Annotated in this window: 38 protein-coding genes and 1 pseudogene (2 of these 39 running past the window's edge); 4 read left to right on the top strand and 35 right to left on the bottom strand. The window is 38.4% G+C overall.

Annotated elements, in window-relative coordinates:
* Positions 1–1,118, bottom strand: partial view of a YbhB/YbcL family Raf kinase inhibitor-like protein gene (locus tag QKW49_RS16345; RefSeq protein WP_282863732.1) — the 5' portion only. It extends 22 nt beyond the left edge of the window; the window shows 1,118 of its 1,140 coding nt (coding positions 1–1,118); its start codon is at positions 1,116–1,118; the stop codon falls past the left edge of the window.
* A 258-nt stretch (positions 1,119–1,376) separates the two neighbouring features.
* Here QKW49_RS16345 and QKW49_RS16340 point away from each other — a divergent pair, with 258 nt between their 5' ends.
* Both QKW49_RS16340 and QKW49_RS16335 read left to right on the top strand, forming a co-directional pair.
* Positions 1,377–2,228, top strand: coding sequence for a class I SAM-dependent methyltransferase (locus tag QKW49_RS16340; protein ID WP_282863731.1), 852 nt, complete (start codon positions 1,377–1,379; stop codon positions 2,226–2,228).
* 91 nt (positions 2,229–2,319) lie between these two features.
* On the top strand, positions 2,320–4,056 hold the full coding sequence (locus QKW49_RS16335) for an HlyD family efflux transporter periplasmic adaptor subunit (protein ID WP_282863730.1): 1,737 nt from the start codon (positions 2,320–2,322) through the stop codon (positions 4,054–4,056).
* A 194-nt stretch (positions 4,057–4,250) separates the two neighbouring features.
* Here the strand turns inward: QKW49_RS16335 and QKW49_RS16330 are convergent, their stop codons facing one another.
* From QKW49_RS16330 to QKW49_RS16180, 31 genes and pseudogenes are all read right to left on the bottom strand, one after another.
* A complete protein-coding gene (locus tag QKW49_RS16330; RefSeq protein WP_282863729.1) occupies positions 4,251–5,750 on the bottom strand; it encodes a stalk domain-containing protein in 1,500 nt (499 codons plus the stop codon).
* 93 nt (positions 5,751–5,843) lie between these two features.
* On the bottom strand, positions 5,844–8,006 hold the full coding sequence (locus QKW49_RS16325; RefSeq protein WP_282863728.1) for a copper amine oxidase N-terminal domain-containing protein: 2,163 nt from the start codon (positions 8,004–8,006) through the stop codon (positions 5,844–5,846).
* Positions 8,007–8,347: 341 nt separating this feature from the next.
* On the bottom strand, positions 8,348–8,785 hold the full coding sequence (locus tag QKW49_RS16320; RefSeq protein ID WP_282863727.1) for a four helix bundle protein: 438 nt from the start codon (positions 8,783–8,785) through the stop codon (positions 8,348–8,350).
* Between the two features lie 57 nt (positions 8,786–8,842).
* Complete coding sequence (locus tag QKW49_RS16315; RefSeq protein WP_282863726.1) at positions 8,843–9,208, bottom strand: DUF4351 domain-containing protein; 366 nt, start codon at positions 9,206–9,208, stop codon at positions 8,843–8,845.
* On the bottom strand, positions 9,175–9,705 hold the full coding sequence (locus QKW49_RS16310) for a hypothetical protein (RefSeq protein ID WP_282863725.1): 531 nt from the start codon (positions 9,703–9,705) through the stop codon (positions 9,175–9,177). Before QKW49_RS16310 ends, QKW49_RS16315 begins: the two co-directional genes overlap by 34 nt.
* 223 nt (positions 9,706–9,928) lie before the next feature.
* On the bottom strand, positions 9,929–11,542 hold the full coding sequence (locus QKW49_RS16305) for a CTP synthase (protein ID WP_282863724.1): 1,614 nt from the start codon (positions 11,540–11,542) through the stop codon (positions 9,929–9,931).
* A 208-nt stretch (positions 11,543–11,750) separates the two neighbouring features.
* Positions 11,751–12,797 (bottom strand): stalk domain-containing protein, encoded by a 1,047-nt coding sequence (locus QKW49_RS16300; RefSeq protein ID WP_282863723.1) that lies wholly within the window; start codon positions 12,795–12,797, stop codon positions 11,751–11,753.
* Between the two features lie 322 nt (positions 12,798–13,119).
* A complete protein-coding gene (cphA, locus tag QKW49_RS16295) occupies positions 13,120–15,771 on the bottom strand; it encodes a cyanophycin synthetase (protein WP_282863722.1) in 2,652 nt (883 codons plus the stop codon).
* Positions 15,772–15,816: 45 nt separating this feature from the next.
* Positions 15,817–16,632 carry a cyanophycinase gene (locus QKW49_RS16290; RefSeq protein WP_282863721.1) on the bottom strand — a complete coding sequence of 272 codons (816 nt, stop codon included), beginning with the start codon at positions 16,630–16,632 and terminating at the stop codon, positions 15,817–15,819.
* Between the two features lie 156 nt (positions 16,633–16,788).
* Positions 16,789–17,073, bottom strand: coding sequence for a hypothetical protein (locus tag QKW49_RS16285; RefSeq protein ID WP_282863720.1), 285 nt, complete (start codon positions 17,071–17,073; stop codon positions 16,789–16,791).
* A 347-nt stretch (positions 17,074–17,420) separates the two neighbouring features.
* Positions 17,421–19,235, bottom strand: a complete 1,815-nt coding sequence (locus tag QKW49_RS16280) for a heme NO-binding domain-containing protein (RefSeq protein WP_282863719.1) — start codon at positions 19,233–19,235, stop codon at positions 17,421–17,423.
* Positions 19,236–19,684: 449 nt separating this feature from the next.
* Positions 19,685–20,884, bottom strand: a complete 1,200-nt coding sequence (locus QKW49_RS16275; protein WP_282863718.1) for an FprA family A-type flavoprotein — start codon at positions 20,882–20,884, stop codon at positions 19,685–19,687.
* Between the two features lie 113 nt (positions 20,885–20,997).
* Positions 20,998–21,156, bottom strand: a complete 159-nt coding sequence (gene rd, locus QKW49_RS16270) for a rubredoxin (protein WP_282863717.1) — start codon at positions 21,154–21,156, stop codon at positions 20,998–21,000.
* A gap of 130 nt (positions 21,157–21,286) precedes the next feature.
* Positions 21,287–21,778 (bottom strand): ferritin family protein, encoded by a 492-nt coding sequence (locus QKW49_RS16265; protein WP_282863716.1) that lies wholly within the window; start codon positions 21,776–21,778, stop codon positions 21,287–21,289.
* 229 nt (positions 21,779–22,007) lie between these two features.
* Positions 22,008–22,628 carry a GerMN domain-containing protein gene (locus QKW49_RS16260; protein ID WP_282863715.1) on the bottom strand — a complete coding sequence of 207 codons (621 nt, stop codon included), beginning with the start codon at positions 22,626–22,628 and terminating at the stop codon, positions 22,008–22,010.
* Between the two features lie 406 nt (positions 22,629–23,034).
* A complete protein-coding gene (locus tag QKW49_RS16255; RefSeq protein WP_282863714.1) occupies positions 23,035–24,363 on the bottom strand; it encodes a transposase in 1,329 nt (442 codons plus the stop codon).
* A gap of 405 nt (positions 24,364–24,768) precedes the next feature.
* Positions 24,769–26,319 (bottom strand): S-layer homology domain-containing protein, encoded by a 1,551-nt coding sequence (locus QKW49_RS16250; RefSeq protein ID WP_282863713.1) that lies wholly within the window; start codon positions 26,317–26,319, stop codon positions 24,769–24,771.
* 24 nt (positions 26,320–26,343) lie between these two features.
* Positions 26,344–28,020, bottom strand: a complete 1,677-nt coding sequence (locus tag QKW49_RS16245; protein WP_282863712.1) for a hypothetical protein — start codon at positions 28,018–28,020, stop codon at positions 26,344–26,346.
* A 36-nt stretch (positions 28,021–28,056) separates the two neighbouring features.
* On the bottom strand, positions 28,057–34,638 hold the full coding sequence (locus QKW49_RS16240) for an IPT/TIG domain-containing protein (RefSeq protein ID WP_282863711.1): 6,582 nt from the start codon (positions 34,636–34,638) through the stop codon (positions 28,057–28,059).
* Between the two features lie 12 nt (positions 34,639–34,650).
* Entirely contained in the window at positions 34,651–38,487 is a 3,837-nt protein-coding gene (locus QKW49_RS16235) for an Ig-like domain-containing protein (RefSeq protein ID WP_282863710.1), read from the bottom strand.
* Between the two features lie 135 nt (positions 38,488–38,622).
* Positions 38,623–40,347 carry an S-layer homology domain-containing protein gene (locus tag QKW49_RS16230; protein ID WP_282863709.1) on the bottom strand — a complete coding sequence of 575 codons (1,725 nt, stop codon included), beginning with the start codon at positions 40,345–40,347 and terminating at the stop codon, positions 38,623–38,625.
* 225 nt (positions 40,348–40,572) lie between these two features.
* On the bottom strand, positions 40,573–42,267 hold the full coding sequence (gene argS / locus QKW49_RS16225) for an arginine--tRNA ligase (RefSeq protein WP_282863708.1): 1,695 nt from the start codon (positions 42,265–42,267) through the stop codon (positions 40,573–40,575).
* Positions 42,230–42,694 carry a DUF1934 domain-containing protein gene (locus tag QKW49_RS16220; RefSeq protein WP_282863707.1) on the bottom strand — a complete coding sequence of 155 codons (465 nt, stop codon included), beginning with the start codon at positions 42,692–42,694 and terminating at the stop codon, positions 42,230–42,232. The genes argS and QKW49_RS16220 overlap by 38 nt, the downstream gene beginning before the upstream one ends.
* Before the next feature lie 273 nt (positions 42,695–42,967).
* The gene (gene murI, locus QKW49_RS16215; RefSeq protein WP_282863706.1) at positions 42,968–43,777 is read right to left on the bottom strand and encodes a glutamate racemase; all 810 of its coding nucleotides are present in this window, start codon (positions 43,775–43,777) and stop codon (positions 42,968–42,970) included.
* Between the two features lie 18 nt (positions 43,778–43,795).
* A complete protein-coding gene (locus tag QKW49_RS16210) occupies positions 43,796–44,878 on the bottom strand; it encodes a D-alanine--D-alanine ligase family protein (protein ID WP_282863705.1) in 1,083 nt (360 codons plus the stop codon).
* A 323-nt stretch (positions 44,879–45,201) separates the two neighbouring features.
* Positions 45,202–45,372: a small, acid-soluble spore protein, alpha/beta type gene (locus tag QKW49_RS16205; protein ID WP_282863704.1), complete on the bottom strand. Its 171-nt coding sequence runs from the start codon at positions 45,370–45,372 to the stop codon at positions 45,202–45,204.
* 140 nt (positions 45,373–45,512) lie between these two features.
* A complete protein-coding gene (ypeB, locus tag QKW49_RS16200) occupies positions 45,513–46,916 on the bottom strand; it encodes a germination protein YpeB (RefSeq protein ID WP_282863703.1) in 1,404 nt (467 codons plus the stop codon).
* 12 nt (positions 46,917–46,928) lie between these two features.
* Positions 46,929–47,279 (bottom strand): annotated as a pseudogene (locus tag QKW49_RS16195) (cell wall hydrolase); the annotation flags it as partial.
* Between the two features lie 257 nt (positions 47,280–47,536).
* Positions 47,537–49,114, bottom strand: a complete 1,578-nt coding sequence (locus QKW49_RS16190; RefSeq protein WP_282863702.1) for an SPOCS domain-containing protein — start codon at positions 49,112–49,114, stop codon at positions 47,537–47,539.
* 127 nt (positions 49,115–49,241) lie between these two features.
* Positions 49,242–49,508 carry a Veg family protein gene (locus tag QKW49_RS16185; RefSeq protein ID WP_282863701.1) on the bottom strand — a complete coding sequence of 89 codons (267 nt, stop codon included), beginning with the start codon at positions 49,506–49,508 and terminating at the stop codon, positions 49,242–49,244.
* Positions 49,509–49,641: 133 nt separating this feature from the next.
* Complete coding sequence (locus QKW49_RS16180; RefSeq protein ID WP_282863700.1) at positions 49,642–51,237, bottom strand: SpoIIE family protein phosphatase; 1,596 nt, start codon at positions 51,235–51,237, stop codon at positions 49,642–49,644.
* Positions 51,238–51,430: 193 nt separating this feature from the next.
* On the opposite strand from QKW49_RS16180, the gene yyaC reads away from it, so the two are divergent.
* Positions 51,431–52,054 (top strand): spore protease YyaC, encoded by a 624-nt coding sequence (gene yyaC, locus QKW49_RS16175; protein WP_282863699.1) that lies wholly within the window; start codon positions 51,431–51,433, stop codon positions 52,052–52,054.
* A gap of 46 nt (positions 52,055–52,100) precedes the next feature.
* On the opposite strand, the gene QKW49_RS16170 is transcribed toward yyaC, so the two are convergent.
* Both QKW49_RS16170 and QKW49_RS16165 read right to left on the bottom strand, forming a co-directional pair.
* A complete protein-coding gene (locus QKW49_RS16170) occupies positions 52,101–53,861 on the bottom strand; it encodes a methyl-accepting chemotaxis protein (protein ID WP_282863698.1) in 1,761 nt (586 codons plus the stop codon).
* Positions 53,862–53,985: 124 nt separating this feature from the next.
* Entirely contained in the window at positions 53,986–54,489 is a 504-nt protein-coding gene (locus tag QKW49_RS16165; RefSeq protein ID WP_282863697.1) for a hypothetical protein, read from the bottom strand.
* A 246-nt stretch (positions 54,490–54,735) separates the two neighbouring features.
* Between QKW49_RS16165 and QKW49_RS16160 the strand changes: the two genes are divergently transcribed.
* Positions 54,736–55,197, top strand: coding sequence for a hypothetical protein (locus QKW49_RS16160; protein ID WP_282863696.1), 462 nt, complete (start codon positions 54,736–54,738; stop codon positions 55,195–55,197).
* 204 nt (positions 55,198–55,401) lie between these two features.
* On the opposite strand, the gene QKW49_RS16155 is transcribed toward QKW49_RS16160, so the two are convergent.
* Positions 55,402–57,671: the 3' portion of an efflux RND transporter permease subunit gene (locus QKW49_RS16155; RefSeq protein ID WP_282863695.1), read on the bottom strand. The gene runs 844 nt beyond the window's last position; 2,270 of the gene's 3,114 nt are visible here — the last part of the coding sequence; the start codon falls outside the window, past its right edge — the gene reads right to left on this strand; its stop codon occupies positions 55,402–55,404.

Raw genomic sequence — 57,671 nt, 5'->3', positions numbered from 1 at the left:
CCAATCATTGACCCTTGTTTGATAATGTAGGGCTTAAGAGCTCTTTCAAAGCTGCTGTATGACATAGTAGTTTTCATATCCACTTTATCCGTATTTAATGCATAGATGATAATTTTGTATTCATGCACACCGGAACGATATGGTGGCTGAGGGCCTTTATATGCCTTTAATCCATACGAATTCATCAACTCTACCGCCCCTTCAGGCATTGCTTCTTGTGAAGCTCCTTCTGGCAATGAGTTAATATTGGCAGGGATATTAATTACTTGCCAATGCACCCACTCACCAGCCGTCGGATGCAAGTCATACATCATGAGTGCGAAAGATTTTGTACCTTCAGGGATATTACTCCACTTAAGAGGTATACTTATTCCTGAGCTGTTTTTATCAGGAATGGGCTGGCCGTTATCAAAAGCCGCTGAAGAAACGATCATTTGACTCTCTGTAATGAGTCCTACCTCTAATGCTTTTTGTTTTGTAACCACTTGCTCATTGATTAATTTATTGATTAATAGACTGCCTGAATTATCATGAGCCGATAGTGCTCCATAGGATATCGCAACCAAGTCATCTTTAATTAGATTTTTAGCATTAAATGTGTTAGCTTCAGCCTCTGTCAGTCCGCCTTTTTCCTGTAAAACAAAAGCCGCTTTGCTCCATGTTTGTCCATCCACAGTATAACCCATGTTTCTTAATAATATTGTAGCATAAGACCTTCCATCCATTGGGCTTTTGGGTGAAATATTATTAGCCGCATCTCCTGTTACCATATTGCTTTTAACTGCATAGGCAATATAATTTCTCGCCCATTGGGAAATTTGCTTCTGATCTCCATATTTAGCAAGTATATTGTTCACTACCGGTTCACTTAACTTTAATGCTTCTTCTTTTTTACCGAACATTTTTACCAATAGCGTAATACCTGTCTCCCTATCTACAGATGTACCAAGATCAGGTTTGAAAACCAGCGCATCAACTCCGTCATAAAGACCCAGATCATGCAAAGTCTTTGCCTGTTCGGTATAACTATAGACAGGTCCCGCTAATACCCCATTGATAGTAAACATCATACAGAGTATAACCGACATGACTGTGAGAATGATTTTTGATTTTTTCATAAAAAGCCTCCTTTTGATATTTATTTATTTCTGAAAACTGTATAATTGTTAGTATTTCTACATAAATCCAAAAATTCCTTTTAGAAATATAAATTATTTTTCACATTTTTCATATTTATTGGATATTTATTATTTTTTCTTTCAAATAATATTATATAACGTTATTTTTCCAGCTATTATACAAAATTTACTTTATGAAAAGACTAATTAATGTTACAATATTTATGCAAATAATTTAGTTGATCAGGAGCGGATTAGATGACGATCAAATATAATCTATGTAGATATTTATGTAAAATGTTTCCTTTACCTGTGCACCCCTTTAATTTACAAGTAGAAGGTAAAAAAAGTTACGCACACTGGCAGTATGAAAAAGGTGAACAGACCATTAAGTTTTATTTGGACAAGATGTCTATTGAACAAATGTTTAAAGATAAAACTGTTTTAGATGTCGCTTGCGGAGCAGCTGGAAAGACTTTATATTATGCTTCTCAAGGTGTAGAAAAAATTTATGGACTTGATATTATTGCAGATTATGAAAAACAAGCAAATATGCTTGCGGTAGAAAAGGGACTGGAAGATGTGTTTAAATTTGTTGCCGGCAGTGCTGATCTATTGCCGTTTGATAATGATTTCTTTGATACCATCATTATCAATGATGGTATGGAACATGTAGACCAGCCACTTGAAATGCTTTATGAGTGTGACCGCGTATTAAAGCCCGGAGGGAAACTATTTATAAATTTTCCCCCTTACTATCACCCTTTTGGTGCTCATTTGAGTGATGCCATCGGATTTCCATGGGTACATCTTTTTTTTAACGAGCAGACTCTAATCAAAGTTTATAAAGACTTAGTGAAAGACTTACCTGATGGAGAAGAAAGAATAAACTTTCGAATATCTAAGGATGCTAGAGGTAAAGAGTTCTTTTCCTACATAAATAAAATGACTATTTCACGTTTTAATACTCTATTGGAGAAAACTGACTTTAAAGTGCTTTACTATAAGGAAGTGTCTCTCAGGCCTTTACTCAAGCCGTTATGCGGTTTGCCGGTATTAAAAGAAACCTTTGTAAAAATGGTGGTATGCATTTTAGAGAAATCATCATAATCCTTTGTTAACAATCTGTTCATAATTTTTACACATTTCGGTCAAAGTATTTTGATATAATAGAGAAAATATCTGTGAGGAGGTATCCATATTGAGTAGAGAACTCTCAAAAAAGCTTATAAAAATAATTATAGTGCTGCTCATCGTAGTTGGTATAGGATATGGGGGGTACTATGGCTATAATAAGATGAAGTCTTCAAAAACAGCTATAGCTGCCAACGCACAAAAAGAAACTACTTTTGATGTAACCCGGGGAAATCTGTCAGTAAATATTGAAGGAACCGGAACCGTTGAACCTATTTCAAGATACGATATCATTCCGATGGTCAGAGGGACGATCTTAAGCGCACCCTTTGAGGAAGGTATGACCGTAAAAAAAGATGACTTGCTCTTTCAATTCGATGATAGTGATGCAGCTATCAATATCGAGAAAACAAAGAACAGCATTGAAAAATTAATATTGGATAATCAATCCACCAAAAATGCATTAGATAACATGATAGTGTACTCACCCTATGATGGAAGGATCATAAATTTTACTAATAAAGTTGGTGATTATATCAACAGTTCCACAAAAATTGCAGATATCGTTGATGACAGCAGATTCATAGTGAAACTGCCTTTTAGCCCAGAGCAAATGGATCTGATCCAGATAGGGCAAGATGTAAACTTACTTCCGTTGGATGACTCAGACATATTAGGTGGTACTGTAAGAGATAAAAGTGATTCCAATATCGCGACAATTGAAATCAAAAATCCTAATAGCTTTGATTACGGTATTGAAGTAATTGGAATGATAAAAACCTCTGTTGGAGAAGTTTCTTCATCAGATTCCGCTGTCATCCAGTACAATAAAGAGCAAACACTTCGATTGGAAGATGCAATGGGTGTCGTTAAGAATATATACATAAGCAATAATGAGCATGTTAAAGCCGGACAAAAGATTTTTGAATTAGAAGACAGTGATTTAATCACTGAACAAACAAAATTCGAATTAAGCCTTAAAGACTCTCAACTTTCTCTTCAGTCGCAGATGAAAGAGTTAGATGACTATAGTATTCTCTCGCCCATAGACGGCATTGTCATCACCAAGAATTATAAAGTAGGCGACAGCATTAATAGTTCCAGCAGCGAGTCAATTCTGATGACAGTGGCTGACATGAGTAAAATGATTTTTGATATGCAGGTAGATGAATTGGATATTGCTAAAATAAAAGTAGGTCAAAAGGTAAATATCACGGCTGAAGCCCTTGAAGACCAGCAGTTTGAAGGTGAAGTAACAAATATCGCCGCTGAAGGCACTCCCTCAAATGGGGTCACAACGTATACAGTACAGATTACCATCTCAGATCCTGGTGGTTTAAAACCGGGCATGAATGTAAATGCGGAGATTTTTGTAGAACAAAAAGAAAATGTTTTATATGTTCCTATGTCTGCAGTACAAAAGGTTCGGAATGAAACTTTTGTATATGTAAAAAAAGAAGCAGGTATACAAGATAAAAATAATATAAATAAAAATAATATAAATAAAGAAAATCAACAAGGAAGTCAAAATGATAAACCAACAAATAATGCTGCCAATACTTCTAGTGCCAATAGCGCTAATCCGCAAGCACAGCAGCAAGGAACACCCAATGTTCTTTCAGACCGTGAGAGACGTATTATTACTGTGGGGATCAATAATGAAGACTATATTGAAGTAACGAGTGGTTTGCAAGAAGGCGAAAAAGTGATTATCCCTTCTACCTCTGCTCGCTCCAGTACCAATACAACTATGGGTGGATTTAGCGGCGGTATGGGTGTTATGGGAGGACGACCCCCTAGATAAATAGATAATAAACATTTAGAAAAGTGAGTGTAACAAAACATATGTTTTGTCGCACCCACTTTTTATTTTATATGTGCTCAAAAAGCATAAAAACTTCTCCGCAGCAGTTGCAAGCTGCGGAGGAGGAATTCTCAATTCAATTATATTTCTCTCTATCTCTTATTTTATTAGATTACTCTTACAAGAGCTTTGCCTTATCCAACCCAGGGTTTGGCTAAAACTATCTTTTTTAATTCATGGTTTACGGATTCTTCAAACAAAAGTTTCTTTATTTGTGCAACATTGTATTCTGCATCCAGTAATTGACTGTCTGTTGCCATACCTTGGTCGTATTTTAATCTAGTTAATTCTAATGTATCCTGTGCTGTGACAAGATTTTGCTGATAGATTTCATACTGGTCTTCAATCTGTTTAATACTATAATAAATAGATCGAATATTATCTGCTAAGTCTGATTTTGTTTGCTTCGCACTATATTTCGCTTTATCTACGTCCAATTGTGCCGATTTATAAGTACCAGTACTAGAAGAACTATTATACACATATAATTTTTCATTCAACTCAGCTATCTTCACATTTTGCTCAGCAAGCCAAACAGTGATACTATCGGAAATCATTCGAGCAACATGCTGCTCAAGCATCTTTTCATCCATTTCGGACTTTTCTAGCTTAGGTTGATCAACAAGCTCAAATTCTCTATTTTTATCTACTTCTAACAAATTGTTGAATGCTAACTGCTGATCACTAATAGATTTCTCGGCAATTTGAAGATTTAATTCTGCATCTTTGTAGCTTTTTTCTGCCTGTTTTTTCTCAAAACTGCTTGCCAAACCTGTTCTATATTTTATGTCCATAATATCTCTCTCAAACTTCGCCTTTTGGAGAGAAAGTTTCGATAATTCATAGTTATTTATCTTCTTTAATACTTCATAATAATTCATTAATACATTATAAGATAGTTTTTCCTCTGTGATACCTATTTGTTTTTTAGCTGTTTCCAACGCAATATCCGCTTTATTTAAGCCTATTACAGTTGCATAGAGGTCATTATCGGTATTTGCACCACTTACTCCGGTAGGATAAGAATAACCGAATTTTTTACCGGTATCGTCACGATTATCTTCAGATTGTTCAAGGGATATCTTTGCCTGTTTAAGATCATAACTGTTTTCAAGAGCTATTTCTAATGCCTGCTGGTAAGTTAAGCTATTTGACGTATTATCATCTTCAGTAGTGTCCTTACCATCTTTTTGAGCATAAGCCTTGCTGGTGGTTATCATAACCTTATAGGTGGAAACATCGTAGTTCACCAGCTTAATTGCTTTCATCTGCTTTAATAAATCCAGCGGTATCACAATTTTTCCATCCATAATCTGCGCTTTGACCGACATTTTTATTGTTTCATCATTATAAACTGCAAAATATGAGTTAGGTTTTACTTCCATATTATATTGATCACTGGACAAGAGCACTAAACTTTTTTCCGCATCCCACGCCACATCTGCTCCCAATGCTTCAAAAACATCACGCAATGGAACCATCAATGTTCCATTCATATTCACCGGCTTCTGAGAAATAACGTACTCTTTCCCATCTACCACAATCATACCTGAATTATCCGCTGCCCACACAGTAGGCACTGATAAGGCGATAACTAAAATAATACTCACTAATAATAAAAATCTTTTCTTCATATTCATCACCCTTGATATCCTTTACACATCATCATAGTACAAAAAGGGTTCCATATGGAACCCCTCTTTGTATTATGAAATTCAACTCACTAATTATCTAGTAATAGTTACAGTACTAGTAGCTTCGTCCCAACCAACTTGTGCACCAAGAGCTTGAGCTACGAATCTAATAGGAAGTACTGTACGACCATTTTCAAGAGCAGCAGCAGTATCCATTGGGATTGCTGTTCCGTTAACAGTTAAGATGTTGCTTCCGATAGTCATCTGAGCAACTCTGTCACCCTTCATAATGGTTACTTGGCTAGTAGCTTCGTTCCAGATAATGTTGTCAGTGCTTACGCCTAAAGCTTCAGCAACGAATCTGATAGGAAGCATTGTACGACCGTCTTTAGTGAAAGGAGCAACGTCCATTACTTTTTCAACGCCGTCAACTGTGTAAGTAGTGCTTCCAAGAACGAATGCAACACTGTTAGAAGCATAAGTTTCAGCTGGAGCAGGAGTTACAACATTAGCAACAACTACAGAACCAGCATCTGTTACGTTAGAGAACGCATAGCTATCCCCAAGTTTTAGTGCATTCTGCATTATTGCGCCACCCTTAATAGAAACCTTAATTTCCCCTTCAGGTACTGAACGATTTGCAGTAACTTTTATGTTGCTAACTTTGATTACACTTGGTTTCGTACTTTCGGTATCTACTTTAATAGTAACTGTGCCACCAGATTTGCTTATACCATCAAGCTCAATGTTACCTTCAGTTACTTCAACAGTTGGTACTGCTGAGAAAGTTACATCAGATGGTAAAGTCAATTGAATTTCTGCATTTTCAGCAATTGCTTCCTTTGCACCTTCAGTGATGATGATATCTCCAACTTCTTGACCTTGTACACCTACTCTGATATCTGTAGGATCTGATTCTAAAGTCACAATAGGAACAACCTCTGCAACAACAAACTTACCGGATGCACCAGCAGTTCCGCCAACTTCGATTTCGAGTTCACCTTTGAAGTTTGCAGCGATATCAAGATCAGGATCATTAAATTCCATTTCTACCGCGCTTGTAGATGCATTGTTTGCAAGAGTATAAGTAATAGTTCTTAAATCGCTACTAACGGTACCAGTTAGTGTGCTACCACCTGCGAAAAGATTGCTATCTCCAGCAACTTTTTTAAGCTGTGGCTTTTCACTTATAGCAGCACCTACACTAGGAGTATACTCTCTAAATCTCACACCATCTGGAAGTGTAAATGTGATCGTTCTTCCTGGAACTAAACTTCCTTTGATGTTTTCTTTAACCACGATTTCAGCAACTCTTTGGTCATCCTTACCAGCAGTTACCTCTTTTGCGTCTTTTGCAGTTACAGTAACATCATAATCAGCATAAGTACCGATTACAACATCATCGGACAATCCTGCTGTACCGCTGAATGATGCAGTAATATCACCTTTTTTAGCATCAGATGCAACATCAATATGAGACTTAATGTCAATCATAGATGGACGCCCTGAGCTTTGAGTATTTACTGTAAGTTCTAATGTTCTTGTTCCTATACCCGCTACTGAACCCACTACTCCACCTGGTACCTTGAAAGTCAAACCGTTTGTTGCGGATATTGTTGTGCTAGCATTCCATGTAAAATCACTTGGTAATTTAATCTTAATAGTTTCGCCTGCAGCAAATGCTTTTGTCGCATTTTCAACTATACGGATAGTAGCATATTCATCGCTGCCACCTTTTGTTGGTGTAGTTAAGACAGAAACAGTTCCATCTCCACTAACAAATCTACCAACTACTACATTACCTTCAGCAATTGCTGTACCCGGAGCTGCTACGTTTACTTCAATATCTCCGCTTCCGGATGAAGTTACTTTTACATTTAAACTAATTTGCATAGATGCATCGTCATTTCTAGCAACACCACTTGTATTGATTTTAATATTATACACCCTAGCGGTTACACTAGTTACTGTTGCTGACGCAAATGCAGGTGCATCATCATAAAATGTTACAGTAGGAGCTGCATCGAACTCAACACCACTTGGAAGTGACAATGTGATTACATCCCCATCGGCAAAGTTACCTATAACACCTTCAGCAATACGCAAATCAGCTAAATCAATGTTATTTCCTGTTCCAGTAACACTTGTAATGGCACCTACTGCGGAGCAAGTTGCTGCAGCAAATACGCTTACCGGCACGAAGATGGTCATAACCATCATGAGCACGGTAACTAAAGCAATAATTTTTTTGCTCATAAAAAATTTACCTCCCTAAAAATAATATTATTTTGGTTTGAATGCTACATGTAGCTTCTGCTTCTGTATTGGAATGAATGATCTACTACAATCAATTCCTCAAGGCACTTATAGGCAAACATAAACCTTTTCTTGATTCATCCATGCCTCTTTGTCCTATGTACTGTCACCAAGTGACAAGCTGTTAGCAGAAGTTACCTGTCCGATTCTAGATTGATTATATCACTGGAATATTTTAGAGTCAATAACTATATGGCAGTTGTAACAAAGTTGTAAAGAATGGCGCATTGGTTCACAGTTCACGGTTCACGGTTCACAGGGTGTAATCGGCAGTGTGCAAATCATTCTTGCTTGCATTTAGCTTGGGTGGCTTTTTTTAAGGCTTGTAACATTTTTATTATAATAAGTATCTCTTTTGTTAATAATTCGTATGATTGCTTATTTATATAGCCTAAATCTCTGCTTAGCAATAAAAGATATTCCACTTCATTTGCTGATCCTATTGATATTGAAATAAATCTATTAAAATCTCCATAAGAATTTCTACCATGACCTTCTGCGATATTCGTAGGAATGGATGCGACTGCTCTTCTGATTTGATTTGTAATACCGTATTTCTCATCTGGCGGGAATGTCTTTGTTATTTTATATATTTCTACAGTCAGTGCATGTGCTTTCTGCCATACTCTAAGATTCATATAGTGCTTTGCATTATCTAGATAAGCCTCTTTGGATTCTAAAATCAGAATGTCATCACAAATGTCTTTATTGTATTCCATAGCTATCCCATCCTCCAACATATGCATTACGATCCACAATTCGCCGTGAACTGTGAACTAATTTAAATACTTCTTCAACTCAGTTATATCTTCCATGTCAAGGATATCCATTGCTAATACATCCACTGCTACTTGGTCTAATTTGATAATTTTCTCTTTATATTCTTCCGGTACTACTTTAAATTTTTTTTCAATTTGTTTCAACAGCAATTCTGTTTTTCCTTTTTCCATGCCTTTTTCTTCTGCAAATTCTATGAATTTAAACATCTTAATTTCCTCCCAAATGTTTTCCAATATCTTTCTATCCATAAATTTGTTGGATAAGACTAATGTTAATGCTATGATTTTCTCTTTTATTTCCCAATCAGCTACAAGTACCTTTTCGATATTTACAACTTCTTTGAGTAATTGTTCCTTCGACATGCTGCTCTTTTCATTAGTGGCAGAAAAATAAGTTCTAATTCATTCACCATCGCACCTGTTTTAACCTTGGCAAGCAATTCATTTAGCTTTGCATCTCCATCTCTTTCACTCATATCTACAACTTGTACCTTATATACAAAGCTCCCTGCATCAATATTGCAATTCGATCTGCTTACCGAATTAAGACACAATGCTACCGTATTTATTTTGGTCTTATACCTGTGATAAAGTTCTACATCATACGCTGCAAACCGTATCACATCTTCTACCGACAAATGCACCTCTTCTTCAATGTGTAGAATGCTTCCGTCTTCAAACCAAAAATTAAGATCCATTCTATCGCCTTTGGTTTCTATTTCTGCGATCTGTGTTTCCATAAACCGTTGTATTGCAGGAAATTGCAAATCTAAAAAATCTAATACTTTGTCTGAAAATATCGAAAATGCATCCTTAAAAACCTTATCGTAATTATGTGCGTCAATATCCATTTTACTCACTATTTTCACCTCCATTCTATCATATATTCCATCTATTGTAAATCCACCATACAGCAAACATATGTTCTTGTTAACAATAAAATAAAGAAAAGGAATTATTAGCTGTTGCTCTAATAATTCCTTTTCTTTTGACGTCACACTAAGTATATTACATACTCGTTCAAAAATGTAAAGAATTCAGAGGCTTTTACCTCCGAAGTTCCTCCAAATATCTCCCCATTCCTCACTTTCCACTCCCCACTTGACGCAATGCTGCACCTATGAATTCCCTAAACAGTGGGTGCGGTCTATTGGGTCTTGATTTGAATTCCGGGTGGAATTGGACACCGATGTACCATGGGTGGTTTGGAAGCTCTACTATTTCTACCAAGCGTTCATCGGGTGAAAGTCCTGCGATGACCATTCCCTTTTCTTTGATTCTCTCTCTGAATTCATTATTTACTTCATATCTATGGCGGTGTCTTTCATAAATTAATTCGTCTTTATACGCTTCATAGGTTTTGGTGGTCTCGTTAATCTTACACGGATATAATCCTAAACGCATGGTACCGCCCATTTCCTCTATATCCTTTTGCTCAGGCATAATATCAATGACAGGATAGGGTGTCTCCGGATCCAACTCCGAGCTGTGTGCTCCTATTAAACCTGCTGCATTCCTTGCAAATTCTACTACTGCAAGCTGCATACCGAGGCAAATTCCAAAATATGGAATATTATTTTCTCTTGCATATTTCGCAGCGGCAATTTTTCCTTCTACTCCTCTATCACCAAAGCCACCGGGTACCAGAATACCATCTATATCTGCAAATGTTTCTTTGCAATTTTCTTCTGTCACATTTTCAGAATTAATCCACTTAATTTCTACATCCGCATCATTGGCAATACCGCCGTGTTTTAACGATTCTACAATACTGATATAGGCATCGTGCAGTGCTACATATTTACCAACCAGTCCTATTTTTACGCTATGCTTTAGGTTCTTCACCTTGTTCACCATTTCAGTCCACTCGGTGAGATCGGGACTTCCACACGCAACTTGCAGACGTTTGCAAACAATTTCCGCAAGCCCTTCTTTCTCAAGCATTAAAGGCACTTCATACAAAGTTTCCGCATCCAGGTTTTGGACAACGCGGTCACCGGAGATATTGCAAAATAGTCCTATCTTATCTCTTAACTCTTTAGCAAGAGGCATCTCAGACCTGCAAACGATAACGTCCGGTTGTATTCCTAAGCCAAGCAACTCTTTTACACTGTGCTGAGTAGGTTTTGTTTTTTGCTCTCCTGACTTACCCAAGAAAGGTACTAGGGTAACATGAATATACATACAGTTCTCTCTACCTACATCAGTAGCTACCTGACGGATCGCTTCTAAAAACGGAAGGCTTTCTATATCTCCTACCGTCCCCCCTACTTCGGTGATTACGATATCGGTATGCCCCGACTTGCCTACTCTATAAATTCTTTCTTTAATCTCATTGGTGATATGCGGGATTACCTGTACCGTCCCTCCCAGGAAATCTCCTTTTCTTTCTTTCGATATTACCGACCAATAGACTTTTCCAGTTGTAACATTACTGTTCTTACTAAGATTCTCATCAATAAATCTTTCATAGTGGCCTAAGTCTAAGTCTGTTTCCGCTCCATCATCAGTCACAAATACTTCCCCATGCTGATATGGACTCATGGTCCCCGGGTCAATATTTATGTAGGGATCGAATTTTTGTATGGTAACGTGCTGTCCACGTCCTTTTAACAGTCGTCCTAATGATGCGGCAGTAATGCCTTTTCCAAGCCCGGATACAACGCCTCCGGTGACAAATATATATTTGACTGGCATAATCGTCCTCCTTTATATATGGTTCACGGTTCACAGAATCAAAGAGTAGAAATTTAATTAACCGCAATCTGAATCTTTACGAATCTTTAACTATAATATTTTATTATTTATGAATACAGGTGTCAAGGAATATTATCTGTTACTTTTTTACATAAAGATAGGAAGCTGCTAGAACCTAGCAGCTTCCTATCTTTATGTTATATACTTTTTATAGGTCATACCGGCTAAAAGATACTGTACCATCGGATAGTCTTGTATATCTTGCCATCGTATCATCATCATTCTCATCGAATATGTATCCCATGATATTGGCATCATCTAATTCATATTCAATATCACCATAGATTGCGGACATAAAGCTGCGGACTTTATTATCTGTGAGATCATCCCATTCATCTTCATATTCATCATAATCAATATATACACGATAAGTGATATTGTCGCTATCCCCATTTAAATCTATCGACAACTCAATGTCATCAAAATAGTCTTCATATTCATCGTTCAAATCATCTTCCAAATCAGATATACTTGTGCTATCGTCATCATCATACATACGTACATTGCCGCTTGAAGAAACATCAAAAGTCAGCAGTTTGGAAGTTTTGCTGCTGGAACTATCCCTTATATAACCGCCTATATCCGCATCCTCATATTCATCTAAAATATCATCAACAATATCCTGTAGATATGTTCTTTTCCTTGAGTCCGTAAGGTCATCCCATTCATCCTCGAAGTCATCCAAATCTACATCAATTTTGACCGTAATATCATCTTCATCTCCGCTGAGGGTAATATCAAATTCAATATCCCTATATTCATCGTAATCGTCATTCAGTTGATCTTCCAGATCATCCAGATCTGTACTAGCATCATCGTCATCACCAAGGTGCAGTTCCAATGCACTTACTTTGGCTTTCAACTGCGATATTTCAAAATCCTTGCTTGCCAATTGCTGCTTTAACGTTAATACTTCACTATCTGGTTTATCTGTTACTGTAATAGTACGGGTATCCCCATTCCAACCGATTTCCTTATTAAAGAGATTTGCCATGGTACGAACAGACACATAGGTAGTCCCCTCAGCAATAAAAGGCTGTGTATCGGGATAGACAGTCTGATTATTATTTACGATTTTTATATCCCCAAACCATGCGTTAATCTGCTTATAATAGTCTGATGCAAAACCTACGCTTGATAATAAAAACGTAAATATCACAATGAATACCGTTATTTTCTTTGCTTTGCTTTTCATTTGTATGATCCCCCTTACTTTTCGTTGATTTTATCTTTTAGACATAGAATCTAATGAAAATGTTCCTAATTAATATTATTTTAACATTACATAAATAAAATGACAAATTATTCTGCGATAAACTATATTAATTTTTTGTTACAAGGATATTAGTGGGGAGTAGGGAGGTTTTAAAAACAGAATACAAGAATAACCCCATGTTTGGTAACGGGCGGATATGGAATCCGCCCTACAAGAACTATAATTCTAAGTTTGAGTGTCTATAATTAGGGATACCTTCAAAGTCCGATTCCTCCATTCTCTGTGAGCCGTGAACCAAAAATCATCCCGCCGGCTGTTGTACCATAGATACTTCAATAGATTTCTTTTGCTCCAATTCCTTGGACATGTTATTAATGCAGTCTACAACCGGCTCAAAATTTTCAAAGAAAATAACGATTAAATCTCCGGGGCGGGCATCCAGCATGGCTTTATTCAGTGCTTCCACCTCATTATAGATAATATCTACGTTTTCTTTTGGTATTCCGCCTTGTAAAACCGATTGATACAATAGGTCGGCGGCTTCACCTTTCTTCCTTCCCCTTAAGTCACCATCCTCCTTTATATAGATCTGATTAAAACTTTTTCCACATAACTGCCCTACCATGCCGATATGCTTGTCCAGTCTGTCCCCCGGCATGCCTACAACGCCGACTACTCTTTCTGCACCCAGCCGCTTTGCCGATTCTATTACTGCTTTATATCCGGCGATATTATGCCCGTAGTCCACTAATACTTTAAAATAGTCCAACTCAAATAAATTGAATCTTCCCGGGTTTACATTCAGGTCGGAACTGAAAGACTTTAACCCCGGCACCATTACTTCTATGGGTATATTCAGCCCCCAGGCTGCACTCACGGCTGCGAGGCTGTTTTCTATATTGCATTCTACCTTTCCTTGATAGGTAGCCGGAATGTCCTTTACATTGATGACGGGCATCATGTGGTTCCCTTGCGCGATTATAATCATATTATCTTTAAGAAACACTGCTCTGCCATTTTGCTTGATATGCTTAATCAAAACAGGATTATCATGGGTTTTTGAGAAATAGATAATCCGGCTCTTTACCCTAGGAATCACTTCCAATACCATCGCGTCATCAGCATTGAGCACAGCATATCCGTCTTTTTTGATGGCTTCCACCACCAATGACTTTGCAAACGCTAACTCTTCAAGGGTATCTATGCTGTCCACACCCAAATGATCCTCAGTGATATTTGTAATAATCCCTACATCGGCCTGATCATATCCTAAACCTCTTTTGACAATTCCACCCCTGGCCGTTTCCAGCACAGCCGCTTCAACCTGTTTATCGCCAAGCACCATACGTGCACTGGCCGGGCCGGTATTATCTCCTTTTAAAATACACTTGTCATTGATATAAATACCGCTGGTAGTCGTCATGCCCACCGTTAACCCCTGGGTTTTTAGAATGTGTGAAATCATTCTGGTAGTGGTCGTTTTTCCGTTGGTTCCTGTAACTGAAACCAAAGGAATAGTATAGGGTACATCTTTTGGGAACAGCATATCTATGATATCTTTTCCTACATTTCTAGGCTTTCCTGCACTTGGATAGACATGCATGCGTATCCCCGGCGCCGCGTTTACTTCAATAACCGCTCCGCCGTTTTTATATAAAGGTACCGAGATATCCGGTGTAATCATATCAATGCCTGCTACATCCAATCCGATCACCTGCGCTGCTTTCATAGCCATTTGTGCATTATACGGATGGATATCATCAGTCCTGTCTGCAGCTGTTCCTCCGGTACTCAGATTACCGTTTTCTCTTAACCATACCGTTTGTCCCTGACGTGGAACAGACTCTTCAGTAAATCCCTGCTTATTTAACACTTGTTTTGTAATGCCATCTATTTTCAGTTTTGTTAAGGGTCTCTCATGGCTTTCGCCTCTCAATGGATTGAGATTTTCTTCATCGATCAGCTGTACAACCGTGCTGACCCCATCTCCTGTCACGCAAGCCGCACACCGTTCGGATACTGCGCTTACTTTATCGCCTACTACCAGTACCCGATAGTCTTTTCCTCTTACAAATCGCTCTACCATCACCGCAGTGCTAAAGGCACATGCATTTTGAAATGCTTGCCTTACTTGTTCCTCAGTAGTAAGATTAAGTGCTACACCCTTCCCTTGGTTCCCGTCATAGGGTTTAACCGCTACAGGATATCCCAGTTCTTGAGCCAGCGAAACTGCAGCGTCATCCGTATAAGCAATCTCACCTTTAGGAACAAAAATATCATAATCCTGTAAAATTTTCTTGGTCAGCAGCTTATTACTTGCGATATCTACAGCAATACAACCGGCTGAATCAGTAATAGTAGACTGTATTCTGCGTTGATATTTTCCATAGCCTAGTTGTACAAGGCTTTCGTTACCCAGTCTTGTAACCGGTATACCTCTCTTTACAGCTTCATCTACTATAGTCTTGGTACTTGGTCCTAACTCATATTCCATGGATACTTTAATCATATTCTTTATTTCATTTTCAACATCCAATGCTTGACCTTGAATGAGTGCATTTACTATCTTCACTGCGATTCTTGCTGCTTCTAATGCACATTTTTCATTTTTAAATTCATAGATAATATTATATAAATATGGACTTTTCCATGTTCTTGTTTTTCCATATCTGCTATCATATCCTGCTATGGTCTGAAGTTCCAGAATAATATGTTCGGTTACATGGGCTAAATACGTCCCTTCTCTCAAACGTTCTAAAAACCCGCCCTCATAACCCAACGAGCAGCAATGCTTTGAAATCCCCGGTAAAAACAAGACAAGTCTATCATTAAAATCCTCAATATCAACTGTAGGAATATCATACTGCTGTTCTAAATCTACCAACAACTTTACTACAGGCCTGTGACAATATATGTTTCTACCTCGCAGACACTGTATGTCAACGATTTGCATGTAAAAAAATCCTCCCTTATATATATTTTGAGGTTGTAAAATTCATTATTTCCGATCACATTGACTAACAATGCGATTTTTCATATCAAATTCATATCCCTGCGGAATAACATGCAAGGTTACATTGGAAAGTGCCAATAGTTCATCCGGATTTGCTTCCGAAACATTGGTACTTTTTATAGTTCTTCCATCCACTATAGTTACTGCATTACTTCCAATCACTTCAAAATAATCCTCTGGAAACACCCTGATGGCTGTATCCTCATCTATTCCGATTCCCAGCATATACGGATTTTGTGCAATGCCGCATAACAAGCGGCCAATCCGTCCCCTCTGGTCAAAGTGCTGATCTATAATCGCTTCTTCCAATAGCCCCAACCCCGGAGCCATCTTAAGTGTACATTTTCTTGCAGCCTCATTATCCATCCCTTCTACAATCATGGTACTGCTCATGACCGAAGCCCCGGCACTTGTACCCACAATAAGCACACCTCGCTGATATGCATCATGTAATGCCTGATTCACAAGCGAACCTCCTAGAATACTACTGATTCTCAACTGGTCCCCACCGGTAAAAAAAATGGCAGTTGCATGATTGATGACTTGTACATTATTTAATTGGTTTGCGTCTTCTCTGGAATTTATATTTAATACCGTAATATCTTTTACACCAAGCATTGCAAATACTTCCCTATACTGCTGACCTACTTCCTGCGGAAGCTGGGTAGCAGTGGTAAGCACTACCAAATTCGCCTTTTCTCCTCCTGCGATTTCTGCTACTTTTTTTAAAATCGTACATTTATTTTTTTTATCTTCTGCGCCTCCTATGATAATAAGATTACCCCGCACTTTATCTCCCATATATTACTCCTTGTTAGCAAAACTGAAATTCTCATTCTATCAAACGATAACCGGATTTTTCATATAGGTATTTTTTCCATTGAGATATACATTATTCAATATCTTATAGCTCAAGATAAAAAATTAACAACTTATACATCTCGGAATACCTAACTGTCAATAAATTATTGTCATTACTCCCAAAAAGGTTTTAAAAAATGCCATTATGAGGGCATTAATAATCATTCCTGAAAGTGCTAACACAACACTAAGAATAATAACCAATGTTCCTTTTGAGCCTTTTCTGTTTGCAACGACACCCATGATTACCCCAAGTATTCCAAAAACGATGGGCTGGAAAATTAGGGATAGCGCTGCAAATACATATCCTAAAATGATATATGTCCTTCCTCCATTGTGTTCTATGCGGTCAAAGTTTTGGTCATTGTCTATACGCTCCACAAAACTTCACCTCAAATATTGGGTAGTAGCCAATCACTAAGCCGCGTACATACCTCAAAACAGATTAAAACAAAAACACTCATAAATATTATGAGTGTTTTTGTTTTAATTATTCTATATTTTATTTTTTTATACATTATTATATTTGAAGGTACATAATTACTCAAAAAGCGCTTAATTGGTCAAAAATCAGACAAGGGCGGGGCCCAGGGCCGCAGTTCGGCCAAAAACCAGGCCTGACAGCAGACCAGTCCCCCAGTCTGATTTCCTCTTTGATCAAACGGCAACATGCCGGCAGGGAGTGCATTGTGTGAAGTTTTTATTTTCTCCTCACTCCCCACTCCCCACTATATCGTGTATTTTCTTAATTCGACTTTGAAATCTTGTGTTAACTGGTCTAACTGTTGGATGTACGCCATCAGGTCTTTGATCTTTTCGGAGTATTCGGTAACGGTTGCGCTCATTTCTTGAGATGATGCGGAATTTTCTTCTGCTATGGCCGCTAAAGAATTAATGCTTTCAAATACATTAGTAATCTGGTTGGTTTCTGATGATAATTCTTCTACTAATCTTGCGATTTGCTGTGCCACATGGGTTACACGCTCTGTTGAAGACATATTTTCCTCGGCAACCTGTACCAATGTTCGATTACTATCTTCCAACTGCTCAAACTGGCTGTTGATTTCATCCACAACCTCATCGATTTCTCCGGTAAATTTAAGTAAGTTGTCATTAATAATTTTCACCGCATCTTTCGAATTTTCAGCCAGCTTACGGATCTCTTCCGCAACAACGGCAAAGCCTCGCCCCATTTCTCCTGCCCGCGCAGCTTCAATTGCCGCATTTAACGCAAGAAGATTGGTTTGCTCCGCAATAGAAGCAACAGTGGTCACGATAGTCATAATCTCTTTTGCCTTTTGCGATAGTTCTTCGGCCCGCTGGTTGACCTTAAAGAAATTATCCTTCACACCTACAATCATTCCGGTAACTCTTTCAATATCCGCATGGGATTTTGTAATGGTCTCTATCGACTTTTCAAGCTGCTCCTTTTCATGGATCTCACTCTTTGCGATATTATTAAGACTGCCTACATTACCATTTAATTGATATACGGATTTTTCGGTTTCTTCCGCTTGATGTACCGCACCATACGCTACTTCTTGCACTGCAGCGGAAATACTGTCGGACAAGTCCTTCATTTTAGTTGCTATTTCACCGAAATCCTGAGTAAAGCGGTGCATATCATCGGTACCGCCTTTTAAAAACAAGAAGTCCTTACGCACATTCTCCTTAAGGGTATTAAATTGCGCCGCAAAACCTTCCATCTCATCGCCGGTACGAATATCCGACATATTTGAAAAATCAAGCCGGCCAAGCCTGTCCAATTCCTCTTTAAAATCCTTCATGGGCCGGAGGCTTGTGATGGATATTATTAGCGTTGCCGCAAATACTATACCTGTATAGATCAGTCCATTCAACAGATTATTTGTTACGTTGGGCAGAATATAAGCCAGTGCAAATATGACGGAAGTATAAACGGAGATCTTCAGCGGGATGCTCTTAATAAAACCTAAAGATAGGATTTTATTGACCTTATGGTTTTTAACTACACTATCCTGCTTTTCGAATTTCACCCTCATATTCATAAAGCTCTCACCTTCAGGTGTTTTTCCACGCTCCAGCTCGTTCCATTCGAGCTTTTCCTTAAATAATTCTGCGCTTCCCTCCAAGAGACCGATACAATAATCAAAAAGTCCTCTTCTGGATACATACTTTAATTCAATCTCTGTGGGAGAAAGTTCCTTAACCAACAGCCGCGGAGGCTTCAACCCGGGAATTTTTTTTGTAAGCTGTGCATGCACATCGTCCATTAAAGTAATAAATCCTTTAAGGCTCTTTCTCTCAAAGTAGGATGGGAACCATTTTTTGAAAGAAGCTATATTATGCCGCCCCAGCTCTCTAAGTATGATGGATATATCTTTTCCGGTATTTTTAGAAATTTCTTCAAAAAACCGGGTGACTTCTTGATCCTGTATATCTTCCAATGGGGTAATAACCCTGTCAACCTGCCAGCCTATACTTTCCATAGCCTTGTTTGTTTTTTCTTCACCATAAATATTTCTAAATGTTTTAATCCACAATGATACAACGGTGCCCTTCATACATTAACCCCCTATCATATGTTGAGAACAATGAAATGCAAAAATCAATGTGCAAAAATCGACTAATTTCGATAGTATTATTCTATCATTGTTTGCTATAATTTTCTATATGTTTTTTACCGGATCCTATAGGAGGATGTGAAAAAGTGCTTAATTGGTCGGAAATCTGACACGGGGACAGGGCCGCAGTCCGGCCAAAAACCAGGCCTGACTGCAGACCAGTCCCCATGTCCGATTTCCTCTATGTAGGAGGATTTGAAAAAATCTAATTTAGCACATAGAAGGAGTGAAGCATGGGGACGGAGCTACTGCTGCACCTGGTTTTGGTGAAGCTGAAGCTCCGTCCCCATGCTTTGCGACTGACCGATGAAGCACTTTATCAGCATTCCCGGACCGTTCTCTACATACATGCGTTGCTCTATGTCTTAGAAATATTTGTTTTTTGGTGCTTACTCCATCAGAGCTTTTGCGAAAGCAACACCATAATCATATATCTTTTTCAATTCTTCTTGCGAAGGAACAAAGTTTGCTTTCTGGCCTTCCCCAAAAAGATTAAGCTTTAGACTCTTTACTCTTTCTTCCATCATTTTTATGGATTCGCCGCTCCAGCCATAAGAACCGAACACACCGCACAGCTTTCCTTTGTTTCTAATGGCTTCCACTACGGATAATACATCCCATATAGGTTTGACAGCATCTCTATTGATGGTAGGCGATCCAAACAGCAGCGCATCTGCCTTATCCATTTTTTCTCTTATTTCCATCAAGTCACTATATATGATATTAATCATCTCTACTTCAAAGTTTCCCGTATCCTTAATAGCCTTCTCCAATTCTTCCGCCATTCTGCGGGTGCATCCGTAAGCAGAAACATAGGTAATCAATATTTTCTTGGCATCATTCTTCTCAAAGATATCGCTGCTCCACTCCCGATAGAGCTTCATAGCATTTTCTATACTTTCTAATAGGATGGGTCCATGGCTCGGGCATACTACATCTACCTTTATATCTTGGATCTTGTCCAACCCTTTGATCACGTACTCTTTAAAAGGACCAAAGATTACATCATAATAATATTTAAATGCGTCTTCAAAATTTTTACGATAGATAATCTTATTGTCAAACATTCTAGGCTCACAGTAATGGCATCCTAAAAAGTCACACGGGAAAAGCGTACTGTCTTCTTCCACATAAGTAAACATTGAATCGGGCCAATGCAGGAAAGGAGCGATCATAAACTTTAGGGTCTTGCCTCCAAGGTCGATCACATCTCCATCTTTGACGATTTGCTGATCAAATTCATGGTTTACGATAGCTTTAATATATTTATTCCCTGCCATCGACGTGATTACTTTGATCTTTGGATTTTCCCTCAATAGATACTTCAGCGCACCCGAATGGTCCGGCTCAGTATGGTTTAATATGATGTAATCGATCTCAGCGATATCTATAACACTTCTGATATTATCCAGGTACTCATCAAAAAACGTTGTATGTACCGTCTCAATGAGTGCTGTTTTCTCCCCTTTTACCAGATAAGCATTGTATGATGTTCCATATTCTGTTTTCATTATAATGTCAAATATTCTAAGGTTGGGATTTTGCACACCGACCGAATATATACCCTCTTTTATCTTTATAGCAGACATCTGTGTACCTCCTGTTATTAGTGAATAATTAATAATGAATAGTATATAGTGGAAGGGGAGTGAGGTGTACATGGGCCAAACCCCATTGTTTACTCCCCACTCCCCACTATTTGTCAGATCTTTTCAAATGCGTCTTTGCCAAGACCGCACATCGGGCATACCCATTCATCCGGGATATCTTCAAAAGCTGTTCCTGGTGCGATACCTCCATCAGGATCTCCTACTTCCGGGTCATAAACATAACCGCATGCTGTGCATTCATATTTGTCCATATGTATTCTCCTTTCATTTTAATTCATCGTTTTACCATTCAAAGCGTTTTAAAAAATATAAACTTTAAACGACAATGAATATATGTTTGATTATAAATAATATTCCCTTTCCCGGGAAATATAACCTACGTTATTTGCTTGCTTCCTCCAGCAGCTGTTTGAAATATTTAACATGTGCCTTTTCCTCTTCGATAAGTACCGACAATATCTTTTTTATCTCATCATATTTTGCGCCGTTATACATCTTTGTGTACAATTCAACAGTGGTTTCTTCTGCCTTCACTGCATGAGCTGCGGCAACTTTTAAGTCTTTGAAGGCATCTTCAGGTTTCGGAGACTTACGGAACACCTGATTTTCTACCAGTGATTTCAGATATGCCACTACATCAGGCTCGAATAAGTAATCATCCTCTATACTTTTTCTGTCTTTAATCAAATCGTTATACAGCTTGGAAAACTGCTCTTTGTGTGCCCTTTCCTGCCCCGCCGCATGCAATAAAAAATCTTTTAGCTTGCCGGTGGTATGCTTGGCACCGTTACTGTAAAATTCTATGCCTTCCTCTTCCATTGATATTGCTATCTTTAGTATCTCTAGATTACTGAAATTACCTTGTACTATCATCGTAATGCCTCCATTCCTTATGTACTTGGAGTCCGAAGCTCAAAGCTTGTATTGTAATCTGACGGATATGCTAAGCTATCGAACTTAACTATAATTAATATACCACATTTTATTGATTCAAAACAAACTTTTAATGAAAAAAAAGCTAAGCTTATGATTATTGGATATGCTTAGTCATAAACTTAACTTTATGATCCTGTTTCAATTTGTTTTTGTATATGTTACATATTTACTTCTCTGGTTTTTCTTGTGAGACAAGCTCCGTATTTGGTTTAAACGGCTTACTGAAATCCAAATGTCCTTTAAATTCCGGTACTGTCTTTCCTTCTACGGTAAATTGGACCATATTGATGCCTTGAATACCTGTAAGTGTATTTACTATAGCATACACTGTCATGGTCTCACCTGTCGAACCGCCCGGATGTTTTTCAACAAATTCTTTTGACAGGTCAACAACTGCTATGTCTTTTTCAATCTTTACCGTTGGCACTTTTACACCTTTGGGAAACGGACTGGTAAGGTTCCCGCTGATAGGACCTTGAAATAATTCCTTCATGGCTGCTTTTGCCATGTCATTCATGTCTTTTACAGTACTTTTTACTATAAACCTTTTTTCTACCACAAGCTTTGTAGCGTTATCGTTTGCAAAATACAATGTAAGTACAACTTTATCCCCTTCTTTTTTTAACTGGTCTTCTGTCATCATAACACTGCTGGTTGGTTGAACCTCTTCTTTTATCTGTGCGTTTGAAGTCTCTTTTGAATCTTTCTTAAAAGGTTTGAAGGAACATGAAGATAATACTGCTGTCATTAGCAGTAGCGCAAGGAATATGCACATGAATTTTTTCATAAACGGATGCCCACCTTTCAAATTTGTTCCTAGCTTATTTTATGCGTGTTGAAAAAAAGATATGACTAGTTTGTTAGTGGGCAGAGGACTACGAACTCGCCTAAAATGGGTATTTAGTAACGAAATAAAAAAATACACATATACTATATAAATATAGCATACAATATTTAATGTTTTCTTAACATTTATTTGCTGTTATGTTTACTCAATGACATGTAAAATATATGTAGATGTTCAGTAAATAACAACAAAATGGTATAGAATGTTAAAGTTTTAGGTTATAGCAATAAACTATGTTCATGTGTACTTTGAAAATTTAAAGAATGGATGATAGGAATAATTTGGTATCTAAAAATGGTCGGAGATTCCCTATGCAAGAGAATAGTAAGAATATTTTTCCTGTAGTTTATGCAGCAGTCTTATGGTATTCTTTATTCTCAAGGGTTATGGCTATGGCTTTTGCATGTTGGAGCATGCAAACTAAGGCAGTTCTCACGAAGAAGTTCTTGGTACCCCTAAATAATGGAGATTTAAGACCGTTGTTGAGTACAATATCTCCAATAACGGATTCTATACGTGCTCTTCTTGAATAGATGTCTTTCCAGAGTTGTGAGCCTCTGGGAACTTGGGTAAACCAACGAATATCATCTTCAATGTGAGTATAGACTGTCTTGCCATAGCCAGAATCACAACATGGATGATCACACTTTAGTTTTTCAGCCAATTTTTTAGAAGCTTTTCTTGGACACCGCCATTTTAGTCGTCTTTTTTTCTTATCAATACCCCAATAGTAAAATGTATGACCAGCAGCACAAACAGGCAAACCAAACTCATTAGTAGGTGTTGGAGTTTGAGAATTTCTTGGATTAATTGCAATAATAGGCTTACCGCCTAGTAAACTAATCCACCAGTAAACATAATAAGCGTCGTATCCCGAATCAGCAATGACATAATGAAAGTCAACTTTCAAGTTGTGATAAAGATGCATTATTAGATGTGGTGTCATTCTAACATCGTGGACATCAGCACCTTCGACGAAGAATGTTAGTGGTAGGCATTTAGATGGATTATCTATCATAGGAGTTGTTGCAAAATGCAGACCGTATCCCATTAGATATTCATCAAGATTATGATCATAACCTTTTGTGGCTTCGGAGTCAGTACACATAGAGCATTTAAAGGGTTTTATATTACTGGCATAGCATCTACAATATTTTTCAGGAACATACTTTTGTTTGCAAAAAGATTTTACCTTGCAGCCGTCAAAGATTACTTTATCATGGGGATCAATGATTCCTAATTCGATAGATTCTTTGACAAATAACAATTCAAATATTTTACGGATTAGAGAACCTTGAAGCATGACATCTTCAACGTTTTCATCGCCGAAAAGATTAGAGATAAACCAAGAGAAATAAGCCTTAGAGGGCGTCTTGTCAGGAGAGAAACCTGATAGATAAGCATATCTTGGTGTATCCCTAAGTTCTTTGACCCATTTATTAATGGATGTAAAGCCAGCAAGGTACATCACAAGTAAAGACCTTAAAGCATCTTGAGGGCGATAAAGTGCAATACGTCCTGCAGGATTTTGTGAATAAAAATGTAAACAGAAGTCATAAACACGAGATAGATCAATCTTTGATATTATCTTAGCAATGCTGTCAGTCTCACTGACAGATAGAAATAAATTAAGTTTATAAGCCAGGTGACTCTGGTTTGGTGGAAGCAATGACATCAGCCCCTTTCTAAAATATTCTCTATTTTAGCAGGTTTGAGGGCTGTGAGGTGAAGAAAATTGTTTCCAGTTGATAAAATCAAGTTGAATCAAGGGGTTCAGCTTTGCTGAACACCAACAAAATATATTTTTAGGGGGTGAAACTATGGAAGATAAAAATAAGAAAAATATGAATAGTGCAGAAAAAACTTCTGAAAATGAAAAGGGCGATCTTGATGATTTTATTTTTTCCATGCAAGACAATAAAAAATGTTCCGAAAGATAAACAAAAAATTGCGGTTCATCAGACTAATATAAATATGTACGTCTGTGAACCGTCAAATGTTCATGACACAATTGGATATTTATGTTAAACCGGACTACATTCAATAAACCGGTCATCTCTAAACTTTTCTCAATAAAATATCAGTTAAAATAAATGATATTTTCTCTGTAATCTGTTTGAAGGTCTCCTTCCAGGAACTCTAGAAAGCGAACAAGCATCGCTGAAGCTTCCGCTCGTGTCATTACTTTGTTAGGATTTATGTTGTTATATTCATCACCGGTTACAAGGCCAAACTCTGAGGCAACATATATGCAATCTTTTGCCCATTCAGGTATTTTGCGGTCATCACTAAACGAAGTATAATACCCGGGAGTCGGAGCTTTATTTTCAAATCCCAATGCCCTAATCAAGATTGTAATGGCTTGGGCTCTTGTCAACGGGTCTCCGGGACTGAAGAACCCATTCGATGTACCGGTAATGATTCCTTTTTCAACAGCTTGCTTAATATATTCATAATCCGAATCCTCTACATCTACATCATTGAACAATGATTCTTCAGGAGGCTGATTACGCCGTCTGCTTGAAGTCTTCTTTTCTACTAATGTAGGCCGGATATCGCACGCTTTAATAACACCCTTTGTGAATTCTTGTCTTGTCATGGCAACTTCCGGCGTGAAGAACTGTGAGCTCCCGTCAAATACATCCAATGAATACAATCTTTCGATATATCCCTGCGCCCAATGCCCGCCGGTATCCCTAAACTTGGGTACAACAAGCCTTTCGACTTTGGGCACCATTGTCTTTGATAATTGTATATCATCCTTTAGCCTTCTTGTTGCGTGAGGCAATGCGGTTTTAGCACTGGTAACAGCATATCCTGTTTCGGAGGTATCCATTCTGGGAAGGTCGTAATCATACTTGGAGACCATTTCTCCTTTTGTTACTCTCATATATCCTCCGTTAAAACTTGAGAAATTCGCCTCATTTTCAGCATAGGATAATACTTTTGTAGTACTATCGGAGTTCTGAACCTTCACGGCACCTTGCCATGATATACTCTGCGTACTGTCTCCCTCTCCATCTTCACCTTCTACTTCCATCTGCCTGTCATAAATGATATTGTAATCCAATACTTGCGTCTCAGTGTTTCCCCAGAAGTTCTGATATCCAACGTCACCACCGGAAATGTCGACAATGACACTTCCTTCATCACGATTAATCGTATAATATTTTCTGGCTTTTATAGTTCCTGAATAAAAATCCGCAGCCGGTCTATTGTCTATTACATCAGACTTCGAAAACTGCATATCCGACAATACATATCTATCATTGCCGATCTGGATGGTCTCAGTATATCTGGTTATACTGGTATCTGCTATTGTCTGGCCCTTATCGGTCCGTTCTGCATATTCCGTAACAACAGTCAGTGTTCTGTCTAGATCTCCGGAAATGCTCGTATCCTCCGGCTTTAAATTGCTGATTTTATATGTTATGGTCTTTGTATCCTTTCTTTCGCTTTCGCGTATATCGATTTCCCCTACAAATTTAATCGGTTCTCCTGAAATAAATACAATTTCCTCATACTGATATTCGTTGTTTACTCCACCCGAGAACCCGGTTGGGGTTGCCCATACTGTTGCTGTACTCATGATGCAGCTCAAGATGACGATAAACGCTGTGACTTTTTTCAAAATAATCCCATCCCCTTTAAACACTTATTTTACAATAACTACTTTAGCTTCGGTATCATCCCTCACCATGTATAATCTGTCACCGACCTTCATCTCTTCGGGTGTAATCATCTTTCCACTCTTTACAATCATTGCTTTCGATAACAGTATGCTTAATGATACATCCTTTGCCATCCATTGCTCTTTTCTCGTACTCCAGTCTTTTGCATTTCTTACTCCTAGTTTCCAACCCACAAGCGAATGTTCTTCAATGGATTCTATCGTCCCGTTAGTAACTCTTTGCTGTAGTAATGAATTTCTGTTTTTCTGGAGCATAATACTGGAGATTCTATCCCCGTCTGTATATACATAAGCATACCAATCTTTTAAGTCATAGTCATCCGCATAGCTGCTGTCTTCATCCACTGCATAGTCTCCGGAATAGAATTCTTTAGGAGTAATTTGTTTTCCTGCTTCTAAATCATATATAGTTACATCGTTATCGTAATATAGTTCTTTATCTTCATCAAAAGATTCCCATTCATTCTTATCCAGCACAGCAAAATCTTTTAAAACAACTCTATCCGAAACAATTTCATCCAATCTTCCTTCATATATATAGTCCTGTCCGATATTGGAGTTATTGATGTCTTCATTATGTACATAAATGACATCCGCCATCATGTCACTTCCACGACCGTCTCCAATAAAAAATGCGTCGGAACCGGAGTAAATGGAGTACTTATCTACCAAACGTCCGCTTTTAATGATAATAGTGCCATCATTAAATGTGATGTTTTTATGATTTCCTAATTCAAAAACTTCACTATACCAGTTAATATCTTCAATCTGGTCGGAATACACCGTTTCATATTGGCTTTTTATAACCATTTTTTCTATCTGATCTCTTCCAAAGAAATCCATTACTGCAATATAAGCCTTTTTGCCTTTATAATGCTTTAATTTATCGGTGGATAATTTATACCCACCCATATATGCAGGGGTTTGCGATGAATACTTAAAGGTTTTTGCACTGCTTAGCGATTCCCATTCCCCATTTTTGAAAACTTCAATCCCGGTAAATGTAATCGCATTTCCTATCGTATCACTTGATACCAACTCCCCCCGGTATATATCTTTAATTTTGATGCTATCCCCTTCAATTTCCATACGGCTAATGGTATTTGAATTGATTTCATCAAAAAATAGTTTTACACGGTCTCCTTCATATAACACATTCAATGGCACGGTACTTCCGTTTTTCAAAGCAATTGTTGCCGGAGATGTAAAGTACGTTTCATCCTTCCCTATAGACAAACGTAAAACAATCTGATCCCGATCTATTTTTTTAATAATCCCTATCCGTATTTTCCCACCTTCCGGAATATAACCCGTCACTTCGGTGGAATAACTCTCCATATAAGATATACTTCTCCCTTTTAAGCTTGCATATATCTCCATCCCGATCTTAAAATCCGTAAATACGGCAGATCGCCTGTCAATGGAAAAAGTAGCGCCATTGTCCAACGATAATGCATGAACCGTACCATCATATTCCTCAATTTCTACCCTGCCTTCACCGATATTGGTTATAAATCCTTCTATGCTGCCTGTCCTATAGGGTGCTAGCTGGTCGGCATATGCGAAAGTGGTAACTAAGCTGTATATGACAAACAATACTGTTATCGTTAAACACGTGATTTTTATCAATGATCTTTTCATACAAACACCTCTTTATTCGTCCTCAAGTATATCCGTTTAATTTTTGCTTCCAATCACCGCATATCTGCCAACTTTGTCCACATATCCTCTTATTGACACATTGTACGCATCTTCCTTATATCCAACCGGAGTCCAACTCTGCTGAGATGAGTCATAGCGGTTTAATGTAACATTGTTAAGTCTTCTCATGTCCGCTTTGGTGGAATCAAAATCAAGGTTGATCGCTATTTGCGACGCCAGCTTCTCTAACGATGTGCGATCGGTGCCGACATATACCTCCGCTTCTATCATATACTGAGAGGACAGCAGCGTCTGTCCGCCTTTTGTATTAGGACTGTCACTAAAACGCGCTATTTTAAATCTAACACCGGCATCGTCTTTGTTTCTGTTTTGTTGTATTTTTGAAACATTAAAAACGTTAGGGTTAAATAAAATACTGAAGTCACTGCCTAATATTTGAATGTTTCCGGCCCTATAATCCGATATAACTCCTGCCGGTATGCTTACCACCACTTCTTTACTTCCCGCAAGGGTTCCCCGGGTTAAATCGATCACTGATTCAGCAGCAAAATTATTCTCTCCAATACTCACGTGCGCAGTATCCCCCATCTTTTCCATGGTGGTCTGTTCATTCAATTCTCCATCATCATCGGGAGGGCCTACTTCTCTTCCTGTTTTAATCTTCTCACTTTCCATAGAAGGTTTGGAAATCGTAAATTCCCCTACCGCTCTTATAATAAACTGATACGTTGTCCTTGGTTCCAAATCCTGATATAGATAACTCGTAAGTTTTGTGGCCCCAATTAATTCCTTGTTGTTTTCATTTCGAACTACATAAATCTCATATTCTCTTGCACCTTCTACTTCCGACCAATTTAATTTTATGTACCGGTCATACACCAGTTCGGCATATACTTTTCCTGTTGGAGCTTCTATTCCCGGCAATGAGTAAGCGACCCCTTCGTATACATCGCTGGCTCCTTTATCAGGGTTTACCACGATAATACCCCTTCCGTCCAATATGCCTTCCGGCGTTGTGACGGTAATGGTCTGTCCTCCATTCTCCACTTTCGGCTCGGTTCCTTCAATACCATCCTGCAGATCATACATCACACCATTAATATAAATCGGTTCCCCTTGTGCAGCTTCTTCCGAGTTGATCTTTTGCAGCGGCTGCTTAGGGTTGAAAAAGACCTTAGCCCCGTCTACAAAACCGGAACCTTTTATATATATTTTCTGTCCTCCCAATACCGAGATGGTTTCTATCGTTGTACCATTACCATCTTCCACAGTTACAATTTTAGGGTTACTGGTATAGATAAATGTTCCTGATGGATCCGATAGAGACAAATCGGGGTTTTCGACTTTTACTTTAACCGTTCCGGGAGCATGTGCCGGTATCTTATTGATTACGATAGTCGTTTCATTGGACTTTTCCCAATCTATATCCTCTTCACTAATCTGGACATCTCCAAAATAAACGGCTAATTTTTTATTGCCGTAGTCTTCCGGCATTGTTTTTCTGAAATCTTTCCCGGTGATGGTTACCGCAATACCGCCTATAGATGAACCATATCCCGGTGTCACCTTTTCAATGGCCGGAAAAGTCTCGCCTTTTACAAATTGTATGTAAATAGGAAGCGGGGATACTGTTGCCGAAGAAACTGCCGCACCATCTTCATTTTGTATGACTACAGCATGATACTTAGGCGTTCCGTCGGCATTTTCAATTGCATTTTCACTTACAGCCGGCATGGTAAATTTAATTTGGGTAGGAAGTATATCTTCTCTGCCTTCTGCATCTCCCTCAATCTTTGCCGTATTGGTACCGATTAAGACTGTCGCATTAGCTCTAAAATCCAGTCCGGTTATTGTGATTCTGCTGCCTCCTTTATAGCTCATTCTAATCACAACCGCATCTTTTCCGTTCACTTGCTGTTGACCTCCTGCAGTACCGGATTTGGTAATATTGGTGATTACCGGATGGCTGGAAGGATTGGTATACTCAAATTGGCCGGTGCCCTGCCCTCCATCAGGATTGATTACGATAACAGGTATCTTGCCAATCGTATAATAATTGGGCGTATTCAGTACAATTTGGTCCCCTTGTGCATTCGCATCAGCAACAGGTGCATACCCTCTTTCAACCACCAGCCTGTTGATTCCGCCGGTAGTATCTACTTGTACCCTAACCAGCTCTTTCTTGGTATACGCTTGCTGGGCCCCTGTGCTTGTATCGGTATAAGCTAGTTCAGTAAGGGGCAGATAAACAGTTTCATCATCATATTCGAAAGCCTGCGCAGTCGTATAGGTTTTTCCCTGTTCTTCCAACGTAAACTTAAGCTTAGATCCCCCCCCGGTAGCATCATAGTCTACCGTTAGATTGCCGGTCTGGACCGTCGTCTTACCGTTAACAATACTTCCGTAATTATTATCTTTAATATCCGTGATCCCACTATTAGATATTTTTCTATCTTTAACGTCACCGAAACGCACCAGCATCAATGAGGTCTCTGCTGAAGGCAAAGTCGTACTGCTGCCATTGTAAATTCTAACCCTACTGTTCTTAAAATCCGCCCCATCGATAAACACCTGTGTCTCACCATACTTTGTACCGGAACTTGGCGCCAGGGAGGTTACGGTAGGCTGTGATGCACCGTAAGTGTACGGAAGTGTATTGGAAACTCCAAAATCATTATTGACTACATATACATTTACCGTTCCCACCTGCCCGATAGGTGCTTTCACGATCAACGTTCCTTCTGAAAAACTGAGCAGCTCGGCTTTATTACTTCCGAAATATACCGTAGGAAGAATTTTTTTATCATCTATCACGCCGTCGTCTCTCAAGTCCTCTACATTTCCACCTGAGCCAAGGCTGGTCCATTCTCCGTCGCCATTCAGCTCGGTATAGGCCTCACCGTTATCTCTCTTTCCATTAACGTTGATAACATCCTCAAAAGGCTCAAAATACCTAAACCCTGAACCAAATATATATACCTTATCTTCTCCTACTACATTTCCTTTGTTTTCTCTCACTTCTACGATATTAGGCTTATTGTTTACCAGTACATAGGTGTAGCCTGTAGCACCTTCAAGGGGAGCGTTCATATTGATATGAAATGTTACACCATTTGGGTTAATTAGAACAATAGGCTCGATAATCTTATCTACGCCTAAAGTTTGAAAGTCCTTATTACATTTTGGAATAACCACTGAAAGCTGTTTTCCGTTGGTAGATATCAAGATATTCTCTTTGGAAATCTCCTGATTTCCTATAATAACCCGTGTCTTGCCGGTACTGTTATCTACAAAACCGGTAGGATCTTTAGGATCAGAAACTTCCGGTGCCGTAAAGGTTATCATATTCCCGCCATCGGCTGAACCCTCTTTAGGATTAAAACTTATTACCTGAGGTCTTATACCCGCCGGAGAAATATAATAGAAACTGTCTTTCTTTTCCGCACTTTTTGCATCGGGATTGATGATTTTTACATCGTAGATCTCTGCTCCGGTTGCTGCGTCATATTTCCCTTGTCCAATTTTTGTTTTTGGCGGCACCGTAAAAATCAATTGGGATGTTGTCATCAAAAATACACGGTTCCCCACTATCCTATCATAATATACCCCTTCGTCTTCTTCCATTCTAGCGGTTGCATAGGGGGTATATGACTGTAACACTACCGTCTCATCGGTACTCTTACTCTGCAATGTGATACTCCCTTTTGTACTTTGCAGTACATTGTAAGTAACATTTCCTTTTTTAGCCTCAATCAATTTCTTATCAGTCAGATAAATATCATACTCTTCATTTCTATCATCAGTAATTGTAAAAGTTCCATCCATATTTTCTTTAATTTTATAAAATCTATTGTTAACAGGATTACTGTCATCTTTCTTAAGCAGTATTATACTCCTGAAATCCTTACCAAGCTGAATCATATCGGTATCTGAGTCTGACGCCGGTACCGAAAAAATATGCTCTTTGAGTGCCAAGGTGCCTCCCTGAGGATTTGCAGCTCCGTCTAAAAACTGAAAAAGAGCAATCTCCCCATCCGTTGACCTATAATAGTCATTGATATCCTCATTATTAATGAACACCCTGGTTCCAATTAAACGATATATCAGCATCTCATCTAGTGAATTATACTGCGAAGCATCCACTGTAGCATCTTTAAGCTTAAAGTTTTGTCCTTGAATAACAATGCTATCATCCTGCGTACCTCTATTGGGACTTATACTGATAAGCTTTGGATCGGTATAAGTTACCGTATAGTAAAGACTTCCTACTGCAAAAGCCTTGGCAGGATTGACTATAATGACCTTTGCCATCCCTTCCCTTCTTGCGGGCGCGTTAAAGGTGATTTTATCTTTATCACCACTGTTATCCACCTTTACACCGGTTACCTTTAATCCATCAATATAAACCTCGAGTCCCGGTTTAAAGTTGGTCCCGGTAATGGTTACCGCATCCCCTCCCTTTGTTGAAACAACAGAAGGTTGTATACTGGATATGCTGGGAAATTCACTTACTGAAATATTTTTAAATTCCACTTTTTCTGCAAAGGGATATGCGTTGAATTCAGAGTCAGAACCTCTCCACGGGTTATGGATTATAATCGGCTGTTTCCCAATGACCTCTATTTTTTCCCTATTCGTTTCATCATTGCTTAACTTCAGTACCATCCTGATATGACTGCCAATTTCTCTGTTCATATCTCCTGTAATGGTGGTGCCTTCATTATCCAATACTTCAAAAGTAACGATTCGATTAGGATTTTCTTTCCCAAAGGTAAATTTATTTAACTTATCGGGGTCCGTATCTAAAGGTTTATTCAGTGTATCATTGGGGTCAACTATGATTTGTCCCAGTTCGATTTTCGGATAGACAATTTGATTATCTTTTTTGGTAACCAAAAATTTATCCCCATAGATATTCACTTCTACTTCATTGTTTTGTCCCACATTCCGTGAGATATGATAGGTTCCGGTCAATCCCGAGTCAACTTCTACCGGAATTACCTCGGGCACTACACTGGATACCTCCGGCTTTTCGGTAGTAGAGACAAACACAAACGGCTCCGTACTATAGACTTCTTTATAGAAAGTAAGTACCGGTATCGCACTTGTTACTACTTCAGGTGTTACCACTGTTCTTATTTTTACGGTGATTAAATTCTCCAATTGTGTTAATGTATATTTTTGTGTTTGCACGCCAATGGTTTCTTGTCCGCTTGCCGGAAAGTTAGCGGATTTGATTACCGTATCACCACCAATAGATACTGTAATATATCTCTTTACAGTGGCACCGCTGTAATCTTTTCCTGCGATTTTTAAACTGCTGAGTTTAGGGTCAGTGGTATAATCCAGCTCTATTTCCGATGTTCCGTCCGGACCGATGGTAGGATTTGCATCGGGATTGATGAGTGTGTTCTCTAAAACCACTCTTCCAATATTAAACCCTTTGACGGTAACCAAAGTAGGAGTCTGCTCCGGAGCCGACTTCGGGTTGAAATCATCAATAACGCTAGGGTTTCCTGCCGTTACATAAGTAAACTTAGCATATTGGGATGGCGTGATCGGATCTTGAAGTACGTATTTTTGAGATATCCCTTGCGCAACAGAATTCTTATTGGTAAATACAATATAATATTCTCCCGATGCGCTCCCAAGATCGGGCACTTTAATAGAATACACATAATTTGATGAAGGATCATTAGGGTCCTCTTTTACCGGATTTCCTACCGGCGTACCAATACGCTCTTTTTTATATTCCTGCTGGTCGGTAACATTCTTGACAAAATAAACATCATACGCTTCTGCAATACTTTTTGATGTAAATGTGATGACGTCATCTTTTTGACCGCTGTTCGGATACATTTCTACACCGCTTAAATTCAGGCTTCCAATGATTCTTACAACATTTTCATAGGTGCTGTTAATGCTTAAAGTATAGTTTGTTTTTGTACCCGTATTGTCAACTCTCCCGGCCAGATCTTCTTTTGTGGTCTTAAATACTATTTTTTGCGATTCTGATCCGGACCCGAAAGGCGTATCATCCTTTGGGATTATTTTTACATCATTATCCGGATCATCAGGGTCACTCTCTATATCCTGCACTTTCCCCTCTACCGTTCCCACAGTGATCGTTTTGCTGGCTCTTGCATTGGTTTCAATGTTTTTTCCCATCAAAGTAATAGGACCGCTAGGTTGAAATTCCGACTCGGCTGCAGATTCGACTTTAACTTCCTGACCGGACGGAACTTCATAAATGACGTAGTTTGCATTTTTATTGTTTTTATCAAAAACAATAATTGATTCAATAGCTGCACCATTCGCAACAGAACCGCTGATTCTCGGACCATAGCGGCTTACTTTTACTTCTTGATTCGTTCCTCCCACATACCATATGGATACCGTATCAATGGTCCATCCATTTAAAATAGGATCATTGTCATTAATGGTAAAAATAGTCTGCTCCGGCTGAGAACCAAATCTATCATACATATAACTAATAGTTACTTCCGGGTCTCCGTCAGCTGCTGTTACAACATTTACAGGCAGCAGTCCAAGCAGCATGGACAATGCTATCAAAAGGCTTATCACTTTACTTTTCATACTTTACCTCCCCTACTCAACGATCAAAAAGATACCTGTTTTCTCACTTACTACCTCTACTGTCTTATTTACAAAGTCTACTGTGAAGCCTTGCCCATAAAAATTCCTGGTTTCCTCATCATAACGCAGTACCTTTATCTCTTGCCCGGTGGTCCCATTAAAAGGCAGGTTTAATACCAATTTATTCATTTTGAAGTTCTTTCCGGTTACCTGAATAAATTCCGATTTTACAGCTGTTCCTTTTAACTTATTCATAAGCATTTGTGTCACAGTCGGTTCTGCCCTTCCTAAACTGAGTACAATATCGCGTTCATCTTTAGAAGTATCTAATGTAAGTCCATATATATCTATATCACACCATTTGGATTTCGTCACCAACCGGTCTATTACATCTCTTTTATTTCCCCGGTATTGTATCTTTCGTACCAATACTTCCTCTCCCATGATCTCATCCAAATCAAGCTCTATATAGCTTTCATCGGCATACTTAGACTTTAACATCAGTGTATCGGCACTAACGTTGATATCGCCCCGGATCTCTCCTTTTTTTTCTTTTCCTTTTACTTTATATTGCTCGTTTGGAACATATTCACCGGCTTTTACCACACTTAGCGTTCCGCAGTCTATCCTTTGATGGTCCGCATCATTTTGTACTGTAATGGAATAAATGCCCGGCTCCAGACGATTGTTTCCATCCGGAAGATACACCTCCAGATATTTTTCGTTTGTTTCCGTATTCTCCATTACATTTGCACTGCTTGCAATAATGTCATCATTAAAGTAGACAGTAACTGTACCGCTATTAAACAAATCGCCTGTAATAATAATCGGTATATCTTCATCATAATTCTCAGGTACGGTAGCTATCCTTACTTTCTTTACAACCGGTATGGCAGTAGTGGTAAACTCCCATGTAATATAACCATTTTTATACTCACTGCCTGTTGTGCCGGAATAGTAAACAATCCCCGGTGCAATTCTTACCTCATAAGTCGTCTTAGAATTCAATAAAATAATAGGTATGTATAATGATGCTTCACTATTTCGGGTATCTTTTTTAAAGATATAATTATCTATGTACTGACTTTGCTGGTCTATTGATAAATTTGCAATTTCATTCAAAAAGTCTGTATCTATAAAAGATGTGTCACTGCCTTCCGCACGTACCCATGAATTATCCCTTAACGCAGAAAGACCGGTTGACTTATCAAACACCAAACTGCCGTCTGTATCTTCAAAGACAATTTTAATAAAATATCTTTCCACGCCATCAATGGTCGTGGTATTTAAATCTTTTTCATTATACCATACCGTGCCCCCACCGGGATCTTTAAGTTTTATTGTTTGGTCCGGTTGTTCGCGCGGTGTAACTTCTAAAGTTCCGCTCGTCCATTCAATATCCTCATAAATACCGGAAGAATCATCAAATTGGATGGAAACCGTGTACTGTCCCACACTTCCTTCTCTGGAAAGCACTTCTGCAGGACTGCCTGCAGTGCTGCCTTTCACTTTTACCAGTATTCTCGTAGTATCCAGAAAAGTAATATCTTTCGGTTGTATTTCTACCGTAACGATTCCTGTAGCCGCCCCATAAGTCTGAAACGTAACTGTCTCAATTCTTTCATTGAAATTATAACCGTTTATGGTAAACTCTGCAGTCTGTTTATAAAAGTCCAAGGTCTTAAACGTACTTTCCGTTATATTGTAAATCCCTTTCATCTCCAGCCCTTTTTGTTCGATAACAAAATACATGTCTTTTGCCTGAAGATACTTCCCTCCTCTTGTCTGCAAAACGCTATCCGATATGCTGAGTTTATAGCATTTCCCATAATCCAAGGATGCACTGGGATATAAAAAAACTTTTGTTTTTTTCACGCTGCCTTCATAATAATTCTCCAGTATATATTTCTCAAAACTAACTTGCTGATTGGAATCATAATATTCCGAGAGTACGATACCGCTAAAAGGATTGGTATCGGTATACTTAGGTATTACTTCTTTATCAATATACAGCACGATCGGATTGGTATTATCAAAGTGCTGTACCCCAAATAGAGGACTATCCGCCTGAGTGCTTAATACATTGGTACTATCCGGTGTCGACGCCGGCCTTATATTGGTCTTTCCCAAGCTGGGAAGTACCGCATCGGCAGACGGTTTTGTCCAGAAATTTACATCCAAATTATCTTCCATGTTATATCCGTTTATATCTTCGATTAGATAGTTTGGGATATAGAGCTTGTATTGATGCAGATTTTGCAGTGATGCTTTGGGTTTAATTTTTACAATACTAGGATTTGCAGCATCTACTTCAGCACTTTCTATCTCCAGTCTCTCATTTCCCGGGTGGCTGTTTTGACCGTTCGCACTATATAAAAAGGTTTCCTTTATCACTTTGCCTGTTGTCGGATCTATTTCCTGATCATTAGCAATGGATGGAAGCTTGTACAATTCAATAGCAGCCAAACGTGCTGTATTATCACTTCTCTTATCCCATCTTACCGATCTGTCAAAATGGATATAGACTGTTCCGTTGATATCGAGATTGGTAGTCCCTGAAGTAGTAATATTATCGGTTTTAGAAGCATCAGAAGCATATGCCGCAACCACCGGGGTATTTCCTTCTCCGCCGGTAGTAAAATACAGCTCGAGTTTGTAAGGCAGTGCAATAGATGTATTGCTGTCAGGTTGTAAGGTTACTGCCCCCGCATCCACCGTCAACTTATACATGGTATTCTTTCGCAACTGGTCCAATATACCTCCATTTCTATCATTAATTCTAATTCTAAGTACATTGTCGGTCATATTATTATCGGAGTATACGGATACTGCATTAGGGATATTAAAATCCGCTGTAAAGTCTTCGCTGCCTGATGCGGAAGTAAGATGAATCTTACCGGAGTCAATGCTTGTTTTGGCAATAGCATATTTAAAATGAAAATCTATATCCGGCTGCATCTCAACACCTTCAGCATAATTTGCCGGTGATATCCTTGTTTTAGCAGGATCGGTAATTAGCGGATCATCCGTAGTAAAAGTGAACGCCTGTTCACCATTATAAATGCGTTTATTACTGTTTTTTAAATATACCGTATCATCCTTTAGATTCACAGTATAATCACAAAAATCTTTTAGCTTTCCTTCTTTTGGCTTTAGTAAAAGATTTTTTCCCTGAACGGAAACTTCATAAGCATTTTTTATTAAATGAGACTCTTCAGTCCCCCCCATTTTCTTTGTTAAGGTAGATATCTGTATATAATGATCAATATCATTTAATACTTCTTCGGTCATGGCTATATCATCAACAAACTCAATGGCAATAGCGTCTGTATAGTCATTCACTTGTACTTGTTGATGAGATGGTGTGGTTCTAACCAAAATATCTGACAAACTTTCCGACTTGGTCACGAAAGTATGGCGTATCTCGCTGTTTATTCTCTTATTTACTGCATCGGAAGCATCTACAAAAGCCCCTTGAGGTATATAAATTTCGTAAAGAGTGTGCTTTCTTAATTGTGTTGCACCATTTTTTAATGTAAGAACGATTTGTCCCGATTGTGAAGTAATATTAAAAAGGCCGGTATCTTCCGTTTTACTATCTGCATAGGCATATATCTTTAATTTAGAAGCATCAGGTGTGAAGGCATTATTAAATGTTACTGTAATAGATGTTATGTCATAATCTATTCCTTTTTCACCATTTTGTATATCGGCATCCACCGCCGTAGATACGGTGAAATCCGGTAGAGACTCAACGATATCCTCTGCTTGTACGGTTATGATATTTATATTGGAACATATTAATAACCCTACTAAAATAATACTTATAAATGCCTTAAGTCTTTTCATGTACCCACCATCTCTCCTGTTAATGTTTTTACCAAATGATAACCATATGGTTATATCGACATTTTCATTAAATTTCCTTACTCAGGAATGATAAAATAATAATTTCCTGATTTTCAATCGGGTATTATTATTCCATCATTCCTTATTTTCTTGTTCCTGATTATTGCTTTGGTCATTTTCTTTCTTCTCTGTCAGCGTATCTTCATTCGTATTATGAATTTCAATAATATTGGCCGCAAATTCACCTAAGTCGCTCAGTATTGTAGATACTACATATACTTTATCATCATTGGCTAACTCACGGTTTCCAAGCATTTTGCCATTTTCTAAAATAATTGAACTTTCACTAACCCTATAAACTCTTTCTTTTAAGTCTATGACGGAGGCATCTTGATCTATCGAGTATACCGTGCCTTCGTATATTTGTTCGATATTTTCCGGTTTTTGAATATTCAATAATACGGCCTTCTCATTATGGTTAGGCTGTAATATCATTGCCATATAGACTTCATGATCGGTATAATATGTATTGATGTCCCCAATAGTTATCTTTTGTATATCTCTATATACGCCGGTATCATCTTCCACAGGTATTTCCGTGTATTGCTGCTTTCCCGCGTCAATCCACTTTCCTTGGCCCCATTTTTTTAAATCTTTGACAATCAGTTTGTGCTTATACGGATCATATACATATATAGAAGCTTTATAAATACCTGCAACTGTTAAGCTACCCACATCGTCTTTGCGTACTTCCGCTTGTGCTCCCACTACTTTCACAAATCTTACTTGCCTATTTTTATCTATTAGACAACTTATTTTATCTCCTTCTTTCAAATTGCTGCTATCACTTGGATTCCCTTTTCCCAGTGTAACGATTTCTTTTGTGAATCTTTCGAATTGGCCTTGGGATGGCTCTATATTATTTGGGCTGTTTTTATCAATGAGAATTTCATAAATACTTCCCTCGGGGTCTTCTATGGCAAGTATTATCTTGTTGTTGCCCTCCAACAACGGATCGGGGATTTCCTTTACACTTATAATAACTCCTGACCGTTCTATCAAGCCTTGATATTTCAGAATAAATCTTTGGGCATTCTTTAATACCTGTGCCATCTCTTCTCTGGAAATCCCCTGTGTTGGATTCAGATAACCGTCATGGCCTGTCATTAATTTTTCTTTCACAACCAACGCGATGTAAGGAATTCTGGAAGACTCAATCCGGTCTTTATCGATATAGCTGTCTAATACTGCTTTTCCTACATCATAATCGGCTGTCAGTTTAAGTGCTTTTCCCATCCATTCTGCGATTTCCTGTCTTTGAGCCGGAGCTGTTTTCACAAACTGTTTTACAGGGTCCAACATAGATGGATCATCATATAAAGCATTATGTAGTTGTTCAGAGGTAATCAATCCGTCTTCTGCCGCCAAAACAAGATATCCGTTTGCCCAGGCTTCCGCATCATTGATGGATTGTCCGCTCTGCTGACTTTCAAGCTCAATCATGTTAGCAGCCTGGGATGCTTGCGACTCCTTCCCAATGGCACGATAAATCAACGCTAACGCTTGTACTTTGGTGATAGGTGCTTTTAAGTCGAATCGACCTTCGCCACGTCCTTTTATGATGGAAAGTGCCGCCATTTCATAGATCGCATCTCTCCCCCAATAGTTTTTACCTTGGGCTTCCACATCATAAAACTGTATATTTTTAATAGTAGCCCGGGCATCCTCTGTTCCGGTATAGCTATTTTGTGATATTTCCTGCGCATACACAGGCATAAGGTTGAAGATAAATAGGATAAGTGCCAATATGGCACCAAACCATATGTTTTTAGAGTAATCATTACGTTTATATCTTTTCACTGTGTGCATCCTTTCCTGATGTAAATAATTAAAATATTCCTATTTTCTTCATAATTCTACATAAATCCTGCCAAATCCTTCTATGTAAAAGAAATGTAATGTTAAATATTATTAAACGGCATACAAAAAAACCGACATATTCTATATCGGTCTTTTTGGGTAATCATGTTATTATTTATTTCATCGTTATCGAGGCTGTGTTTCGAGCAAACAGCAGCTTATTTTTTACATCTTCTCCGGCGCATTAATTCCAAGCATATCAAGTACATTCTTAACAACTATTCTAACACTATCAACAAGCTTTAACCTTGCCATCATCAGCGCTTGATCCTCTACTTTTACCCTGCAAGCATTATAGAAAGAATGGAATAATCCTGCAAGGTCCATGACATATCTTGTCATACGGCTGGGTTCCATTGTTAAAGCCGCACTCTTTATTTCTTCGGGTAATTCTGCAAGCTTCTTCAGCAACTCCAATTCTTCCGGCGCAACCAGCAGCGATACATCCACCTGATCTGCCGGTTTTATGTTCACTCCATCTTCTTCAAGCAGTTTAATAATACTGCAAATCCTTGCATGCGCATACTGTACATAGAAAACCGGATTGTCATTGCTTTGTTCTACCGACAGGTCAATATCGAAGTCCAAATGGCTGCCGGCCTGTCTCATATTGAAGAAAAATCTTGCCGCATCTATACTGGTCTCTTCCAACAGATCTCTTAGCGTAATTGACCTTCCCGTCCTTTTGGACATTCTGGCAACTTCTCCATTTCTAAGAAGCCTTACCAACTGCATAATGATGATATCCAGCTTGTCGGGGTCACATCCTACAGCCTTCATGGCGCCTTTCATTCTTGCTACGTGTCCATGATGGTCTGCGCCCCATATATCAATGACCCTGTCAAAGCCTCTCTTGACAAACTTGTTTCTATGATAAGCGATATCCGCTGCGAAATAAGTTGGAATACCGTTATTTCTAACCAGCACCTCATCTTTTTCCGCCCCAAACTCTGATGCTTTAAACCAGACGGCATCTTCCTTCTCATAGGCATATCCGTTTTCCACCAGATAATCTACCGTTTCCTGCACTTCGTTATTTTCGTATAGCTCACTCTCATGGAACCATACATCATATTCGATACCATACAATTTGAGATCCGCTTTTAGATTATCAATATTCTTTTTCAACGCAAATTCAACGAATGCTGTTTTTCTTTCTTCCGAATCTATACCAAGGTATTTATCTCCTTCAAGAGCAATAAAATCTTTCATATGATCCTTAATGTCTTCACCATGGTATCCATCTTCCGGAAACACAAACGCATCTTCTCCCTTGAGCAGTTGTATATATCTGGCCTCAAGGGATTTGCCGAACTTTTCGATCTGGTTTCCGGCATCATTAATATAGAATTCACGGGTTACATCATAACCTGCCCAATCCAGCACACTGGCAAGACAATCACCCAACGCTCCTCCACGGGCGTTTCCCATATGCATAGGACCGGTAGGATTGGCGCTTACAAATTCCACCATGACTTTTTGCCCATTCCCAATATTGATCTTGCCGTAGCCGGTTCCTTCCTTGTCAATAGCAGAAATAACTTGATAAAGCCAATCTTTCTTGAAATAAAAATTAATAAATCCCGGTCCCGCAACCTCTACCTTTTCAATCAAAGTGTCCTTGAACTCCATATTGTTGACAAGAATATCTGCAATCATACGAGGTGCCTTTTTAGCTTGCCTTGTGATCTGCATTGCTACATTGGTAGCAAAATCCCCATGCTGTTTGTCACGCGGTACCTCAATCACCATTTCCCCAATATGTACCTCAGGCAGTTCACCGGCCGCAGTAGCTTGTCCCACTGCACTCACTACCGCTTGTTTAATTTGGCTTTTCGCTGTTTCTACTAAATTGGTCATTTGTCAAATTTGCCTCCCTTATCTTTAAGTAAAAATCGTTTTCCCCTGTCTGTATATTATCAATTTGTAAAATATAATCTACCGCTACCTCTCCCCCACTATCATTAATATTGATATCTACATTATGGGAGAAGACCCCTACTGCAAATGTCCCGTAAGATGTTTCATAATAAGATACATGTTTCTGTCCTTTTTCAAAGATTAATTGTGAGTTGTTCTGTCCGAACCGCATGAGAGTAACTTTTCCGTCTCCAATTTTCAGGGTAGTGGTTGTCCCCTCCATCCCTGTCATCTCCGTTTCCTTATAGCTGACGAAATAGTTGCTTCCTTTTTTATAATATTTACCTTGTGTAACCAACTCTATGCTGTCTGTATCATCTTCAAGGTGCTGAGTACCCTTCACCGAAATAATAACGTTTTTATTCATGCTTCATCCCTCGTTTGTGAAATAGTTCACAGTTCACGGTTCACAGTTCACAGAATCCGTTTATTATACTGTGAAATTGTGAACCCGAGTAAACTGCTATAACTTGCTATATTGTGCAACACCTTTTACCTAGTCCATAGATCCTCTTATTATGATAGCAAGAATTGTGCACACACATGTGCATTTACTCTTTTTTACAATATCTTATTCTCATTCATAGATCTTACTACGATCACGGTACTGTGAACCGTGAACTGTGAACCGTGAACTATTCTAATATTTCTCTATATCGATTTTTTCTACGGACTGTGTAATTTCTTTTTCTAAAAACAAACTGCCCAGCCGGCTAAAGTTCTCTATACAGTCACTAACAAAATATTTATACGTGGGTACAATGCCGGATTGTCCCAGCATATTTTTATCAATTAAAAGCTGCTTTACATACTTTGCAGTTTCTGCTCCCGGATCAATGAGCCTCACTTCTTTTCCCATGATGCCCTCGATTGTGTTTTTCAGTAACGGATAATGTGTACATCCCATAATCAAAGTATCCACACATTTATCTTTAAGCGGCCCGAGATATTCCTGTGCAACCAACCGCGCCACCTCATTCATAGTATATCCGTTTTCAACCAAAGGTACAAATAACGGGCAGGCTTTGGAGAAAGTCTTTGCATCCGGCGCTAACTCTTTAATGATTCGGATATATGAACCGCTGTTAATGGTTCCTGGCGTACCTATGATTCCTATTTTTCCGGTTGTGCTGATATTCACTGCTTGAGAAGCAGCAGGATACACTACGCCAATAATAGGTATATTAAATGCTTGTTGAACTTTTTCCAATGCTACTGAACTTGCGGTACCACATGCTATTATAATAAGTTTAATATCAAAATTCAATAAAAATCGGATATCTTGAAAAACATATTTTGTAATGGTCTCATCCGAACGAGTACCGTATGGAACTCTGCCTGTATCCCCAAAATAAACGATACTTTCCTGAGGGAGCCGGCGCATAAGTTCTTTCACTGATGTCAGCCCTCCCAGCCCTGAGTCAAAAACTCCGATAGGCCGATTATCCATAAATAACCCCCAACTTACTTATTCTCTTTTCATTGCCAATGCAATAAGTTGATCTAATAATTCCGGATACGAAATTCCTGACGCTTCCCACAGTTTCGGGTACATGCTAATACTGGTAAAACCGGGCATCGTATTGATTTCATTAATAAATACTTCATCGGTTTCCTTGTGTACAAAAAAGTCTACTCTTGACAGACCTGCACAATCCAATGCTTTATAAGCGCTTACGGCATATTGCTTTACCTTGTTTGCTGTCTCCTCAGGAAGTGCAGCCGGTATGAGCAGCTGTGATGTATCATCATTATATTTCGCATCATAATCATAAAACTCACGCCCAGGAATGATCTCACCTACTACCGACGCTTTAGGATTTAGATTTCCCAGAACAGAGCATTCAATTTCCCGGCCGTTAATGAATTCTTCCACCAATATTTTTCTGTCGTGTTGTGCCGCCAACACCAGTCCTTTCTCAAGCTCTTGTCTGTTATGTGCTTTGGTAACGCCTACCGATGAGCCTGCATTAGATGGCTTTATAAAGCAAGGATACTCAAAACAGCTCTCTATTCTTTCAACAACTTTTTCAATAGCGTCCAGTTCATATTTATATACCACTTCCCATTGTGCCTGGGGTATTTGAGCATCTTTAAATACTAGTTTTGCATATATCTTATCCATAGATACCGAGGACGCCAGTATCCCCGATCCTACATACGGAATTTGGGCCAGCTCAAATAAACCCTGAACTGTTCCATCTTCGCCATATAAACCATGCAGCACCGGAAACACAACATCAATCTTCGCAGTAGTAGCAGTCAATTCATCTGTATTTTCATCTACGCTTAGTTTCACAATACCATTAATTGTTCCATCCGGCGAAATCATCGCCCGGGCAACATGTCCGTTTTCCCATTCACCGGTCTCAATTTTATCTACCGGCCCTTGATACATCAGCCATTTTCCTTTCTTTGTAATCCCTATCATAACAATATCATATTTTTCTTTATCTAGATTTTTTATCACTGAAACTGCTGATATTCTCGATACCTCATGTTCTGATGATTGTCCGCCAAACAAGACACACACCGTAAGTTTCTGAGCCATATGTATCCCCCTCTATTTTTAGTGAATAGTGAATAAGGAATAGTGAATAGTAACCCTCTATCACAATTAAATCGTCTACACAGGTTAATTGCTCACAATTAACTATAACTTATTTGCTATTCAATTTTAGCTATTCGCTACGCGCTGTTCACTGCTCACTATTCACTATTCACTATTCCTTATTCACTATTCACTATTCACTGCGTTCTTCTATATTATATTGATAATTTTACTCTTTATGATAACATACTTCAATCGTTTTTCAAAACAAAAAGGTGGAAAATGATTCCCACCTTTTTATAACGCTATATAAAGTATGCTTTTTATTGGTCAGCCATGCTTCGTTCTGCCATTTCAATTGCCTTAGCTACGATGTTTCCACAGTCACGCGAACTTACACTTCCCCAACCTTCTGTCTTAACTACGTCGTAGACTCCCAATTCTTTTGCGATCTCATATTTTAGCTTATCTGACATCATAGAACGTCTACTCATAGTACCAGCCTCCTTTTTTTAGCGTCTGGTATTAGTCTTTACACGCAATGCTTTTTTATGTTAAGTAAAATTTGAGAAAAAAGTTCACAACCCACGATAGACATTTCTGTGAACCGTGAACTGTGAACTGTAAACCAGCTTCACATTGTTAATATACCATTGGGCGTTTCAAGCAGAAGCAATATTTTTTCCTCTTGCCCTGTTTCTGCATTAATATAAACTAAGAAATTTTTGTCATCAAACTTTCCTTTAAATTCATAACATAATACTTCGCGTTTTGACTCCAGCGGTATGACTGCCATTCTGCCGGAATCAATTGTTAGCCTCTTGTTTATTTTTTGTTTGGCTGCTTCTTCCGTAACCTTTATCGGCGGAAGCTTACGTGTATCTTGGTGTGCCATAATATATCCCTGACTTTCAAAACCTACAATCTCTCCATTATCTAACGCAACTTTTACTTTTATTAAGTCGGGATAAATGATGATATCATCTTGTACGTACGCATAATTAATGGTAGCAATGCCGTCATTTTTTATATAGTAGCTTTCCTTCATACTCTTATACCCTTGGGCTTCCAGAAAAGCTTTTGCCTTTTTCTTCGCCTCATCGATATCCATGCTGCTTTTTGAAACATCCCGGTTGTCCAGCATCCATAATACATGTCCACCCATTTTTGTGATTGAGATAGATATTCTTCTATCCTTATTGCCATTTTGCTGCTGATCAGGACTCATTGCAAACGTATAGGTCTTTATAGCACCATTGCTTTCACCGGTATTCTCCACATTTTTTGCCCTATTGCCTCCAATAAAGCTTACAGCTTTATCCCGGGCTTTCTCCTGCGACATCTCTGTTGCACCTTTGAGCAGTCTTGGATCCATCCTTTCTATATGATCTGAGAAAGGACCATCGTAAATCAATGATGGATAATCTACAAATTCTTTTTCTATGTTTTCTATCTTAGTCACAGAAATATTTTTTGCCGCTTTACTGAAATATTTTCTCCCTTCCTGCTGCAGTTCACCAAACTTCAATCTGCCTGCATATAAATCGTCCTGCATATTGTTAAGGGTCTTGCTTAGTGTATCCGCGTATTTATGAAGCTGCTCCAATTGCGCATATTCTTTATCGGTTATTTCTTCTTTGTTTAAAGCCTTCCGGGAAAGACTAAAGGTATAATCTCCTACTTGTGTTAAAAACTTGGATGTCTTGTCCAACTGTACGTGAGAAATAGGCAATTGACCAATATTTGCTTGGGCAAAAGCTGCTTTTCTCCATATCTCGGAAGATAATACCACCATTTGGTCGGGACTATTCACCAACATTCCTTTGGCTAATGATGTCTCCAGGTTCTCGACATAATTCACAAGCTCATGAAAAGATCTGTTGTACTGATTCTCAACATAATTTCTATAGTTTAATGCCTTTTTATACTGATATATGCCCGCAGTGGCTATCACTGCCGTTACTACCAGCACAATGCTGTACATATGCCTGTCACTCAGTCTGCTTTTAAAATCCTGCAGCTTTTTTCTGATTCCCATAATTCTGCCTCCTTATTTTGCAAATTTATGCTTCCCTATGGTTTTAATTACTTCCCGGCTGTAAATCCATTTATTTGTTGTCTTGGCCGGATTATAATAGTATATTGCTCCGCCACTGGGGTCCCATCCATTCATAGCATCACTGCAAGCCTTAAATACCGTTGAATTGGTATCTATGGGTACATTGATCTGCCCGTCTGCTACAGCTGTGAACGCTTTAGGCTGGTAAATCACTCCCGAAAGCGTATTTGGGAATGACGGATGCTTCACCCTATTCAGAATGACAGCCGCAACCGCAACTTGGCCTATGTATGGTTCTCCTCTGGCTTCTCCGTTTACACATCTCGCAAGAAGCTGTACATCCTTTTCTGAGTTTGCATCCTGTGCATAAGCAGAGCTAATTGTTTCAACATCATTGGAAATAGAAGGCTGGGCTTTTTTTGTATTGAAATTCCCATATAACAATGTAATACAAATGCTGCCTACAATCACCGACAATACCATATATGAATATTTCTTCACAATAACAATCCTCCTTTTTTGCGAAGCCTGTACATATTTTTTGTTATCTGAAGAAAAATATTCATAATAAAAAAAGCGGCTTAGCCGCTTTTTTTATATTAACTTGCTTTTTTTTGTCTTTTAGGAATGATAAGTTGCTGTCCGGCAGCAATTTGCTCTATATTCTCCAACTTATTTATCGTTGCGATCTCTTCTACCGTTGTACGATAATTCTTTGCAATTTCCCACAAAGTATCTCCCTGCTGGGCGAAATAAATAACAATACTCGGACGTGGTTTTGTACTTTTAACACTAGCCGGCGAGACTTCCGCCTTACTTATTAATTCCACTTTAGAAGTCTTTACTACCTTGCAATCTATTGCCGCCACACACCTTATTTCCACCTCTGATGCCGCGTTCATACTGTAACTGCAGTGGTCAATGTCTACTTTCACATCACATGCCATATCGGCTGTAACTCCTTTGACATCAATGTTGTGTTTAAACGGCAGTTCCTGCTTAAAGCTGTAGACGGGGTTCTCTTCACTATTTGCCAGATATAAAATATATGCATCTACCACACCATCTACGATGATACGGTCACTTTCTACAGTTGTATCTGAAATATAGGGTTTGGTGATGACATTATACACCTGTATAATGTCGGGAATTTCAGCAGGCAAGTCAATAAGCTGTTTGATTGTTGTCTGTGTTTTACTATCATTAACGATTTCGTCAATATCATAAATATTCTTCTCAATATCAATATCAACATCAGGGCTATAGGAATCAGCCACAACATTTACCGAAACTTCTTCACTTGCCCGAGTCGTTGCGTCTAAAACAGCTTCCACACTTAAGACCCGAGCTTCACCATCGCTATCTTCTTTTATAGTATGATAAAAATCTTTTATTTCATAATCAAGATCACAACGCATGCCTTCCTTTACTTCATCCATATCAAAGATTTCGGTAAAAGGAATTTCATGTTCCATGAACTGTATTGAGTTATCATCCATATCTCCAATGTAAAGCGTGCATACATTCATTTCTCCCTTTACAACAACTTTTCCATTGATGACCTTTACATCCTTACCGGTGATTTTTGTATCCACCTTCAACAGATCTTTGATGGAGGGCTTTCCGGCCGGAATCTCCATATCTTCACTTACTACAAACTGATCAGTGCTTTCTGCCACAATGTTATACGCCTTGACATTTTTTTTCTTGACTTGAATATCCTCTTCACCTTCAATATCGGTAACCATATTCAAACTGACCGCATTCACCACCTTGCAATCGATACTAACCACTGCTTTTACATTTACTTTTCTGCTATTTACTGTGGTGAACTCTATATGTTCTATGTCGCTTTCCACTTGCGCTTTCATGCCTTGTACCGCTGACTTGACATCCAGTTGGTGTACAAAATTGGTATTTGCATTAATACTTTTTATGACTTCATCAGTCCCGTCAGGTACATACAAAATCTTAAAGTTTACTGTCCCGTTGATAACTACCCTATCCGACTGCACTTCTCTACCATTAATCACTGTAGTTCCGTCTACTTGAAGAATCCTTGAAATATCCGGTTTAACATCAGGAACGATGATATCTCCCTCAACCAATGTCTGTGTAAAATCTTCTGCTACCACTTGATTTATATTGATAAGTTCCTTCGTAAGCTCAAGAGCCATTATATATCCTCCCCCTTAACGTGATATCCATTGTACACTTTCTACTATGTAATATATATTAGGACAATATGGAGAATATGACAAAAAAACGTAAAAAGACGGTGAACTAAGATGCTCACCGTCTTTATTAGCTACATTGAATATTTTCGTTATTTCTGCATACCACTAATTCAACCGTTTTTGTAAGTATATCTGTATAGCTGTAGGAAACCCGCCGTGTTGTTTCGGTCTCATTATCAAGCTTTACAATGAATATGCTTGGATAAGTGCTTTCAATGATACCCTGTCTGATAACTGATTTTTTACGTCCTTTTTTGGCTGTCAGGCGGACTTGTTGGCCAATATGATTCTCCAGACTCTTTTTTATTTTAAAAAGATCATTTCTTTCTATCATTACATCACCTCTTTTGTATACTAGGCCATCATTAATATTATAACACACTTAGGTTTATTTGTCAAAACAAAATTATATATTATAACAGAACCTAAAAACAAATGCAAGTCCTAAATGTTGACATAACCAAATTCTATTCATATAATTCTAATAATAGCAACGTAATATCATCATAAATCTTATTATTCTCTAATTTTTCCCCATAAATAAAGTTATATGTATCTTTTATAACTATATTTTTTATTTCTTCGATATTCTTATCTTTATTGTTCATGATATTCTCTTCAATATACCGCATATCATATCTTTGTCCTGACGGACTGCAAATGTCGGTGATGCCGTCTGTTAAAAGCAGCAGCCGATCTCTGTTATTAAAATTCATTTCATATTCTTTATAATCAGCTTCTTCCACCCAATTACTGATGGGAAATCCTGAGGCATTTAAATGCTTCATATCCTCATTGTTAAATAATATCGGCAGCGTATTATGTCCTGCGTTTGCATATTTAATCTTTTTATTTTGTATATCAATGACTGCATAAAACATGGTAATATATATCTCTGTACCAAAATCCGATTCATTATATTTTTTATAAAGATGCTCTAAAACCTGCGCAGGCGAGATAATATCCTTACGTATGGTTTGACGGAGAAACATGGTTAGCATGGATGCCGGTACCCCATGTCCCGATACATCCGCAATATATACACCAATATGTGTGCGGTCGATTTCAAAAACATCAAAAAAATCCCCGCCAATGGCCTCACATGGTTTATAGGTATAGGTAAATGTTATTTTATCGGTGCTCATTTCTTTCGGAAGCAGTCCACACTGCATCTTTCTTGCAATCTTTAAATCATCGCTGAATCTTTTATTCTGCGCCTTAATTTGCTCTTCCATGAGCTTGGATTGCGTTACATCACGAAGTACTTCAATCACAGCTTGTATTTCGCCATTTAAATTCTTTAGCGGAGAACTCATGACAGAAAATATCTTTCCATTTATTTTCTCTTCTTTCTGCACAGACCCTCTTATTTTTGCAGCCTGTCTGGATACACAGTCATCGCAGGGAGCTTTCCTTCCTATCACATCAAAACACTTTCTTCCTACAAGATAGTATCCCAGCTCCTCTTTCATTGTTTCATTCGCATAGATAATGTTATCCTCTAAATCTATTACCCTTACCCAGTCCTGCATACCGTTTAAAATATTCTCAACAAAGTAGATATGCTCCTCTATGGACACACTGGTTTTATTATAGTAAAGCATTTCCTTTAGCTTAATTACATGCTGCTCTTCTTCCCGGATCACATGATGCAGAAATATGGTCACATTATCATTTTTTGTATTTTCCAGCAATGACGAATAAAATTTGATTGATCTATATTCCTGTTCAACCATATTATTAATTAATTCTTTGAAATCCTGCTTCTTATTTAAATGATCTTCTTCCGGCAGCACAAGACCACTTACCAGCGACTTTATCATTTCTATCGTATCATTATCAAACAATTCATATTCCTTATGATTTGTTTTCTGCAGCATTTCCTGATATATATTATTAAAAAAAACTGCATGATTTTTTTCTTCATTGGCCAAAGCTAAAAAAATTTGCTGCTTTTCCGTATCCGTCTGAGCATCCTCATACATCTTTCTATAAAATTTTTCACCGTCTTCTTCCATAGATATTGCAATCTTTAGTATATCCAGCTCAGAAAAATTATGCACTATTCCTACCCCCACATATGCTTTTATAAGATTATATCACAAAAACATAAATTGTTAATAGTAGGAAATCTAACAATATTTTTTTAGAAATTATCTTAAAATCCAATTTATTATCATAAACATATATTAATGTATACGTTCATCTTATGTGGAAAAAATATGATATATAAATAATACTGATGGAGGAACCCTAATGATAAACGCTCAGCAAGATACCAAATACATTGATGTTAACAAAATCAGTGCATTCAGAGAATTTACTTCCGCAATTACCACATTGCTCGATGATCATACACTTCCTGATTACGATAATATCATTATCGTATGTATCGGCACCGACCGTTCTACCGGAGACAGCTTAGGACCTTTGGTAGGCTATAAACTGAGCACATTACGCTACGATAATGTTCATATACTAGGTACTTTAGACCAACCGGTACACGCAAAAAATTTGGAAGAGAATTATAATTATATTAAAGAAAACTACCGTAACGCGTTAATCATTGCTATTGATGCTTGCCTGGGCAAAATGAATCATATCGGATATGTGACTATTACCAAAGGACCTTTGAAACCGGGTGCCGGTGTAAATAAGGTTTTACCGGAAATTGGCCATATTTCTATTGCAGGGATAGTTAATTTTAGTGGATATCTTGATTTTCTTGTTCTTCAGAATACCCGTCTTAGTGTCGTAATGAAAATGACCGATTTAATTACTTCCGGCTTAAAGTATGTGCTCTGGAAGAAATATCACCCAAGAGTAACCAATATACAGTTAAATACCTCACCCCAGCTTCAAACACAGTTACAGTCTTAGACACGAAGAAAGGGAACGGCTGTAAAACCGCTCCCTTTTTTATTTGCTACTCATCTTTTTTTAATTTGAACTGCTTTGTCATTTGCCTTAAATGATCGGCCATATTTGACAGCACATCTACGGAAGAACTGATTTCCTGTACCGAAGCAATCTGCTCCTGGGTTGATGCGGCAACTTCTTCAGCCGCAGCCGCCGACTGTTGTGATACTGCTGAAATATCATTAATAACATCTACAATCTTCTCCGAATCTTTTAGCATATGATTGATAGACTGAGCTATATTTTCAATTTGGAATACGATGTCTTCACTCACAGTTGCAATACTGTTGAAAGCATGATCAGTATCTCCAACCGCGCGTATTTGTTCATCTGCAACTTCTTTTACTTCGTTCATGATAGAATGATTAGATTCTATTTCATTTTGTATATCCATAATTAATCGACCGATATCTTTAGCGGATTTCTGTGACTGTTCCGCCAACTGGCGTATTTCTTCAGCTACCACGGCAAAACCTCTCCCCTGCTCTCCTGCTCGAGCAGCTTCAATTGCCGCATTTAAAGCAAGTAAATTTGTTTGTTCCGCTACACCGCTGATTAATGTGATAATGCTGCCGATTTCCATAGACTTCCCATTTAATCTACCAATACCCTCTACAACTTTTCCTGTAGCATCATTATTTTTTTCCGATCTTTCTCTCAATATTTCTACAGCCTTTGTTCCCTGCTCCTTCGACTTTCTTAATGCTACGGCAGAATCTGCCATAACTTCTGAATTACTAGATATCTTCTGAATTTCTCGATCCAGCTTCTGGATCATTTCAGCGCCTTTTTGTGCTGATGCCGCCTGGTCCGATGCACCCTGCGCCACATTATCAATGGTTTGAGCCACCTGCTCAATGGTCCTGCTGCTTTCCTCCGCATGCTTATTTAAACTGTCGGCATGTACTGCCACTTCATCGGCTGTCTTAACCACATTCCCCAACATTCCACTCAATTTTAAAGAAGCCGCATTTATATGCTGTCCTAACTGACTGATTTCATCTTTTCCTTTTGTCTCAACATAATAGGTTAGATCTCCACTTGCAAATACCTTCATCGCACTGGAAGAGTCTATAATCGGTTTGGTAAATCTTCTCACTATAAAAATTAATAGTATCATACCTGCCGTGAACATCAATAGGAGAGGTAAAATTAATGATTTCGCCATATGTGCCGCATGGGATTCAAACTCATCTGCATATGCCCCTACAACCACAAACCAATCCCAAGGCTCATAATACTGTGATACTGCAATCTTTTCTCTGAGCACTTCCCCCTCTTTATTATTCCATAGGTATCTCACCTCAGTAATATTATGCTTGTCCGATATAATTTCTTGTATAAAGTCTTTTTTAGCATCCTTACTCAGGACCCCTGTCATGTCGTTCCCCTCTAGTATAGGATGCATGGTAAGTATTTTATTACTGTTCAACGCATAAACATATCCGTCATGTTCATATTTCACGCCTACTTCACTAATATCCCGCTCTTTCCCGGATATGACCGGTCCATTAAGAATTTCCCGGGCAGCTTCCTGCGCTTCTTCCAAATCCATCCTCCCGGCTTCCACCTGACCATTAAGAGCTTCCATTACTCCAATAGAACCACTAACTAAGTGGGTCAAGTCTCTGATTCCCGCTTCGGTAAGCTCTTTCTTCGATTCCACATAGCTCTCATAACCTGCTACTAAAGCAAATACCAGCATCATTATAGAAAACCATAATGTCAGTTTGAATTGTATACTATGTAGCCTTATACCCCTCTTCATATGCATGCCCTCCTTCATCTTGCTCCATACTCCTTGACTTTATGTAACTCTTTAATTATATACTATACCCTTGGGGTATGTACAGTAAACAATTTTTATTTTACATGAACTTTACATAATATAGTCAAAATAATCTCTTTCTTTTGTTTTTGATGATAAATATGAATCCTATAATAAATAGAGCAGCAGAAATAATGTTGCTGTTTGTAAATACATTCAGATTAACAAATACAAATATAACGCTCACCACAATTAACATCAAAAGCGGTATAAAAACATTATTTTTATTCCTCCTTGATAAGCTGTATTCTATAAATCCCACAGCGATGCCTACCGGAAATAGCGGCCACAATGTAAATGCTAAATCCCAGCTTCTATTACTTGTACAAATAAACCCTACAATACTGTAAGTAATAAGAATCCCTCCCGGCACCAACATGCTTCTATTTCTATAAGGCCGGGTAAAATACAATATATGAAGAAGTATCCCACTAGTCAATAATGCGATCGGAATTACCCATACCACCACCTTCCATGCAGACATGTCAACCTTTCCGTCATAGAAAAATAAGAGGATCCCTAATAGCATTAATATAACTCCAATAACCGGCCCATTGTTTCTTCTCACGTTATTTCACCTCAAATTGTATCTTGATATTCTGCCTGCCTTTCAACATATACCTTTTTAGAAAGATGTAAAAAAGATGCTTAATGGCTCGAAAATCCGACATGGTTCTCTCTTATCAAGTTATTCACCAACAGCAAGTACTATTCATATATAAGGAAGATTTTACTACTTTACATAATGTTTGTATGATGAGATAATTATTCTATACAAACATAATTATCTTAGGTGATTTATGGAGGTGACATAATGAAAAACTCTAAGAAATATCTTGCCGGTATTGCTATTTTTATCCTGACATGCAGCTTAATGACAACCGTTTTTGCAGTAACGCTTAACATAGATTTTTTAAGTATTGCAAGAGAATACTTAAATACCATTCAGGCTGAAAATGCAACAAAAGCGAATCAACGTCTAGATGCAAAGAAAAATGCCATATCAAAAGATATTTTAAATTATGTGGAAAAATATAAGAAAGATATCACCAGTCAATTGGATGCCTACACCGAAGAAGAAATTAAAAAGGCAGAAAATGATCTTTCAGCGTACTCAACAGATGTGAAAGCACAGCTTGACGCAAACAAGCAGCCGCTCATTGATGAATATAAATCAAAAATCAAAACCGATGTGGCTGCACAGAAAGGTATTAAAGAAAAAGAACTTCAAAAATCTATAGAAGATGGAATTAAAGATATCTTCAAAGGCAGATAAATGATCTTAAACGGATGTCTACAGATAGCAAAATGTAGAATTATAATTTCCCAGCATATAATATGCTGGGTTCTTTTGTAGGGGTGGACGACTGTGTCCACCCGCAGATACTCCAATAATATCCCGGGCGGACAGGGTCGTCCGTCCTTACAGCTAGTCACTTGAGTTTTCACTATTTGAGGCTATGAACCGTGAACTAATGATTTATTGTCCAACCGTTGCAGTAGCCTTACGTTTTTTTCCAAAAACCTTCCTTAACCAATTTCCAAAGTCATCAAACATTGTATACAGTACCGGAATAAATACCAGTGTCAGCAAGGTTGAAAAACTCAATCCTCCAATAACCGTTATCGCAAGAGGTGCCTGCTGTTCCGCCCCTTCTCCTATGCCTAATGCTAAAGGGACAAGACCTAAAACAGTGGTAAGGGTAGTCATAAGAATAGGTCTCAATCTTACCGGCCCTGCTTTGAAAACAGCATCATTTCTTGCCATTCCTCTTCCCCTTAGTGTATTTATATAATCTACCAATACAATCGCATTATTTACAACGATTCCGGCCAACATAATAACCCCTATAAACGAAGGTACGCTAAATGGCTTCCCGGCAATAGCCATTGCCAATGCTACCCCGATAAATGCAAGTGGCACCGTAAACATAATTGTAAACGGGTGCAGCAGTGACTCAAACTGAGATGCCATGATCATATATACCAGGATAATGGCTAATACTAATGCAAGACCAAATCCTATAGCCGCTTCAATCATATCTTCACTTTCGCCGCCCAGCTTTACTTCATATCCATTAGGAATTTTCATACCGTCAATTTTGCTTTGAACATCCACAAATACGCTTCTTGCATCTCTCCCATGGATATCTCCTGTAACAGTTACTTGTCTTACTTGGTTATCTCTACTGATACTTGCCGGTGCTTCATCAATCATAATATCGGCAATTTCATATAAAGGGATCTGCCTGCCGTCGGATGACGGAATACTAATCTGTTCAAGGTCTTGCAAATCTTTTCTGGCATCCGCTTTTAATCTTACTTTAACCTCGATCTCTTCACCCGCTACTTTGTATTGTGTGGCTGTTTGACCCATAATCGCTGTTTGTACCGTATTCGCAATAGTGTACGCTGAGATCCCGTACTGCCCGGCTTTCTTTCTTTTAATCTTCACTTGGGCTTCCGGTACGGTTTGGGAAACAGAAGAACTTACTTCCCTTGTTCCATCTACTTTTCTTACCTCACCTACCAATTGATTAGAGATATCCTCCAGTACTTCCAGCTCATCGCCCTTGATGTTAATGGTAATAGGCTTGCCTCCGCTTCCCATAGACATCATACTAAGTTTTTCTATACTGATTTTTGCTCCTGCAATGTTTTTTGTCTTTGCTCTCAGCTCATCCAAAAGCTGGCCTATTCCTTTCTCCCGATCTGCCTTAGAACCAAATGAGCCGTAAATCACCGCCATACTGCTGTCTTCATTATTACCATCAAATCCTGTGATGACAAATATATATTCGAGTTCTTTGAATTTTTCTACTTCTTCTTCTATAGCGCCTGCTATCTCAACGGTTTCTTCTACAACTGTGCCTTTAGGCAGTTCAATCGTAACGGAAAACATTCCTTCATCTGTTTGTGGAAAATATTCAGCCCCGGTAAACATCACCGCAATCATGCCGCTGATCACCAGCAAGGCAATCGTTCCCAATACAATCGTTTTTCGGTGTCCGACCGCCCATCGGAGAATATTTCCATAGATAGATTCCAACCCTTTAAATATCTTTTCAAAACCACGGTCGATCGCCGCGATAGGTGTGTGCTTCCCAACCAAGTCCTCCATTTTCTCGATCTTTAATATCTTTGATGCCATCATAGGTACCAGTGTCAGCGCAACCACCAAAGAAGCGACTAATGAAAATGTTACCGTCAATGCCAGCTCTCTAAACATCTCAATGGCCATATTATCCCGTATGAAAGCAATCGGCAGGAATACCGCAATGGTAGTCAACGTTGAGGCAACAACTGCCATCGCTACTTCACCGCTCCCCTGTTTTGCCGATTCTATTCGGCTAAAGCCTTCCTCTCGATATCTATATACACTCTCAAGCACAACAATGGAGTTATCCACCAGCATTCCTACCCCTAGTGCCAATCCTCCAAGGGACATCATATTTAATGTGATGCCACTAAAATAAATTAATATAAATGTAGTAATAATAGAGATAGGAATTGCCACGCCAATGATAAAAGTTGTTCTTATATTCTTTAAAAATATGAACAAGATGAATACTGCAAGCACACCCCCGACAATGGCATTTCTGGTTACACTTCCTAATGAACGTTTTACAAAATCCGCCTGATCAAAGATGGTTTCGAACTGGACCTGATCCAGCTCTTTTTTTATCATATCAAGTTCTTTATTTACGACATCAGATACCTTTACCGTATTGAATCCGGATTGTTTTCTAA

It is taken from the genome of Petroclostridium sp. X23 (assembly GCF_030013905.1).
Lineage (GTDB): Bacteria > Bacillota > Clostridia > SK-Y3 > SK-Y3 > X23.
The sequence above is the reverse complement of the archived record's forward strand: the minus strand, read 5'-3'. Positions and strand labels throughout refer to the sequence as shown.

What these genes read in the sequence shown, in the direction of transcription:
- QKW49_RS16340 (WP_282863731.1), top strand. Translation starts at nt 1,377, where the DNA reads ATGACGATCAAATATAATCTATGTAGATATTTATGTAAAATGTTTCCT.
- QKW49_RS16330 (WP_282863729.1), bottom strand. Translation starts at nt 5,750, where the DNA reads ATGAAGAAAAGATTTTTATTATTAGTGAGTATTATTTTAGTTATCGCC.
- QKW49_RS16325 (WP_282863728.1), bottom strand. Translation starts at nt 8,006, where the DNA reads ATGAGCAAAAAAATTATTGCTTTAGTTACCGTGCTCATGATGGTTATG.
- QKW49_RS16320 (WP_282863727.1), bottom strand. Translation starts at nt 8,785, where the DNA reads ATGGAATACAATAAAGACATTTGTGATGACATTCTGATTTTAGAATCC.
- QKW49_RS16315 (WP_282863726.1), bottom strand. Translation starts at nt 9,208, where the DNA reads ATGTCGAAGGAACAATTACTCAAAGAAGTTGTAAATATCGAAAAGGTA.
- QKW49_RS16305 (WP_282863724.1), bottom strand. Translation starts at nt 11,542, where the DNA reads ATGCCAGTCAAATATATATTTGTCACCGGAGGCGTTGTATCCGGGCTT.
- QKW49_RS16300 (WP_282863723.1), bottom strand. Translation starts at nt 12,797, where the DNA reads ATGAAAAGCAAAGCAAAGAAAATAACGGTATTCATTGTGATATTTACG.
- cphA (WP_282863722.1), bottom strand. Translation starts at nt 15,771, where the DNA reads ATGCAAATCGTTGACATACAGTGTCTGCGAGGTAGAAACATATATTGT.
- QKW49_RS16290 (WP_282863721.1), bottom strand. Translation starts at nt 16,632, where the DNA reads ATGGGAGATAAAGTGCGGGGTAATCTTATTATCATAGGAGGCGCAGAA.
- QKW49_RS16280 (WP_282863719.1), bottom strand. Translation starts at nt 19,235, where the DNA reads ATGAAGGGCACCGTTGTATCATTGTGGATTAAAACATTTAGAAATATT.
- QKW49_RS16275 (WP_282863718.1), bottom strand. Translation starts at nt 20,884, where the DNA reads ATGTCTGCTATAAAGATAAAAGAGGGTATATATTCGGTCGGTGTGCAA.
- rd (WP_282863717.1), bottom strand. Translation starts at nt 21,156, where the DNA reads ATGGACAAATATGAATGCACAGCATGCGGTTATGTTTATGACCCGGAA.
- QKW49_RS16265 (WP_282863716.1), bottom strand. Translation starts at nt 21,778, where the DNA reads ATGATAGTACAAGGTAATTTCAGTAATCTAGAGATACTAAAGATAGCA.
- QKW49_RS16260 (WP_282863715.1), bottom strand. Translation starts at nt 22,628, where the DNA reads ATGAAAAAATTCATGTGCATATTCCTTGCGCTACTGCTAATGACAGCA.
- QKW49_RS16255 (WP_282863714.1), bottom strand. Translation starts at nt 24,363, where the DNA reads ATGTCATTGCTTCCACCAAACCAGAGTCACCTGGCTTATAAACTTAAT.
- QKW49_RS16245 (WP_282863712.1), bottom strand. Translation starts at nt 28,020, where the DNA reads ATGAAAAGATCATTGATAAAAATCACGTGTTTAACGATAACAGTATTG.
- QKW49_RS16240 (WP_282863711.1), bottom strand. Translation starts at nt 34,638, where the DNA reads ATGAAAAGTAAAGTGATAAGCCTTTTGATAGCATTGTCCATGCTGCTT.
- QKW49_RS16235 (WP_282863710.1), bottom strand. Translation starts at nt 38,487, where the DNA reads ATGAAAAGACTTAAGGCATTTATAAGTATTATTTTAGTAGGGTTATTA.
- argS (WP_282863708.1), bottom strand. Translation starts at nt 42,267, where the DNA reads ATGACCAATTTAGTAGAAACAGCGAAAAGCCAAATTAAACAAGCGGTA.
- QKW49_RS16220 (WP_282863707.1), bottom strand. Translation starts at nt 42,694, where the DNA reads ATGAATAAAAACGTTATTATTTCGGTGAAGGGTACTCAGCACCTTGAA.
- murI (WP_282863706.1), bottom strand. Translation starts at nt 43,777, where the DNA reads ATGGATAATCGGCCTATCGGAGTTTTTGACTCAGGGCTGGGAGGGCTG.
- QKW49_RS16210 (WP_282863705.1), bottom strand. Translation starts at nt 44,878, where the DNA reads ATGGCTCAGAAACTTACGGTGTGTGTCTTGTTTGGCGGACAATCATCA.
- QKW49_RS16205 (WP_282863704.1), bottom strand. Translation starts at nt 45,372, where the DNA reads ATGAGTAGACGTTCTATGATGTCAGATAAGCTAAAATATGAGATCGCA.
- ypeB (WP_282863703.1), bottom strand. Translation starts at nt 46,916, where the DNA reads ATGGGAATCAGAAAAAAGCTGCAGGATTTTAAAAGCAGACTGAGTGAC.
- QKW49_RS16190 (WP_282863702.1), bottom strand. Translation starts at nt 49,114, where the DNA reads ATGGCTCTTGAGCTTACGAAGGAACTTATCAATATAAATCAAGTGGTA.
- QKW49_RS16185 (WP_282863701.1), bottom strand. Translation starts at nt 49,508, where the DNA reads ATGATAGAAAGAAATGATCTTTTTAAAATAAAAAAGAGTCTGGAGAAT.
- yyaC (WP_282863699.1), top strand. Translation starts at nt 51,431, where the DNA reads ATGATAAACGCTCAGCAAGATACCAAATACATTGATGTTAACAAAATC.
- QKW49_RS16170 (WP_282863698.1), bottom strand. Translation starts at nt 53,861, where the DNA reads ATGAAGAGGGGTATAAGGCTACATAGTATACAATTCAAACTGACATTA.
- QKW49_RS16160 (WP_282863696.1), top strand. Translation starts at nt 54,736, where the DNA reads ATGAAAAACTCTAAGAAATATCTTGCCGGTATTGCTATTTTTATCCTG.